The sequence below is a fragment of the Butyricicoccus sp. AF35-5AC genome, assembly GCF_003477715.1.
Taxonomy (GTDB): Bacteria; Bacillota; Clostridia; order Oscillospirales; family Butyricicoccaceae; genus Agathobaculum; species Agathobaculum butyriciproducens.
In genome coordinates this window covers 67622-123945 of record NZ_QUDX01000007.1, presented here as the reverse complement: position 1 = coordinate 123945, position 56324 = coordinate 67622, and the positions used below count along the sequence as shown (strand labels likewise).

Annotated in this window: 58 protein-coding genes, 1 tRNA gene and 3 pseudogenes (2 of these 62 running past the window's edge); 34 read left to right on the top strand and 28 right to left on the bottom strand. The window is 53.5% G+C overall.

Translation table 11 applies throughout. The annotated features are described in order from the left end of the window. From DWZ82_RS10425 to DWZ82_RS15650, 5 genes are all read left to right on the top strand, one after another. Positions 1–627, top strand: partial view of an MgtC/SapB family protein gene (locus DWZ82_RS10425; RefSeq protein ID WP_118480685.1) — the 3' portion only. Its footprint begins 66 nt before the window's first position; 627 of the gene's 693 nt are visible here — the last part of the coding sequence; the start codon falls outside the window, past its left edge; its stop codon occupies positions 625–627. A 274-nt stretch (positions 628–901) separates the two neighbouring features. Further along, positions 902–1189, top strand: a complete 288-nt coding sequence (locus DWZ82_RS10420; protein WP_118480683.1) for a DUF960 family protein — start codon at positions 902–904, stop codon at positions 1187–1189. A 30-nt stretch (positions 1190–1219) separates the two neighbouring features. Then, positions 1220–2182 (top strand): zinc-binding protein, encoded by a 963-nt coding sequence (locus tag DWZ82_RS10415; RefSeq protein ID WP_118480681.1) that lies wholly within the window; start codon positions 1220–1222, stop codon positions 2180–2182. A 1-nt stretch (position 2183) separates the two neighbouring features. After that, on the top strand, positions 2184–2573 hold the full coding sequence (locus DWZ82_RS15655) for a class II glutamine amidotransferase (RefSeq protein ID WP_243022932.1): 390 nt from the start codon (positions 2184–2186) through the stop codon (positions 2571–2573). After that, positions 2515–3015 (top strand): hypothetical protein, encoded by a 501-nt coding sequence (locus DWZ82_RS15650; RefSeq protein WP_243022931.1) that lies wholly within the window; start codon positions 2515–2517, stop codon positions 3013–3015. The genes DWZ82_RS15655 and DWZ82_RS15650 overlap by 59 nt, the downstream gene beginning before the upstream one ends. A gap of 253 nt (positions 3016–3268) precedes the next feature. Here DWZ82_RS15650 and DWZ82_RS10405 read toward each other — a convergent pair whose 3' ends face one another. Next, a complete protein-coding gene (locus tag DWZ82_RS10405) occupies positions 3269–3556 on the bottom strand; it encodes a nucleotidyltransferase family protein (RefSeq protein ID WP_118480679.1) in 288 nt (95 codons plus the stop codon). Continuing rightward, positions 3549–4211: an HI0074 family nucleotidyltransferase substrate-binding subunit gene (locus DWZ82_RS10400; protein ID WP_158575193.1), complete on the bottom strand. Its 663-nt coding sequence runs from the start codon at positions 4209–4211 to the stop codon at positions 3549–3551. Before DWZ82_RS10400 ends, DWZ82_RS10405 begins: the two co-directional genes overlap by 8 nt. Positions 4212–4266: 55 nt before the next feature. Between DWZ82_RS10400 and DWZ82_RS10395 the strand changes: the two are divergent. Beyond that, positions 4267–4835, top strand: a pseudogene (locus tag DWZ82_RS10395) (recombinase family protein). 133 nt (positions 4836–4968) lie between these two features. Here the strand turns inward: DWZ82_RS10395 and DWZ82_RS10390 are convergent. From DWZ82_RS10390 to DWZ82_RS15175, 3 genes are all read right to left on the bottom strand, one after another. Continuing rightward, positions 4969–6054 (bottom strand): HipA protein, encoded by a 1086-nt coding sequence (locus tag DWZ82_RS10390; protein ID WP_118480675.1) that lies wholly within the window; start codon positions 6052–6054, stop codon positions 4969–4971. 586 nt (positions 6055–6640) lie between these two features. Beyond that, positions 6641–6895, bottom strand: coding sequence for a hypothetical protein (locus tag DWZ82_RS10385; RefSeq protein WP_118480673.1), 255 nt, complete (start codon positions 6893–6895; stop codon positions 6641–6643). Between the two features lie 446 nt (positions 6896–7341). After that, a complete protein-coding gene (locus tag DWZ82_RS15175) occupies positions 7342–7512 on the bottom strand; it encodes a hypothetical protein (RefSeq protein ID WP_158575191.1) in 171 nt (56 codons plus the stop codon). 267 nt (positions 7513–7779) lie between these two features. Here DWZ82_RS15175 and DWZ82_RS10375 point away from each other — a divergent pair, with 267 nt between their 5' ends. The 5 genes from DWZ82_RS10375 (at position 7780) to spoVAE (ending at position 11259) form a co-directional block, all read left to right on the top strand. After that, positions 7780–8328: a hypothetical protein gene (locus DWZ82_RS10375; protein WP_147356926.1), complete on the top strand. Its 549-nt coding sequence runs from the start codon at positions 7780–7782 to the stop codon at positions 8326–8328. A gap of 170 nt (positions 8329–8498) precedes the next feature. Then, positions 8499–8714, top strand: coding sequence for a DUF6870 family protein (locus tag DWZ82_RS10370; RefSeq protein WP_118480667.1), 216 nt, complete (start codon positions 8499–8501; stop codon positions 8712–8714). Positions 8715–8826: 112 nt separating this feature from the next. Beyond that, positions 8827–10485 (top strand): recombinase family protein, encoded by a 1659-nt coding sequence (locus DWZ82_RS10365; protein WP_118480665.1) that lies wholly within the window; start codon positions 8827–8829, stop codon positions 10483–10485. Then, positions 10469–10906: a hypothetical protein gene (locus DWZ82_RS10360; RefSeq protein WP_243022721.1), complete on the top strand. Its 438-nt coding sequence runs from the start codon at positions 10469–10471 to the stop codon at positions 10904–10906. The genes DWZ82_RS10365 and DWZ82_RS10360 overlap by 17 nt, the downstream gene beginning before the upstream one ends. Then, positions 10903–11259 (top strand): stage V sporulation protein AE, encoded by a 357-nt coding sequence (spoVAE, locus tag DWZ82_RS10355; protein ID WP_117751827.1) that lies wholly within the window; start codon positions 10903–10905, stop codon positions 11257–11259. Before DWZ82_RS10360 ends, spoVAE begins: the two co-directional genes overlap by 4 nt. A 64-nt stretch (positions 11260–11323) precedes the next feature. Here the strand turns inward: spoVAE and DWZ82_RS10350 are convergent, their stop codons facing one another. Next, the gene (locus DWZ82_RS10350) at positions 11324–11518 is read right to left on the bottom strand and encodes a hypothetical protein (protein WP_118564388.1); all 195 of its coding nucleotides are present in this window, start codon (positions 11516–11518) and stop codon (positions 11324–11326) included. Between the two features lie 410 nt (positions 11519–11928). Here DWZ82_RS10350 and DWZ82_RS10345 point away from each other — a divergent pair, with 410 nt between their 5' ends. Beyond that, positions 11929–12600 (top strand): prepilin-type N-terminal cleavage/methylation domain-containing protein, encoded by a 672-nt coding sequence (locus tag DWZ82_RS10345; protein ID WP_118480661.1) that lies wholly within the window; start codon positions 11929–11931, stop codon positions 12598–12600. 44 nt (positions 12601–12644) lie between these two features. Here the strand turns inward: DWZ82_RS10345 and DWZ82_RS10340 are convergent, their stop codons facing one another. The 5 genes from DWZ82_RS10340 to DWZ82_RS10320 form a co-directional block, all read right to left on the bottom strand. Further along, positions 12645–12995, bottom strand: a complete 351-nt coding sequence (locus DWZ82_RS10340) for a cupin domain-containing protein (protein ID WP_117489259.1) — start codon at positions 12993–12995, stop codon at positions 12645–12647. Positions 12996–13076: 81 nt separating this feature from the next. Beyond that, complete coding sequence (locus tag DWZ82_RS10335) at positions 13077–13898, bottom strand: 4Fe-4S binding protein (RefSeq protein ID WP_118480659.1); 822 nt, start codon at positions 13896–13898, stop codon at positions 13077–13079. 25 nt (positions 13899–13923) lie between these two features. Continuing rightward, positions 13924–14184, bottom strand: coding sequence for a TIGR04076 family protein (locus tag DWZ82_RS10330; RefSeq protein WP_117489263.1), 261 nt, complete (start codon positions 14182–14184; stop codon positions 13924–13926). Beyond that, positions 14181–14732: a cysteine hydrolase family protein gene (locus DWZ82_RS10325; protein ID WP_118480657.1), complete on the bottom strand. Its 552-nt coding sequence runs from the start codon at positions 14730–14732 to the stop codon at positions 14181–14183. Before DWZ82_RS10325 ends, DWZ82_RS10330 begins: the two co-directional genes overlap by 4 nt. A gap of 837 nt (positions 14733–15569) precedes the next feature. Then, positions 15570–15752, bottom strand: coding sequence for a hypothetical protein (locus DWZ82_RS10320; protein ID WP_110435910.1), 183 nt, complete (start codon positions 15750–15752; stop codon positions 15570–15572). Between the two features lie 300 nt (positions 15753–16052). Here DWZ82_RS10320 and pyrR point away from each other — a divergent pair, with 300 nt between their 5' ends. The 4 genes from pyrR to carB all read left to right on the top strand — a co-directional run bounded on the left by pyrR (position 16053) and on the right by carB (position 22027). After that, positions 16053–16583 carry a bifunctional pyr operon transcriptional regulator/uracil phosphoribosyltransferase PyrR gene (gene pyrR, locus DWZ82_RS10315; protein ID WP_118361225.1) on the top strand — a complete coding sequence of 177 codons (531 nt, stop codon included), beginning with the start codon at positions 16053–16055 and terminating at the stop codon, positions 16581–16583. 32 nt (positions 16584–16615) lie between these two features. Beyond that, on the top strand, positions 16616–17533 hold the full coding sequence (gene pyrF / locus DWZ82_RS10310) for an orotidine-5'-phosphate decarboxylase (RefSeq protein ID WP_117489270.1): 918 nt from the start codon (positions 16616–16618) through the stop codon (positions 17531–17533). A gap of 214 nt (positions 17534–17747) precedes the next feature. After that, positions 17748–18842: a carbamoyl phosphate synthase small subunit gene (locus DWZ82_RS10305; RefSeq protein ID WP_118480655.1), complete on the top strand. Its 1095-nt coding sequence runs from the start codon at positions 17748–17750 to the stop codon at positions 18840–18842. Next, entirely contained in the window at positions 18842–22027 is a 3186-nt protein-coding gene (gene carB / locus DWZ82_RS10300; protein WP_118480653.1) for a carbamoyl-phosphate synthase large subunit, read from the top strand. The genes DWZ82_RS10305 and carB overlap by 1 nt, the downstream gene beginning before the upstream one ends. Positions 22028–22325: 298 nt before the next feature. Here carB and DWZ82_RS10295 read toward each other — a convergent pair whose 3' ends face one another. The 3 genes from DWZ82_RS10295 to DWZ82_RS10285 form a co-directional block, all read right to left on the bottom strand. Beyond that, positions 22326–22568 (bottom strand): HPr family phosphocarrier protein, encoded by a 243-nt coding sequence (locus DWZ82_RS10295; protein ID WP_118361231.1) that lies wholly within the window; start codon positions 22566–22568, stop codon positions 22326–22328. A 269-nt stretch (positions 22569–22837) separates the two neighbouring features. Next, entirely contained in the window at positions 22838–24226 is a 1389-nt protein-coding gene (locus tag DWZ82_RS10290; protein WP_118480651.1) for an MATE family efflux transporter, read from the bottom strand. A 156-nt stretch (positions 24227–24382) separates the two neighbouring features. After that, positions 24383–25249, bottom strand: coding sequence for an AraC family transcriptional regulator (locus DWZ82_RS10285; RefSeq protein ID WP_118480649.1), 867 nt, complete (start codon positions 25247–25249; stop codon positions 24383–24385). Positions 25250–25432: 183 nt separating this feature from the next. On the opposite strand from DWZ82_RS10285, the gene DWZ82_RS10280 reads away from it, so the two are divergent. Beyond that, positions 25433–26347: a sugar phosphate isomerase/epimerase family protein gene (locus tag DWZ82_RS10280; protein ID WP_117752129.1), complete on the top strand. Its 915-nt coding sequence runs from the start codon at positions 25433–25435 to the stop codon at positions 26345–26347. Between the two features lie 103 nt (positions 26348–26450). On the opposite strand, the gene DWZ82_RS10275 is transcribed toward DWZ82_RS10280, so the two are convergent. Beyond that, entirely contained in the window at positions 26451–26801 is a 351-nt protein-coding gene (locus tag DWZ82_RS10275) for an LPS biosynthesis protein (protein ID WP_199667462.1), read from the bottom strand. 1480 nt (positions 26802–28281) lie between these two features. On the opposite strand from DWZ82_RS10275, the gene DWZ82_RS10270 reads away from it, so the two are divergent. The 3 genes from DWZ82_RS10270 (at position 28282) to DWZ82_RS10260 (ending at position 31097) form a co-directional block, all read left to right on the top strand. Then, on the top strand, positions 28282–29424 hold the full coding sequence (locus DWZ82_RS10270) for an iron-containing alcohol dehydrogenase (protein WP_243022930.1): 1143 nt from the start codon (positions 28282–28284) through the stop codon (positions 29422–29424). Between the two features lie 399 nt (positions 29425–29823). Next, complete coding sequence (locus DWZ82_RS10265) at positions 29824–30615, top strand: S-layer homology domain-containing protein (RefSeq protein ID WP_158575187.1); 792 nt, start codon at positions 29824–29826, stop codon at positions 30613–30615. A gap of 164 nt (positions 30616–30779) precedes the next feature. Beyond that, the gene (locus DWZ82_RS10260) at positions 30780–31097 is read left to right on the top strand and encodes a hypothetical protein (RefSeq protein WP_118480645.1); all 318 of its coding nucleotides are present in this window, start codon (positions 30780–30782) and stop codon (positions 31095–31097) included. Positions 31098–31147: 50 nt separating this feature from the next. Here DWZ82_RS10260 and DWZ82_RS10255 read toward each other — a convergent pair whose 3' ends face one another. Further along, complete coding sequence (locus DWZ82_RS10255) at positions 31148–32227, bottom strand: sensor histidine kinase (protein WP_158575185.1); 1080 nt, start codon at positions 32225–32227, stop codon at positions 31148–31150. A 392-nt stretch (positions 32228–32619) separates the two neighbouring features. Here DWZ82_RS10255 and gap point away from each other — a divergent pair, with 392 nt between their 5' ends. The 8 genes and pseudogenes from gap to DWZ82_RS10220 all read left to right on the top strand — a co-directional run bounded on the left by gap (position 32620) and on the right by DWZ82_RS10220 (position 38433). After that, entirely contained in the window at positions 32620–33648 is a 1029-nt protein-coding gene (gene gap, locus DWZ82_RS10250) for a type I glyceraldehyde-3-phosphate dehydrogenase (protein ID WP_118480641.1), read from the top strand. A gap of 150 nt (positions 33649–33798) precedes the next feature. Continuing rightward, positions 33799–34233, top strand: coding sequence for a MarR family winged helix-turn-helix transcriptional regulator (locus DWZ82_RS10245; RefSeq protein ID WP_118480639.1), 435 nt, complete (start codon positions 33799–33801; stop codon positions 34231–34233). Position 34234: 1 nt separating this feature from the next. Then, complete coding sequence (locus DWZ82_RS10240; protein ID WP_118480637.1) at positions 34235–35011, top strand: sulfite exporter TauE/SafE family protein; 777 nt, start codon at positions 34235–34237, stop codon at positions 35009–35011. A 54-nt stretch (positions 35012–35065) separates the two neighbouring features. Beyond that, positions 35066–35575: pseudogene (locus DWZ82_RS10235) on the top strand (zinc-ribbon domain-containing protein); the annotation flags it as partial. 140 nt (positions 35576–35715) lie between these two features. Further along, complete coding sequence (locus DWZ82_RS16065; RefSeq protein ID WP_442861152.1) at positions 35716–35853, top strand: zinc-ribbon domain-containing protein; 138 nt, start codon at positions 35716–35718, stop codon at positions 35851–35853. Between the two features lie 555 nt (positions 35854–36408). After that, on the top strand, positions 36409–37572 hold the full coding sequence (locus DWZ82_RS10230; RefSeq protein ID WP_118480633.1) for an AfsR/SARP family transcriptional regulator: 1164 nt from the start codon (positions 36409–36411) through the stop codon (positions 37570–37572). A gap of 57 nt (positions 37573–37629) precedes the next feature. Beyond that, positions 37630–38208 carry a flavin reductase family protein gene (locus DWZ82_RS10225; protein ID WP_118480631.1) on the top strand — a complete coding sequence of 193 codons (579 nt, stop codon included), beginning with the start codon at positions 37630–37632 and terminating at the stop codon, positions 38206–38208. Between the two features lie 66 nt (positions 38209–38274). Next, positions 38275–38433, top strand: a complete 159-nt coding sequence (locus tag DWZ82_RS10220; RefSeq protein ID WP_117490033.1) for a binding-protein-dependent transport permease — start codon at positions 38275–38277, stop codon at positions 38431–38433. 100 nt (positions 38434–38533) lie between these two features. On the opposite strand, the gene nagA is transcribed toward DWZ82_RS10220, so the two are convergent. The 8 genes from nagA to DWZ82_RS15170 all read right to left on the bottom strand — a co-directional run bounded on the left by nagA (position 38534) and on the right by DWZ82_RS15170 (position 45176). Further along, positions 38534–39646, bottom strand: a complete 1113-nt coding sequence (nagA, locus tag DWZ82_RS10215; RefSeq protein ID WP_118480629.1) for an N-acetylglucosamine-6-phosphate deacetylase — start codon at positions 39644–39646, stop codon at positions 38534–38536. A 15-nt stretch (positions 39647–39661) separates the two neighbouring features. Further along, entirely contained in the window at positions 39662–40399 is a 738-nt protein-coding gene (nagB, locus tag DWZ82_RS10210) for a glucosamine-6-phosphate deaminase (protein WP_118361254.1), read from the bottom strand. Positions 40400–40517: 118 nt separating this feature from the next. Beyond that, positions 40518–42002, bottom strand: a complete 1485-nt coding sequence (locus DWZ82_RS10205; RefSeq protein ID WP_118480627.1) for a PTS transporter subunit EIIC — start codon at positions 42000–42002, stop codon at positions 40518–40520. Positions 42003–42125: 123 nt separating this feature from the next. Beyond that, the gene (locus tag DWZ82_RS10200) at positions 42126–42383 is read right to left on the bottom strand and encodes an HPr family phosphocarrier protein (RefSeq protein WP_118480625.1); all 258 of its coding nucleotides are present in this window, start codon (positions 42381–42383) and stop codon (positions 42126–42128) included. A 19-nt stretch (positions 42384–42402) separates the two neighbouring features. Further along, the gene (locus tag DWZ82_RS10195; protein ID WP_118480623.1) at positions 42403–42894 is read right to left on the bottom strand and encodes a PTS sugar transporter subunit IIA; all 492 of its coding nucleotides are present in this window, start codon (positions 42892–42894) and stop codon (positions 42403–42405) included. 371 nt (positions 42895–43265) lie between these two features. Then, the gene (licT, locus tag DWZ82_RS10190; RefSeq protein WP_118480621.1) at positions 43266–44111 is read right to left on the bottom strand and encodes a BglG family transcription antiterminator LicT; all 846 of its coding nucleotides are present in this window, start codon (positions 44109–44111) and stop codon (positions 43266–43268) included. Further along, entirely contained in the window at positions 44108–44878 is a 771-nt protein-coding gene (locus tag DWZ82_RS10185; protein ID WP_118480619.1) for a copper homeostasis protein CutC, read from the bottom strand. Before DWZ82_RS10185 ends, licT begins: the two co-directional genes overlap by 4 nt. 133 nt (positions 44879–45011) lie before the next feature. Then, positions 45012–45176 carry a hypothetical protein gene (locus DWZ82_RS15170; protein ID WP_158575183.1) on the bottom strand — a complete coding sequence of 55 codons (165 nt, stop codon included), beginning with the start codon at positions 45174–45176 and terminating at the stop codon, positions 45012–45014. Between the two features lie 245 nt (positions 45177–45421). On the opposite strand from DWZ82_RS15170, the gene rfbD reads away from it, so the two are divergent. Both rfbD and DWZ82_RS10175 read left to right on the top strand, forming a co-directional pair. Next, positions 45422–46285: a dTDP-4-dehydrorhamnose reductase gene (gene rfbD / locus DWZ82_RS10180; RefSeq protein ID WP_118480617.1), complete on the top strand. Its 864-nt coding sequence runs from the start codon at positions 45422–45424 to the stop codon at positions 46283–46285. After that, the gene (locus DWZ82_RS10175; protein ID WP_118480615.1) at positions 46282–47556 is read left to right on the top strand and encodes a dicarboxylate/amino acid:cation symporter; all 1275 of its coding nucleotides are present in this window, start codon (positions 46282–46284) and stop codon (positions 47554–47556) included. Before rfbD ends, DWZ82_RS10175 begins: the two co-directional genes overlap by 4 nt. 51 nt (positions 47557–47607) lie before the next feature. Here the strand turns inward: DWZ82_RS10175 and DWZ82_RS10170 are convergent. Continuing rightward, positions 47608–47694, bottom strand: a tRNA-Leu gene (locus DWZ82_RS10170). Between the two features lie 376 nt (positions 47695–48070). On the opposite strand from DWZ82_RS10170, the gene DWZ82_RS10165 reads away from it, so the two are divergent. Next, positions 48071–49444, top strand: coding sequence for an S-layer homology domain-containing protein (locus DWZ82_RS10165; RefSeq protein ID WP_118480613.1), 1374 nt, complete (start codon positions 48071–48073; stop codon positions 49442–49444). Positions 49445–49489: 45 nt separating this feature from the next. Here DWZ82_RS10165 and DWZ82_RS10160 read toward each other — a convergent pair whose 3' ends face one another. Then, positions 49490–50083 (bottom strand): stalk domain-containing protein, encoded by a 594-nt coding sequence (locus DWZ82_RS10160; RefSeq protein ID WP_118480611.1) that lies wholly within the window; start codon positions 50081–50083, stop codon positions 49490–49492. Further along, entirely contained in the window at positions 50071–50328 is a 258-nt protein-coding gene (locus tag DWZ82_RS10155; protein WP_118480609.1) for a hypothetical protein, read from the bottom strand. Before DWZ82_RS10155 ends, DWZ82_RS10160 begins: the two co-directional genes overlap by 13 nt. A gap of 326 nt (positions 50329–50654) precedes the next feature. Between DWZ82_RS10155 and DWZ82_RS10150 the strand changes: the two genes are divergently transcribed. From DWZ82_RS10150 to DWZ82_RS10140, 3 genes and pseudogenes are all read left to right on the top strand, one after another. Next, on the top strand, positions 50655–50894 hold the full coding sequence (locus DWZ82_RS10150; protein ID WP_118480607.1) for an S-layer homology domain-containing protein: 240 nt from the start codon (positions 50655–50657) through the stop codon (positions 50892–50894). Positions 50895–50923: 29 nt separating this feature from the next. Next, a pseudogene (locus tag DWZ82_RS10145) lies at positions 50924–52080 on the top strand (IS256 family transposase); the annotation flags it as partial. A 428-nt stretch (positions 52081–52508) separates the two neighbouring features. Then, on the top strand, positions 52509–55076 hold the full coding sequence (locus DWZ82_RS10140; protein WP_147358590.1) for an S-layer homology domain-containing protein: 2568 nt from the start codon (positions 52509–52511) through the stop codon (positions 55074–55076). Between the two features lie 254 nt (positions 55077–55330). Here the strand turns inward: DWZ82_RS10140 and DWZ82_RS10135 are convergent, their stop codons facing one another. After that, on the bottom strand, positions 55331–56324 hold the final stretch of the coding sequence (locus tag DWZ82_RS10135) for a X2-like carbohydrate binding domain-containing protein (RefSeq protein ID WP_158575181.1). Its footprint extends 1586 nt past the window's final position; the window shows 994 of its 2580 coding nt (coding positions 1587–2580); its start codon lies off the right edge, out of view; the stop codon is at positions 55331–55333.

The window sequence follows — 56324 nt, the reverse complement described above, 5'->3', positions numbered from 1 at the left end:
GCGCTCATCTGCGGCGGCATTATCGGTATCGAGCGCTCGTACAAGCGCCGCCCGGCCGGCTTCCGCACGCACATCCTCATCTGCATCGGCGCGGCCATCACCACGCTGACGAGTCAGTATCTGTATCTGAATATGCACTATTTTACAGATATGGCGCGCCTCGGTGCACAAGTTGTGGCGGGTATTGGCTTCATCGGTGCGGGCACCATCATCGTTACTAAGCGGCAGCGCGTCAAGGGTCTGACCACAGCGGCTGGTCTCTGGACCTCGGCCATCATCGGCCTCACCTTTGGCGGCGGCTTCTACGAGGGCGGCATTCTCGCGACCGTGTTCATCATGCTCGCCGAGCTTGTGTTCTCGCGGCTGGAGTACCGTGTGTTGGAGCACGTTCCCGAGATCAATGTGTATATGGAATATGAGGATAAAACGTGTCTGGACGATGTGCTGCAGTTGTACCGCAGATGTGATGTCAAGGTGCTGAATATCCAGATCACCCGTGCGGCGGAAAACGGTGAGCACAATGCCTGTGCGATCTTCACACTGCGCCTGCCGCGCAGCTGCACGGTAAACCGTCTGATGACACTGGTCGGCGAGCGTGAAGGCATCGTGTCGGTCGAGGAACTGTAAAACAACAGAACGCAGAAAGAGGCTGACGAATCTGCGCTTTCAAACGAATGGAATTCGCGTCCTATGTCACAATTTTTCGTCTTTTTTGTAAAAAATGAAGTGTACATCCCCACTTTTACAAAGATTACACAAAAATGAATTTCTCTATTTAATACGCGTTGCAGTGCGAGAACTTTTTTCTGTTTTTCCTTCATTTTTAACTATATATTATAGATGTAGAAGCTCCTGAGATATTCTCAGGAGCTTATTTTTTGCCCAAAAGGAGGAGGCAAATATGTTCAACAGTCAAAAATTTCTGACGTGCGGCGTGATGGCTGAGATTCCCTCATGGCTGACCAACCTGATGTGGCACATAGTGCTCACGATGGAGGTTGAGAAAAAGGACTATTTGCAGGTATTCACGCTGACGAAATTGCCGACCGGTCAGCACATCGTCCACGAGCAAGAGCAGCCGCCGTATCGTTATGAGCTCGATGTACCGTGTGACGATTCCGTCAATGCGAAGGTGTTCGTCATCGACAATTTGACGCATTCTACTATGCTGTTTTCCGAAGAGTATTGAGTTTTACCAAACGAAATGGAGGAACAGACAATGAGTGAAACAAGAATTTGTGCAAATTGCGGTGAAGATCATCCGATAGATGAAATGTTTCAAGTGGGAAATGACTGGCTCTGCGATGACTGCGGCCGCATTATTCATCGCGACCGCGCGTATTGGGATAATGACGACAACGCTTACTGTTCGTCCTGTTGGGACGAACAGTGCTCGGTCATTCACGAGTACAGCTACACGCCCGACCTTGTTTTCCACGGCAAGGGTCTGCGGCACTTCGGCGTAGCACTGGAAATCGACAACGGCGGCACAGACCGTTACAATGCCGAAAAATTGTTGAACATCGCCAATGCAGACGCGGAGAATTTATATATCAAGACGGACGGCAGCTTGGACGATGGTTTGGAACTTGTCACGCACCCAATGACACTTACATACCATCTGAATGAAATGCCGTGGGCGGAAATCCTCCGTAAAGCGCAGAGCATGGGCTATCTCAGTCATGCGGCAGGCACTTGTGGCCTGCACGTTCACATCTCGCGTCTGGCGTTTGGCTGTACTTACGAACAGCAGGAAGCCGCGATTGCCCGTTTGCTCTACTTTGTCGAGAAATTCTGGGCAGAACTGCTGCGGTTCTGCCGCCGCACACAGAGCCAGATGAACCGCTGGGCGGCGCGATACGGCATTCGCCTTACGCTGTCTGAGCAGATGAGCCATGCGAAAAACTCCTGTGCCGGGCGCTATACGGCGGTCAACCTTACCAACTCGGACACGGTTGAAATCCGAATATTCCGCGGTACGCTCAAACTAAATACCCTCAAAGCCACCTTGCAGATGGTAAATCATCTCGTCGAGGTGGCTGTTGCTATGTCCGACACCACTGTACAGGAGCTTAGTTGGTTTGATTTTCTGGACACCGTGCATGAACCAGAGCTGATTCAGTACCTCAAAGAGCGCCGTTTGTACGTCAACGAACCCGTAAATGCAAGCGAGGAGGAATAATATGTGCAGTTTATTCGGCTTAATCGACTTTAAAGAGTGCCTGAGCACTCACACGAAAAACAAAATCCTGAATACGCTGGCGCGTGAATGTCAGGTGCGCGGCACGGATGCAACCGGCATCGTCTATAACTTCAAAGACCGTCTGCGGATTTACAAGCGCCCGATTCCCGCTCGAAAGATGAAGATTCACATTCCGAACGGCGTGAATGCGGTTATGGGGCATACCCGTATGACCACACAGGGCAATGCGCAGTTTAACCAGAATAACCACCCGTTCCTTGGTCATGCTGACGGCAGCAGCTTTGCCCTCGCACACAATGGCGTTCTCTGGAATGACAAAGACCTGCGGATGGACGAAAACCTTCCTCAGACGAGCGTCGAATCTGGATAAGGACAACTCCATCTGGTTCGTCGTCGGAGATAATCCGCTCTGCGTGGTGTTCTATGATAGCTTCCTGCTGTACGCTTCCACACAGGAAATCCTGTGCAAAGCGATCACAAAGCTGCACTTAAAGGCGCCAACGGACATTCTGGAGCCAAAGGAGGGCGAGATATTGAAGATTGACCGCAATGGCCGTATCACTACTGGGACATTCGCACCAAGAACCAGCTATGAGCATTGGTGGCGGCGTTATCCATATTACCGCGACTACTATGAGGACACACCTGAGAACTACAACGACCTGTTCAGTGTGGCAAAAGCATTCGGCGTAACCGCCGATGAGGTGCAAGCACTTCTCGATTACGGCTGTTCGGAGGAGGAGATCGAAGAAATGCTCTACGATCCGACTTTGCTCCACGAAATGACCGACGAGCTGCTATATGCGTACTGATTGGAGGTGATTTCATGGACGCAGCAAAAATCGTTCTCGGCGTGATGACGGTCATCGGCCTGCTAGCTGATCTGCTGTCAGATGACGACTGAACGCAAAAGTACCGGCTCACGCGAACCGGTACTTTTTTGAGCCTTTCAATAGGGTATACCCTTGTGAAACAGGGAAAAGTTGTGTCAATAGAGTTGCTTTCGGAGTTTTGCAATATGTCAGAACGGAGTGTGATCCTATTGCAATACCCTACCGTTTTCGGTCAAGAGGCTTCATACAGTAACACCTCATCATCATGAATAGAATCTAAAAAGCGCTGGTCCAGGCTGGTGGTTGGTACCAGATCGACTGGTCGTCCAAGAGAATCCTCCAAATCGAGGAGAAGTCCTGCAAGCTGAAAGCCTTTGATACTGCCCTTGTCAATACGCAGGTCAATGTCGCTGGAATCCGTCATATCGCCGCGAGCGAATGAGCCGAACAGGTAAACACGCTTTGCGCCATACTGGGCAGCAAGTAAAGAAAGTACGGCGACCCTATTGCAATCAACCACGTTTCAACTGCTCAATAAGATTATCAAACAGAGATACAAACTCGCTCTCAATCTGAGAGTAAATTTCTTGTGCGGTTGCATCATCATAAAGGTGCGAGGTCTGGTTGCGAGCATTCAGCAGTGCAATCCACGCCTGTTCATCGTCAATCAGGCCATACGAGAACGCCTTACGCATCGTTGCTTTCAGACTGTTCAGTTCAGTAAAGCCTTGGTCGAGCAAAAACTCGCGTGTGGTTTTCCACGCCAGCTCGCAGGTGAACTCAAAGCGCTGGATTACACCGTCGCGGATGATTTTAGCCGGGTTCTCTTGATACGCCTGCACACCCCCGCGTAAGCGTTCAACAGCATTGGTGAGATTTTCGAATTTCGTATTGTAATGGTCCAGCAAGCAAATCCCGTCCTTCTCTATATTTTGAAGCAATGCGGCATCGGTGTGTTCGCTGACAAACACCAGATCAACCGAATACAGCGAGTCCAGATCATTTTCGACAGCATCGCTGAATTGCGCACGCTGCTGCGCTGTGCAGCCCCATACCGCAAAATCGTAGTCGCTACGGGCGTGATGATCGCCGCGGGCACGCGAACCGAATAATACCAGTTTCGGCACTCCATAACGGTGCGCTAACTGTTTTACCTGTTCGATTGTCTTATCCATCAGCGTCACCGTCCTTATTATTTTCATTATACCATACTTAAAGGAGAGATACACCATGAAAATCGGCTATATCCGCGTCAGCACCGGGGACCAGAATACTGCACGTCAGGAAGTCCTGCCGCACGACCTCGGCGTTGATGAACTGTTTATCGACAAGGCCAGCGGCAAAACGCTGACCGTCCAGAGCTGAACCGCATGATGGAATACGTCCGGCACGGCGATACGGTTATTGTCGAGTCGATCAGCCGCTTTGCCCGCAACACACGCGACTTGCTCGACCTTGTAGCACGGTTGACTGAAAAGCAAGTTGAGTTTGTCAGCCGCAAGGAGGCCATCGACACCACCACACCTACCGGCAAATTCATGCTGACTGTGTTCGCCGCAGTCGCAGAACTCGAACGTGAGTACATCTTGCAGCGTCAGCGTGAGGGAATTGCTATCGCGAAAGAACAGGGCAAGTACACCGGTCGCAAGCCACTGTCGTTTCCGGACAATTTCGAGCGGGTAGTCGCACGCTGGCATACCGGCGAAATCACCGCGACCGAGGCCATACGGCAAACCGGATTGAAGCCGAATACGTTTTACCGGCGGTGTGCGAAATCGAAACAAACCGCAAACAACTAAGATTCCATTGTATACTTTAGTTACCGCTATACCTTAAACATTAACCGCCGAACCTCAAAACAGCACGAGGTTCGGCGGATTTGTTTTTTTGTATTCAATCCATGCTTCCGACAAGACCTAAGGCAAAGCCCTGTCATGCCAGAATCGATCTTCTCTGTTGCTCCACAATTTCAGACAGCCGGTTCAGCCGTTCCTCCGGCAGTTCGATAGTCGAATGCGGCCTGAATCGAAAGCCGTCCAGATTTTTCAGCTCCTGTCGAATTTCATCTGTCAGCACACCGTGTGCTGTCTTGATAAAATCCACGCCGATACGCGGACGGCACTTGCCGATGTACCAGTCCGGATTGGCCAGCTGATCTTCGTCCAGATCGAACAGCAGACTGCGGTTGTGGTCAAAGACCGGCGCAGGCTTCTTAATTTCCATCGTCTGATTGTCGAACAGGAAGCCGAAATTGCCGAGATGGCGGTCTGTGTTGAGAATGAGCGCGTCAAGTACGAACATACGGCGGAGCGCGTCCTCCGCGCCAACCCCGGTATACAGCCGCAGCAGTTCGGAAACCGTTGTCGGCCGGTCGGGAAAGTCACTGATTTTGATGAGTCCGGCCTGCTCATCGGTAAACAGACGGCACTTGGATATCAGCCGATGATGGTAGAAATCCAAGTCGTAATCCACAGCCTGTGGACAAATACATACCGCAAGCTGACACGCAAGGAATTCGGACAGCGGCTCGATTTCATAGGTGTCGCTGCCGCCCTTGTAGAGATAAATTCCGTCCGGTTCGCGCACCCAGCATTTTGCGTAATAGCCGTCCGTACCGAACTCCGGCGAGGTGGAGGACAGGGACTCTACGCTGATCACGCCGCTGAAAGCCGCCTGCGCGATGAGGGCATCAAACTCGTTTCGATATAGGGAAACCTTGTCCCAGCCGAGCGTTTCCGACTCTTCTTTCACCCAAAACGTATCGTTGAGCGACAGCGCATGCGTCACACGAAGAAAGCCCTCCAGACCGATGCAGCCGTACTGCTCCAGAAGCTGCTCAATGTGCTTGCGGTGCTTGGGTGCTTTACGCTTCTCAAGCCACGCCGTCAGCGATTGCAGACCGAGCGGGCGCAATTCGGTGTACCACTCCTGCAGAACCGCGCTTTCCTCTCCAAATTCGTCCTGTATACAGGAGAACAATGCCCACGGCTCGTCTTTATTCATTAAGATGTATCGCATAAGGCGCCCTCCTTTCGCACTTTGGTGAGGTAATTATAGCATATTGAACACAGAATGGCAAAAGTAGCATAGCATCTGCCAGAACTACAATGTAATTGATAAATTGTGCCACTCCGCAAAAAACCGGTTTTCCTCATCAAGAACGAGGATGGCGATCTTGGTGTCATGGATTCATTCTCCGTGCGTAGCCGCAGAACTTCTGCGTCCTCTGCGCTCTATGGCAAATGCCTCCGGCCCTTTACTGCAAATCGTCTCGCTGTTTCGCAGTAACTCAACTTTTCTTTCATCATGTTTTGCACGACCAGTTTCTTAAGGCAATACCGCATAATTGAACAAGAGCGATTTGCGAATAAATTTTGCGTACTGATGAGGCGCGGTTTCGCAGCAATACTTGCCGTATTGCAAGAAATCGCAACAAAATCAGAATACAAAATTTCCGCAAAGCGCCGCTGCTTTAATTGTGCGGTGTTGCCTTAAATTCTGGCGTGTCCCGTTTATTCATTTTTCCTCTTGGCATAATAAATCACTCCATCTGTTAGATAGTATATCATACTGTCTAACAAATGGGGGTGCAGTTCAACATATGTCACTCTTCTTTCTCATTCCTCTGCTGCAGTAAATCTGATTCATCGTTGGGTTTTCGATCAAGATCAGCAGGCAGATAATCTATAGCACTCCGAGGCGTAAAAGAACGCAGTATATCGTTTTTTAGGCATGGACGCATTTCCTTAACAGTTTCCCATTGGATATCATCGAACATTTCTTCTCTATCTTCGTCTTCATCTTTTCGGCAATTATTTGTAAACTTATGAACCAGCTTTTTGTAATGTTCAGGCAGCACCCGTTCCTTCCCATACAGCGGGTAATACGGTGCTGAATGAAAGAATAACAATCTTTTCGAGTGGGAAATACAGTTCTTTTATACAGAACCAGATGTTTTACCAGTACATCCTCTACTCTCTCCAGCAAGTGCTCTGACGCTTCACTTATGACAAAAGTTTCATACACATTATCTATTAAAGAGCAGGAGGTATTGTACTTCAGCAGTTCCGCTTTATCGTGCTTATTCCCGTCTCCCTTAACTTTATATATGGCATTTAATACGAACAGCAATGGCAGTACAGGGTAAATATATGGTGTCGAAAAAACTGCGTTACACCTTGTCTTACTGCAAACTGTTCTCTTCTTTACAGGCACACCTTTATACAGTAGTTCGTTATCAAATCGCCGATAGCAATTATTGATATCCTCCGTAATTTTCTTTATTAGTTTTTTCTCATAATCATGCTATTTATCGCTCGTCTCTGAACGGCTCAGCAGATGCACCATATTACTGATCGCCTGAAACAAGTAATCATTTTCATCACGAATTTTAAACAGCAGTTTGTAAGACTTCATGTCAGCTTCATCATCATAGCTACGCATGTTAATTTTTGTAATATCTTCTTCAGTCCCCAAAAAACAAGTCTCGTATAGAGAAACTGAAGCTCATCCGAGTTCAAGTCTTCTCTTTTTCCGGGCTCAGTCAGAAAATCTGTAAGAATACGAAAATTCCTATTTTTGTACCCAGGAAAATTGCTGTTTTCAACGAATTCCGCAAATTCAGTCATCTGCTGTTCAATCTTATGCCGAAGTTTTTTCTTTGACAAATTAACATTTTCAAAATCAAATGCGCTATTACAGAACTTCTCAAACACTATAACCACTGGGCCACTCCACCGCACGATGACAAGAAGGGTAAAACCGGCAAGACCGATCATCGCGACTGCACCGCCGGAATTACCTTCCAGCAATGAGCATGCTCTCTACGAAAAATTTTGGGAGGCCATTCACTGCTCTGTCCGCAAGCAGGTGGAGGAATTCGCCAAAATTCAGTCGCAGTTCAAGGAGGGAAATATTGCTTTCCTCCTTTGCGAGGCAATCGACCACGACGAGTTTGAACTGTGCCGCAAAAAGTCGAACCTCTTCAAACGGAACGGGATCATCCGGAAGGAGGATAAGCACCGAAGACCTGTCGAAGTTGGCATCAAACCGACCGCACTTGTTCAGTTTATCCGTAATCAAAACGGCTATCAGGACTTCTCCAGCCGAAAAATCACCGACTATCTAAAGGATATCGGGGCGTTAACGCTGCAGGAGGAAAAGAGCAACACCTGTCACCTGGGAACAGATAAAAAGGGCCGCATTCTGCCGCGAGTATTGCGGATCGACGTACAAACGCTGCGTGACAACGCCGAGAAGTATGACCTTTTCGAGCAGCAGGCATACGAATAAGCCTATTTTTAGTATAGCCCCTGCGGCATCGAGCCGCAATACAGGCGCGGTTCCGCAGGTGTCTGATACGGCGAAATCCGGTTATCCCGAACTGTCGTATATATAGTATGACAATGGAAAGAATATACAATGCACCCACCATCTACACAAACCAAAGGAGGTCAACCCTTATGTTCAAGCCCACACCCACCTGTCCCCTGCCCGACATCCGCGAGGCACGCATCGACCCGACCCTGCCGGTGAACGAGCGCCTGCGCCTGTTCGCCTCGTCTGTCAGCGACCCACACCGCTTCCGCGTAGGCGACACTGCGGTTGAGGTGCTGTTTGATGACGGCGCACCCAGTCTGCAATCCTGCCTGACCAACCTGTGCAAGCGGCTCCAGTGATGGTAAAAGCCGGATAACCGAAGCGAAGCCTTGCGGCACGCCGTGTGCTGTGATACACTATACGTGCAAAACACAGCCTGCGGCGTGCCGTCCGTTTTTTAGGAGGCACTCAATGGCACGAAAAAGTAAATACGAACCCCAAAAGTTATCCACAGTCCTGTGGAAACCCGCGCTCTATATCCGTCTTTCCCGCGAGGACGGCGACAGCGAGGAGAGCAACAGCATTATCAGTCAGCGCGAGCTGCTGACCGAGTTTGCAGATACGCAAACCGACATGACCGCGTCCCGGCTGTACGTTGATGACGGCTATACCGGCACCGACTTCGACCGGCCGGATTTCCGACGCATGATGCACGACCTGCGCGCCGGCATCGTCAACTGCGTGATCGTCAAGGATCTATCCCGACTGGGACGCAACTACGTCAAGGTCGGCGAGTACCTTGAGCACACGTTTCCGCTGCTGAACGTGCGGTTCATCGCGCTGAGCGAGCGCATCGACAGCGTTGCCGACCCGCGCTCGGCGGACAGCCTGATCGTGCCGTTCCGCAACATCCTCAATGACGAGTACGCGCACGATATCTCCAATAAAGTCCGCGCTTCGCTTGACCTGAAGCGCCGCCAGGGCAAATTCATCGGCTCGTTCGCGTCCTACGGCTACCGCAAAGACCCGAACGACCACAGTCGGCTGCTGATTGACGAGCCGGCTGCCGCCGTTGTCCGCGATATTTTCAACTGGTTTCTCGCCGGAACAAGCGTACTCGGTATTGCCAAAAAGCTGAATGCTAAGAGCATTCCGAATCCATCTGCCTACAAACGGCAGCAGGGCATGAACTACCGCCATCCGGCCTCGGACAAGCTGAACGATCTGTGGCCGGACAGTTCGGTTCGCCGTATCCTGCGCAATCCTCTCTATACCGGCACTATGGTGCAGGGCAAAAACCGCATGAAAAGCTATAAGCTGCATGTCAGCGAGGCCGTGCCCGAGGAGGACTGGATCACTGTCGAGCAGACACACGAGGCTATCATCTCAAGCGAGCTGTTCGCCAAAGCGCAATCCCTGTTCGCCCGTGATACGCGCACCTCACCAACACAGCCCAAAGTCTACCTGTTCTCCGGTTTTCTTCGCTGCGCGGACTGCGGCAAGGCAATGAACCGAAAGCTGATTTCCCAGCCGCATCGCGACTATTACTACTATATCTGCTCGACATTCAAAAAGCAGCACAGCGGCGCCTGCACGAAGCATACCATCCGCAGCGACCGGCTGGAGCAGGCCGTACTCGAAACGCTCCGCAGCCAGATTGCTCTGGCGGTCGAGATGGATGAGCTGATTGCCGAGATCAACCGCAGCGGCACGCGAAACCGTTCCGTTAAGCCTCTGCTTGACGAGCGGGCACAGCTTGAAACCGAGCGCGAACGCATCGAGCAGATGAAGCTGTCCCTGTATCCGGACTGGAAAGCCGGAGATATTTCGCGTGAGGAATACCATCGGCTGAAAGAGCAGTTTGAGCAGCAGCAGGCCAAACTGGACACACGTCTTGCGTCCCTGCAAGCACGTATTGACGAGGTGCAGAGCGGCGTGGACGAAACCAATTCGTTTGTATCACAATTCGTAAAATATCGCAATCTGCCCAGTCTAACGCGCGAAGTCGTAGTCGAACTGATTGACATGATTTATGTGCATGAGGGCGGAAAAATCACGATAAAGTTTAAGTTTTCGGACGCCTATGCAGTCGCACAGGAGTATATCCGCAAGCATGGTCAGACCGCATAAGGCACATAGTCCTAAAATAACATCTTCCCCCGCTGCTGCCGACACCCTTTCCGCACTGCTGGAGGATTTGGGTGCCGAGCCGCGGGACTTTGACTGCATCGTCACCGGCGACCTCGGTCACATCGGTGCGGACCTGCTGCTGACGCTGCTGCGCGGCGACAGCATCGACCTGTCCCCGGTCTACTCGGACTGCGGCAGCCTGATTTTCGGCGACGAGCAGGACGCGCATGCAGGCGGCTCAGGCTGCGGCTGCTCAGCGGCAGTTCTCTGCGGACCGCTGCTGCGCGATATGCATCGCGGCAAAATCCACCGGCTGGTGTTTGCGGGCACGGGTGCGATGATGAGTCCGACCTCGGTGCAGCAGGGACAGCCGATTGCGGGTATCTGTCACGCCGTTGTACTGGAAAGGAGCGAAGCATGAACTATCTGAACGCTTTCTGGGTCGGCGGACTGATCTGTGCGCTGTGTCAGGTGCTGATTGACAAAACCAAGCTGACACCGGCGCGTGTGCTCGTTTCGCTGGTGGTGCTCGGTGTTATCCTGCAGGGGCTCGGCTGGTATCAGGCAGTCGTGGACTACGCAGGTGCAGGCGCGACTGTGCCGCTGCTCGGCTTCGGATACTCGCTGGCGAAAGGCGTCGCCAAAGCAGTTGCGGAGAACGGTCTGCTCGGCGTGTTCACCGGCGGCGTGACCGGTGCGGCAGGCGGTATTGCCGCCGCGATCGTGTTCGGCTGTCTGTTCGCGCTGCTGTCCAAACCGCAATCGAAGTCGTAAAAAATAACACTCCCGCTCGGAATCCACCTTCCGAACGGGAGCGTTTTTGCAGCCAATTCTTTCTTTATCCGATCACGCAGATCACGGTCATTACCATGGCGCATACCACCGCAGCCGCGCTGACAGTGCGTACCTTGCCTACCACGCCATCGGCCTGCTGCCGGTCTTCACTCAACAGCCATGCCGGTCGGAAATAGAACAAGATACCGAGAACGAACAATACGCCTATGCTGACCCAGTCATAGATTTGCATTTTCAATGCCCCATTTCTTCATTTCCGTAACCCAATACTCTCTCTTCATTTCTCTCTCCTGCTTTCGTCTACCGAAAGCTGCGGCACTAACCGACCGGCTGCAATCCGTCGGCATCTGCCGCTCGCGCACCTGCGTCTGTATACGCGGTGCGGACCTGCTCATCGCCTGTCTCTGCAGGTGATTCTTTTTTATCAGGTTGATATTATTTTATCACACCCTGCTGTAAATCTCAATGTTTCTGCGGCTTTACAAAACACTTTCTCCGATTTAACCAATTTCTTTTTTGTGTTTTTGGCAGGAACCCTTTATTTTTGTGCACTTTATCTGTATCTATCTCCTTGCTTTATTGCATATTTTCGAGTATACTAGGAAAGACGAACTTTATCCCGCAATTGGGAAGGAGGAACTTTTTCAAATGCTGTACTCCAAAAACAAAAAACGCGGCTTCACGCTCGTGGAGCTGATCGTTGTGCTGGTGATCTTGGCGATCCTCGCGGCGCTGCTCATTCCGGCACTGACAGGATATATTGATAAGGCGAAAAAAGATCAGGTCATCGCGGAGACCCGCATGCTGCATGAAGCCGTGCAGACGGAGATGTCCGAACTATATGGTTCTTCAAATTGGAAACTTAATTCCTACACCACACTTGCAAACAGTACAGGTACAGTAATTGGTAACAATTCTAATGGTAATCCTAATAGTTATGATTTGAAAGCCAACTACGATAAAATTGCAAAACTTTCCGAAGTACCTTGTCTGCAGAAAGGCGGTTCTGGACAATTTCTCGTTCTTATCAATAGTAAGGCACAAATCCACGCGATTATTTATCACTCCGACCGTGGCTATCTCGGTCTTTACTTTAGTGATACCAACCAATATAGTGCCTATAAAATTGGCGAAACCGCTGAAGGCGGTAAAATAAGTGATAACATGTTCCGTTCTTATTATAGTTCGGTTTATTATAATGCCGCCGTTGATGCCGTGCCCGACTCCAACGGCAATTACAACGACAAGAACTATTATTGGTGGTCTTGCACCGGCATCCGCGGTATGCTGAACATCAGCGAACTTGTTTTCCCATCATAACAAAATCCCCGCCACTCGGCGGGGATTTCTTTTACCATATGATATTATGCCTCAAACCCATCCGGGAACACAACGGTCAGCACCCACTTGAACGCCTCTTCGCCGTAAACGGCGTGCGGCACCTTTGCGGGCATGACCAGCGTTTCGCCAGCCTTGACGATATGCGGCACACCGCCGACCGTAAAGCGTCCGGTGCCCTCGAGCACGGTCACCATTGCGTCGCCGGTGGAGTCGTGCGTGCCGATCTCCTCGCCCTTGTCAAACGCGAACAGCGTAATGCTGACCGCCTTGTTCTGCGCCAGTGTCTTGCTGACCACCTGTCCCGACTGAACGGAAACCAGCTCGGCGAGCCTTACAACGCTCTCGTGGTCGATATTGCGGATGAACTTGTCCATAGCTTCTCCTCTTTCCTGTCGTTTGCTTTATGCGGACAGTATACCACGCCAAGCCGCCGATTTCTGTTGTCCGCACAACATTTACAGAAAAATCGAATTTTCCTTGCGCGCTTCGGTGCGGAATTGCTCGAGCATGGCCGTGTGCGACAGGAAATCCGGATCATCAAATTTCTTTGCACCGCTCGGGCAGTAAGTCGTGCAGGCACAGCATTTAATACAGGTGCCCGGAATATTAGACGGGTCGTTCGGGTCAATCGCACCCATCGGGCAGATTTCCGCGCACAGACCGCAGTGCTCACACAGCATCATCATCGTGCTCGGCTTGGCCTTCAGGAACTTTGCGGGCGTTTTGTCGGTCTTGAGCGGCGTGTAGTAGGCTGCCTGCGCGTCACCCGGCACCTTCGGCGGCTTGATCTCTCCCTCGCTTCTCAGCTTGAGCGCCGCACCCTGAGCCAGCATACGCAGCTCACTGAGGTCAGCCGCGTCCGGACGGTCTGCCGCCAGCTTGTCCGAGAATACATGTCGGCACAAAAAAGCGCCGCCTGCCGCCGGTTTGAAGTTGTTTTTTGTCAGCAGCTCGCACATTTCGGCAAGCGCGTTATCATACGCTCTGCCGCCGTAGGTGACAAGCGCCACCGCCGGTGTACCCTCACCGTGCAGGCAGCGAGCAAAGTCCGGCGAAATCTTGTTCGGCAGCCGACCGGCATACACCGGACAGCCGAATACGACCAACTCATCCGGGGCAAACTGATACTCCTGCGCACGGTCAGACGGCGTGTTGAGCGATATGTACCGGCACTCAGCCTTAAACAGACGCGCCAGTTCATCCGCCGTTGTTTCAACAACGGTCTTTGTGCTTCCTGCCGGACTGAAATACACACCCGTAACTTTTTTGATATCCATATCCTTTTCGTCCTCCGCTTTACGCTTATTCTACAATTTCAATACGGAATACGTTGATCGTGTCCACATCGGGGCAGCAAAACACCGCCGTGCCGTCCTCCTGCCCGGGAAGATGGCCGCCGTAACGCAGAATGTCGATGTATGGGAACGCAACGTGCATCGCCATCGGGCAAAGCTGCCCGCGCTCGGTGTCGAAGTCGAAGCTGTCGCCGATTTTGTGCCCGCGGTGGCAGCCGTGCTTGCCTTTTCGATCGATCAGCGTAATTTTGATCTTGGGTCTGCTCATCTGCGCCACGGCTCCTCACCCTGATGCAGAATTTCCATCTGGCACAGACGCATCGCGTTCAGCGCGGTATCGTGCGACTCCGGCGTGACGCACGCGCACAGTGCCGCGTCGATTACGATGTTTGCCTCCGGGAATGCTGCCTTGCACAGCATGGCGTTGGAAATCACGCAAATACCAGTGCATACGCCGACAAATTCGATCTCCTCCGGCGGCTCGTGCAGAGCGTGCAGCGCGTCCACAAGCGACACCGCGCCGAAGGTCGGCTTGCAGATGATGCGGGACGCCGGAATGCCATCCACAGCGGCAGCAATGGCATCGTCCAGCGCATGGCCTTCCGTTCCTTCGATGCAGTGCGGCACCGGCAGATGACGCCCTTCGTTTGTCTCCATGTAGTTCGGCTGGTGGGTGTCCAGCGTGACAAACAGGTTCTCACGCGGTGTATTTTTTGCCTTCTCTGCCACATAGGGCACGATAGCGCGCGCTTCAGCCGTACCGAGAGGGCCGCTGATAAAATCCTTCTGCATATCCACTACGATAAGAATTTTCATAAATGACGGTTCTCCTTTGTGTAGTGGTTATAGTATAGCACCTTTTGCGGGGTTTTCAAACGAAAATTGCGTGAACAGCGGCACGCGCTGTCCGAGGCACGCGACCCGCGAAGCGATACGTTCCCTCTGGGCGAGTATTTCTCAGCACCCGCTGTCCGGTGTGCCCGAAACGCGCAGGCGGTTCGCCTATCTGAGCGAGGTGTTGCGCCGTCCGGCGCGGGGACAAAAAGGAAGGGACACCCATGGTTTCCCTTCCTCTTTGAACTCCTGCCTTTCCTTCAGAGGGCTTGGGTGCAGATGGTAGACTGCGTAAGCGTGGAAAAAGAGTCCGGCAGAGGATTTTTTCTTCCGCGTGGTATCCTCACATTCGCATTTCGGATAATTTACTGCTACACATACCGGCTATTCTACGCAGAGCGCGGCACAAGGTGAATTGCCCGAAGGGCAAGAGAGGGTACTCTGGAGTATGACATGCCGCGCAAACCGTTTTCTGGTGCAAATTGGCTACAACCGCAGGATTTAGATAATCTGCACAGGTAAAAACGTTGCGCGGCACTGTCATGCCGCGCCTGTGTTAATTTTACCGCCTGTGTAGCAGTACGGCAGCCGAAATGCGAAACGGTGTTATACCACGCGGAAGAAAAAATCCTCTGCCGTTCCCCTTTTTCCACGCTTACGCGGTCTACCATCTGCACCCAAGCTACACCGCAAGGGAAACGGGTGTTCAAAGAGGGTAGAAACCGTAGGTGTCTACCCTTTTTGTTCCCGCGCCGGACGGCGCACGTTCCCCGCACGCCGCAGCGTGCGAAATCTCTCACCCAGAAATGGCGAACCTCTTCACCCGATGAAATCCTCCACCCGGTCTGCCGCCCTGTGCATCGCATGCTCCGCCTTATGCGCCGCGTGCTTGGCATTCCGCCGCATCGACGGATTGAGCATCGCGCCGGCCGCTACCATCGAAACCACCGCGCCTGCCATCGCTCCGGTTGCAATGCCGGAAACAAAAGGTGAAATTCGCATAAAAGATCTACCGCCTTTCATAAAGTTTATAGAATCAGTATGCCCGCTCGTCCCTCAAATTTTACACAGCAAAAAAATGCTTGTTTGGCACAATCGACTATTTACAATCGCATGTTCATATTATATAATATATCTAACAATCCGCCTTTAAGGTGCGGCCCGTGAGCCGCGCAAGGCAGAAAACAGTGCATACGCCGTCAGCCGTAAGACAAGGGGGACAGGTGTAGTATTTCGTGCGGCTTTCTGCTAATTGTTGTGGCGGAGAGTCATTTTTTTGCATTTTTGAAGGGAGGCGGCAGATTGACCGAACCGAAGATCATACTCGATCAGGATGGCATTCGCCGTGCACTGACCCGCATCGCGTTCGAAATCGTGGAAAAAAACAAGGGCGCGGAGCACCTGCTGCTCGCCGGTGTGAAAACACGCGGTATCTATCTGGCACAGCGCATTGCTGCCAAGCTGGGCGAGGTTGAAGGCACGGCACCTCCTGTGCTCGAGCTGGACGTTACGCCGTGGCGCGATGACGTGCCGCGCATGGACGCTCCTCTGCCCGATCTCGATCCGCGCATTGCAGGCGCGACCGTCATCATCGTGGACGATGTGCTGTACACCGGACGCACCGTGCGTGCCGCCATCGAAGCCATCTCTCACCGAGGACGCGCCGAGCGCATACAGCTGGCTGTGCTGGTCGACCGCGGTCACCGCGAACTGCCGCTGCGGCCGGATTATATCGGCAAAAACCTGCCTACCGCGCGTGATGAACGCGTTTTTGTCCGCCTGACCGAAGTGGACGGCGAAGACAGTGTAAACATACAAGCTCGCAATCCGTAAAACAACATCGCACCTGAGAAAGGAAGAACCGAATGTCTATCCAAACCTTAGTAGAAAAGATCAAGGAAAAAGGCAACCCGACCGTAGCCGGCCTGGACGCTCGACTGGAGTACATCCCGCAGCATATTTCGGGACGCAACATGATGCTGCACGGCGAAACGCTGCGTGCTGCCGCTGAGAGCGTCGTAGCCTTCAACTGCGGCCTGATCGACGCACTGTGCGACATTGTTCCGGCCGTAAAGCCGCAGGCTGCGTATTACGAGCTGCTCGGCTCCTACGGTGCGATGGCGCTCAAGGAGACCATCGACTACGCACACGCCAAGGGCATGTACGTTATCGGCGATATCAAGCGCAACGACATCGGCGCTACCGCGACCGCTTACGCAGAGGCTTACCTCGGCAAGACCCGCGTCGGCGATACCGAGATCGCACCATACGGCTGCGATTCGGTTACCGTAAACGGCTATCTCGGCACCGACGGCGTAGAGCCGTTCCTCAAGGAGTGCCGCAGCCGCGAGAAGAGCCTGTTTATGCTGGTCAAGACCTCTAACCCGTCCTCCGGCGAACTGCAGAACCGCGACATGGAGGGCAAGCCGCTCTACGCCCGCATGGCCGAGATGGTAGCAAAGTGGGGCGAGGGGCTGGATACGCCGTGCGGCTACAACCAGATCGGTGCCGTAGTCGGCGCAACCTACCCGGAGGAACAGAAGATCATCCGTGAGCTGCTGCCGAAGTCCTACTTCCTCGTACCGGGCTACGGCGCGCAGGGCGCAACCGCAAAGGACATCGCAAATGCATTCAACGACGACGGTCTCGGTGCTATCGTAAACTCCTCCCGCGGCATCATGTGCGCATGGAAGAAGACCGGCAATAACGGCGAGGACTATAAGGAAGCCGCCCGCGCAGAAGCTATCCGGATGCGCGACGACATCGTAGCGGCGATTAAATAATATAAACCGCGCCATCGGCGCGCATTAAAATAGAATTTGCCTTGCAAATTCATAAAAACCTGGAGCACGTATCAAGGTTTTTATACAAGTACGGAGCAAAGTTTCGCTCGTCGGAACTTTGTGCAGTTCTGGACATATCCGCGCTTTCAGCGCGGTATGTCCCCTCGATTGAAACCGTGGTTTCAATCGAAGAATTAAGGAGCGTGTGGATATAGTGAAAAAAGCATACTTACTGCTGGCGGACGGCACTCTGTTCGAGGGTACCGCAGTCGGCTACGAAGGACAGAGCATCGGTGAGGTCGTATTCAACACCGGCATGGCAGGCTATCAGGAGGTTCTGACCGACCCGTCCTACTACGGTCAGGTCGTTACCATGACCTACCCGCTCGTCGGCAACTACGGCATCAACTTTGAGGATTATGAGTCCCGCAAAAGCTGGGTTTCCGGCTTTATCATGCGCGAGATGTGCGAATACCCGTCCAACTGGCGCTGCAAGGTAACGCTCGACGAGTACCTCAAGGCACAGAAGGTCGTTGGCCTTGCCGGCATCGATACCCGCCGACTGACCCGCAAGCTGCGCGGCGAAGGCGTTATGAACGGCGTTATTTACACCGAGGGCTTCGAGCCGGATGAGCAGACCATTGCGGAAATGAAGGCTTACGTTGTAAAGGATGCGGTTAAGACCGTAACCTGCGACGAGAATATCGTTTATCCCGCTGACGGTGAGACCAAGTACCGCATTGCCCTGTTCGATTACGGCGTAAAGTACAACATTGAGCGCGAACTGTGCAAGCGCGGCTGCGAAGTCACCGTTGTTCCGGCGTACACCAAGCCGGAGGAGGTTATCGGCAAGTACGACGGCGTGATGCTGTCCAACGGCCCCGGCGATCCGGCGGAGAACGTTGAGATCGTGGCAAACCTCAAGGAGCTGCTGAAGTCCGACATGCCGATCTTCGGCATCTGCCTCGGCCACCAGCTGCTGGCACTGGCTATCGACGCAAAGACCACCAAGCTGAAGTACGGCCACCGCGGTGTCAACCATCCGGTAAAGGACATCGACGCGGACCGCACCTACATCACCTCGCAGAACCACGGCTATGCCGTTGTAGGCGAGTCGGTTGACCCGCAGATTGCCCGCGTGCGCTATGTCAACCTGAACGACGGCACCGTTGAGGGTCTCGAGCACATCGACCGTCCGGTATTCACCGTTCAGTATCACCCGGAGGTATGCCCGGGCCCGATGGATACCTCGTATCTGTTTGATAAGTTCATCGAAAATATTGAAAAGTCGAAAGGAGGCGCTCAGTAATGCCGCTGCGCAAGGATATTCATAAGGTAATGGTACTGGGCTCCGGCCCGATCGTTATCGGTCAGGCTGCTGAGTTCGACTATGCAGGCACGCAGGCGTGCCGCGCACTGCGCGAGGAGGGTCTGGAGGTTGTTCTGGTAAACTCCAACCCGGCAACCATCATGACCGACAAGGCTATGGCGGACAAGGTTTACATCGAGCCGATGACCGTCGAAGCCGTTCAGGAGATCATCAAAAAGGAACATCCGGACTCTCTGCTGCCCAACCTCGGCGGTCAGACCGGTCTGAACCTCGCCATGGAGCTGTGCGAGAACGGTTTCCTCAATAAAATGGGCGTAAAGCTGCTCGGCGCTAATCCGACCACCATCGCAAAGGCAGAGGATCGCCAGATGTTCAAGGACACTATGGAGAAGATCGGCGAGCCGATCATTGCCTCCAAGGTTGTTCACTCGGTTGAGGATGCGGTTGATTTCACCCGTGAGATCGGTCTGCCGGTCATCATCCGTCCGGCGTACACGCTCGGCGGTACCGGCGGCGGCATCGCCTACACCTGGGAGCAGCTGCGCGAAATTGCGGCCTCCGGCATCATGTACTCGCGTGTTGACGAGATTCTGGTCGAGAAGTGCATCGCAGGCTGGAAGGAAATCGAGTACGAGGTAATGCGCGACCACAAGGGCAACGCCATCACCATCTGTAACATGGAGAACATCGACCCGGTCGGCGTACACACCGGCGACTCTGTTGTAGTTGCGCCGTCGCAGACCCTGTGCGACAAGGAATATCAGATGCTCCGTACCTCCGCACTCAACATCATCACCGAGCTGGGCATCGAGGGCGGCTGCAATGTGCAGTACGCACTCAATCCGGAATCCTTCGAGTACGCCGTAATCGAGGTAAACCCGCGTGTTTCCCGTTCCTCTGCACTGGCTTCCAAGGCAACCGGCTACCCGATTGCAAAGGTAACCGCAAAGATCGCCGTCGGCTACGGTCTGGATGAGATCTCCAACGCCGTTACCGGCAAGACCAAGGCATGCTTCGAGCCGACCCTCGACTACTGCGTTGTCAAGTTCCCGCGCTGGCCGTTTGACAAGTTCGTTTACGCGGACAACACCCTCGGCACCCAGATGAAGGCCACCGGCGAGGTTATGGCCATCGACAACAGCTTTGAGGGCGCACTGATGAAGGCTGTCCGCGGCTGTGAGATCAAGCTGGACAGCATGATCGCCCCGCACATCCAGAAGCAGTCTGACGCCGAGATTAAGAAGGGCGTGGCACGCACAGACGATCAGCGTCTGTTCCACATCTGCGAGGCGCTGCGCCGCGGCATCATGACCATTGAGGAGATTCACGACATCACCACGATGGACGTGTTCTTCCTGCACAAGTTCCAGAACATCATCGACATGGAGAAGGAACTGGCTGCAGCTGACAAGATCGACTCCGATCTGTACATCCGCGCCAAGAAGATGGGCTTCCTCGACAAGACCATCGAGCAGCTGTCCGGCAAGGACATTTCGGATGTTAAGCGTCTGCCGGTATACAAGATGGTTGATACCTGCGCCGCCGAGTTCGAGGCAGAGACCCCGTATTACTACTCCACCTATGATGAGGAGACCGAGGTTGCACCTCCGTCCGGCAAGAAGAAGGTTCTGGTACTTGGTTCCGGCCCGATCCGAATCGGTCAGGGCATCGAGTTCGACTACTGCTCGGTTCACGCTGTCTGGGCACTGCAGAAGCTCGGCTGCGAGACCGTTATCATCAACAACAACCCGGAGACTGTTTCCACTGACTTTGATACCGCTGACCGTCTGTACTTCGAGCCGCTGACGCCCGAGGACGTTACCGGTGTTGTTGAGGCAGAGAAGCCGGATTATGCAATCGTACAGTTCGGCGGTCAGACCGCCATCAACCTTGCGGCGCACCTTGAGAAGCTCGGTGTTCCGATCCTCGGCACGCCGGCATGGTCGATCGACGCCGCTGAGGACCGTGAAAAGTTCGACGTTATCCTCGAAAAGTGCGGTATCCCGCGTCCGGCAGGCCATACGGTTATGACCGAGGAAGAGGCTGTCAAGGCAGCCGACGAGCTTGGCTATCCGGTTCTCGTTCGTCCGTCCTACGTTCTGGGCGGTCAGGGCATGGAAATTGCCTACAAGGAAGCCGATGTCCGCGAGTTCATGCAGGTTATCACCCGCAACAAGGTTGAGAACCCGGTTCTGGTCGATAAGTACATGATGGGCCGCGAGATTGAGGTCGATGCCATCTGCGACGGCGACGACATCCTCATCCCGGGTATCATGGAGCACTTCGAGCGCGCAGGCGTTCACTCCGGCGACTCCATTTCCATCTATCCGTCCATCAACATCGAGCAGAAGCACAAGGACACCCTCGTTAAGTATACCGAATCTCTGGCAAAGAACCTCGCTGTTCTCGGTCTGGTCAACATCCAGTTCGTGCTGTACAACGATCAGATTTACGTTATCGAGGTAAACCCGCGTTCGTCCCGTACCGTGCCGTACATCTCCAAGGTTACCGGCGTGCCGATGGTCGATCTGGCTACCCGCTGCATGTTCGGTGAAAAGCTGAAGGACATGGGCTGCGGCACCGGTCTGCATCCGGAAAGCGACCACTATGCGGTCAAGGTTCCGGTATTCTCGTTCCAGAAGCTGCGTGATCTGGATACCCAGCTTGGTCCTGAGATGAAGTCCACCGGCGAGGTTCTGGGCGTTGCGAAGACCTTCCGTGAGGCACTGCTCAAGGGTCTGACCGGCGCAGGCTTCCAGATGAAGAAGAAGGGCGCTGTCCTGATCTCGGTCCGTGATTCGGACAAGCAGGAGGCTATCCGCATCGGTGAGCGCTTCGAAGCTCTCGGCTTTGATATTTACGCCACCAGCGGCACTGCGAACGTGCTCAACCGTCACATGGTCGCCACTAACGCCATCCGCAACGTGGACGAGCCCTCCCCGAACATCATCGACTTGATCGAGTCCGGCAAGATTGACTACGTTGTTGCTACCTCGGTCAAGGGCCGTCACCCGGAGCTTGGCTCGGTACACATCCGCCGTACCGCGGTAGAGCGTGCAATCCCGTGCCTGACCTCGATGGATACGGTTTCCGCGCTGCTGCGCTGCCTGGAAGGCGATATTAAGATTGAAAACTGCGAAATGGTTGATATCAACACCATCTGATTGCAGTGAAATAAAACAGAAACCCGAAGGGAGGAACTTCGTAAAGAAGTTTCTCCCTTCGGGTTTTGTAATCTGCCGGAATAGATGCGCCGTATGAACAGCATCCGGAAACGCGCAAAGGAAATGGAAAAATCCTTTCAGTCTCTTGTATAGCGTAAGAAAACAGAAACGATGCAGTCAATAAGACTGCACCGTTCCGAAAAATGTTAAATTGAGATGCAAAAGCTGTCTTGGTCATCTTCTTTGTGAATGATGTCCAAAATCGGCTGCTTTTAATTATGCTGTTGTACGAGAAAAATTAGTCCTCGTCGTCGATCTCCAGGTAATCCTCAAGATCCTTGAACAGTGCGGTCGGATCAACATCGTCCTCGAGAACGATCTGAAGCGGCTCGTTCAGGGACAGCAGGAACATACCGAGCAGGCTCTTTGCGTCTACCATACCGCTCTTGCCGTGAATCCAAATATCAAAACCGTAACGGGTTACGATCTTGTTGATCTTCTGAATGTCGTCCGTATTCTTTACACGGATACCTCTGGTCATAATAACTACCTCCTGAGATTGTACTTCGTGAAACCCTTTTATGTTAGTTTCATTATAGCATAAAACAGCAGAAAGAAAAGAGGTTTTTGTAGATTTTCTCATTTTTCAGCGTTTTTCGCTTAACATAAGCACAATTTCTCAGTTGTTTGGGCACTATTCACAGATTATATCCTCTGTGTTTGTGCACAGTGTCGAGTCTCTCGGTCGGATGATTCATGAGAAGCGACAAAAAACTGTGCAGAAAATCATATATTCTGTCAGGCAGAATTTTACTTGCTCAGTGAAGCAGCGTGATCCTGCTGTGACAGGCGGCCTTTCCCTGCGGTATGCCGCAACAGCACGGCGGCGATTACTGCGGTCAGCACTTCCGCGATGGGGAACGCCAGCCACACGCCGGCCGGCAGCAGGCGCGCGAACAGCCATGCCGCCGGCAGTACGAAGATCAGCTGACGCAGCAGCGACACGAGCAGCGACTGCACACCGCCCTCGGTGGCCTGGAACATGCCCTGTATGGCAATGTTTGCACCTGCGAACACAAAGCTGACCGCCAGCACGCGCAGACCGGTCACGCACAGGCCCATCGTGCCTGCGGACAGTGAGAAAATACCTGCCAGCGGCTGCGCCAGAATTTCTACAGCCGCAGTGCAGACCAGCATGAGAACACTGGTATACATCAGACCGCAGCGCACGCCCTCGCGGATGCGTTTCGCGTTTTGCATGCCGTAGCTGAACGACACAATCGGCGTAATCGCGTCACGCAGACCAAATGCCGCGAACAAAACAAACTGCTGAATTTTGTACACAATGCCATAAGCGGTGACATACGAACTGTCCAGACTGCCGAAAATCAGATTGACACAATAATTCATCACGCTCATCGCGCCCTGTGCTATGATGGCCGGTACGCCGATGGAGTAAATCTCGCCGACGATACTGCGGCGCAGGCACAGAGCCTTGCGGCTGAACGGCAGTTCCCTGTTCAACCGGAAATGGAACACGGCCGCCAGAGCCAGAGACGCAATCTGACCGAGCACGGTCGCCCATGCCGCACCTGCCACGCCCAGTTTCGGACAGCCGAGCAGACCGTAGATCATGATCGGGTCAAGCACGATGTTCGTCAGTGCGCCTGCCACCTGTGCGATTGTAGAATAAAGCGAACGGCCGGTCGCCTGCAGGGTTTTCTCAAACACCGAGAAAAACAGAATGCCGAACGATGCCATACAGCAGATGCGCAGGTACTGACTGCCCATCGCCAGAGCGGTCGGGTCGCTCGTCTGCGAGCCGATGTACGCACCCGCACCGAACGCGCCGAACAGCAGGCACACCGCATAAATAATCCCCATGAGCGTCAGCGCATTGCCTGCCGCTGCCCCCGCCTTCTCCCGGTCACCCTGACCGAGTGCGCGTGCGATGAGCGCATTTGCGCCGACACCGGTGCCGATGCCGACGGCGACCATCATCATCTGCACCGGAAACGCAAGTGTCAGCGCGTTGACCGCGATTTCACCGTTTTCCGCCATGTTTGCCACGAAATAGCTGTCCACAATGTTGTAGACCGCCTGCAGCATCATGGATAGTATCATCGGTGTGCCCATCTGCAGCATGAGCCGTCCTACCGGCGCGGTCGCCATTCGTTTTTCTGCCTTGTTCCGATCCATATCGAAACCTCCTGATTGGATTTTCGGAGTCTTTACGGAAAGCTGCCACAACCTGTCTTTTGCACAAAAGAAAAAGTGCGTAAATCCATCTGGATTTACGCACTTCTGCTACTCGACTGCTTTATTTTATCAGCGTTTTTCGCACTTGTCAAGCGGTTAGACCGGATACTTCCGAAAGATTCCGGGTGCAACGCCAACGTTCTTGCGGAAGCTGTGAATGAAATTCTCCTCGCTGTTGTAGCCGGTCGCGTAGGCGATTTCCTTGACCGACAATTCGGTGGAGGCCAGCATATACTTCGCCTTGTCGATGCGGCGCAGCACGATATACTCATATGGCGAATAGCCGGTCCGCGCCTTGAACTGCCGTGAGAAATGCGACGGACTCAGGCTGATGGCTGCTGCCGCGTCCTGCACGCCGATCGGCTCGAACAAATGCCGGTTCATATAGCGGATGGCCTGTGCAATACGGTCGCCGCCTGCGGTGCTCTCGGTGGTCTCATCCAGCAGGAGCAGACACAGCAGTCGGTGGATCAGCTGTGAGCACCGTGCCTCGCTCAACCGCGCGTCCTCGGCGCAGGCGCTCCGCAGAGAATCCAGCATTTGCGCAATCTCTGCCGGTGCGGCCGGCGAAAATGCCCTGCGGCCGCGTGCCTGCAGGATTTTCTGATAGAATGCGCGGGCATTCAGGCCGTTGAACAGCAGCCAGGTGAACTCCAGTCCGTCCGAGGCGGCATAGCTGTATGGCTCACGGCAGTCGAACAGCACGATCTGTCCGGCTCCGGCGATGGCAGGCGTACCGTTCAGCGTCAGCTCCATTGCGCCATCATGCACAAAAAACAGCATGATATTTTGGTTGTGGTCACCCTGCAGGGCGATTTCCGACCGGTGATTGAAGGAATACCGGCTGCTGCAAAAATAATGCCCGAGCCGCGTCGGGTAATAAAAAAGCTCCTTTGCAAGCGAAGACGGCGTGAAAAAGTACCGTTCCGAGGTCTGATGGACACCTAATTCGGGAATCAGCATAGCGGTCACTCTCCTTGTCTCTATCCTACCAGAAGTATCCGTTTGATGCAATAGCGAATAGCAGGATTTCGCAGGTTTAGGGTAATTTGTATCATTGGCAAGACGGCAGAAACGCTTTATAATAGAGCCATCAAACAGGGAAGCCACCCTTGATATGGCAAACAGACAAGGAGGATCATTCTTATGAAAATCGCATTTGACGTTGACGTTCTTGCCAAGCAGATGTCCATCAACGATTATGTTCACAAGGTAGCTGACTGGGGCTACAAGTACATCGAGCAGTCCCCGCATCCGCGCATCAACCCGTTCTACAAGCACCCGCTGTTCTCTAAGGAGTGCCAGCAGGAGTACAAGCAGGCTCTCAAGGAGACCGGTGTAGAGATTTCCTCTTTCATCGTTGTTTACCGCTGGTCCGGCCCGACCGAGGAGCAGCGCCAGCACGCAGTTGCAAACTGGAAGCGCATGATTGAGATCGCGGTTGACATGGGCGTACCGGTCATCAACACCGAGTTCTCCGGCGACCCGAACCAGCAGGAGATCTGCAACGGCATGTTCTTCAAGTCTATGGAGGAGCTTCTCCCGATCATCGAGCGTGAGGGCATCCGCGTAGAGTGCCAGTCTCATCCGTATGACTTCGTAGAGCTGAACGACGAGGCCTGCGACATCGTTAAGTCCTTCCGTTCCAAGAACCTGGGCTACGTTTACTCCGCATCCCACGGCTTCTTCTACGATCAGGGCAAGGGCGACGTTCGCCACATGCTGAAGTACGCCGGCGATGAACTGACCCACGTTCTTCTGGCTGACACCTGGAACCAGACCAAGGACTGCCGCTACATCGTAAATCCGCCTTGGCTGAACCAGCACGGCCGTGCTGACTACACCATCCATCAGCACACCGCTATGGGTGAAGGCGAGGTTGATTTCGACGGCATCTTCGAGACCCTGCGTGAGATGGACTTCGCGAACAAGCAGCTGAAGCCGGACGCACCGAAGGTTGGCGGCGACAATATCATCTGCGTATCCTACTTCGGCTTCCCGGAGAAGATGGATCAGCAGGCTCCGGAGGCACTCGACCGCATCAAGCACGAGCTGCTGTAAAGAATACTTCCTGAATACACAAAAGGACTTGAGTTTTCACTCAAGTCCTTTTTCCTTCGGCAAATAAAAACGGACAAACCGCTTTGGTTTGTCCGTTATATTTTTATTCTCCGCAACCGGGACAGTCGGAACAATCGCCGCACTCGATACCTTCCGCGGCCTTGCGGTCCTCATAGGCGCGCAGCGTGCCTTCGGTTATGTGGCTGAGAGCCGCCAGCCGCTCATTTACCATATCCCACAGGCACATCGGCAAATGGTCGCGGTGTCCGCGGTGGATAGTCACGCACTCGAAGCAGTTGCCGTGATGGCGGCACGCCTCCTTACACGGGCAGTGATCACCGGATTCGCGTACCTGACGCAGAAATTCCAGCTTGATCTTGAGTGCTTCTTCCTTCTTGCCCTCGCGGTCAAGGTCGTTCTGCAGGATGGCCAGCTCGTTTCCGTCTATTTTCATAAGTATCGCTCCTCTATATATTGCACTGTATTGCATTTCCATCATAGCAGAGTTTTGACAGTTTCGTCAAAGCAACTTTATCCAAAACCGTGTTTTCGTGCAGTTATACAGATTTTCAACACTCATTTTATCTATTTTGCCATTGACAAAAAGGACAAAATAAAGCCCTCATTCACAGACACATGAACGAGGGCTTTTACTTCCAAATCTCCATAGATCCTCTTTTCCCGACAGGATATTTCCCATCGCATTTGGATTGGTATTCGGTTGTTTTTTCGGCATCTTTCGATCTTACGTTCGCGGAACAGCCCGGCTAAGGTTCGTTTACTGCACAAACTACATAGTCCGTTTGGTTGCCTTTCCTACATTCGGGAACTCTATTTCCAGTGGGTGATGCGTCACTGCTCGGCGGAAGATGTGATACAGCCTGCCTTGTCGAACCGGATTTTACTCGGACTTTGATATTATCTCGTTCCGATGCGGTATGTCTATGCTGCAGATACTCATCAGTATGCCCATCGGCGGGTGCAGCATCCGGCAGGTATCGTAAGATACTTCGTTTTGTTCGCCGGCGCATCAAATATCAGGGTTCTGTCATGTATGAACCTTACTTTCCTGCTGCCTCGATCCGCTTGACTGTCTTAGTATGCCATGTACGGATAGTTAAATTCACGAGGATAGCTTCCCCAAAGTTACCGTTGTTGTTACCTTTGCTTAGAAGCCGATCGCGCTTTTCAGGCGGTTCAAATTGTGGAATTGGAACTCGCTCATTTTTTCAGCTATCACCTTGATCGTTTCGGTCACAGCGCCGCGGCGAGTCCCGCGAACTGGTAAGATGCCTCTTCTGATACCATTGGACTCACCTCTTTCGTGGGTATCAAACCGGATTGACATCCTTCAGATTAGATGAAGGTTTGCGCCTTTTGGAGTAAAACCCCTGTTTTACTTTGCCTTTGGTGTTTGCCTTTATCTTTTCTGTGTCATTATAATATCATCAATATTGCACAACGTCAAGCGTTTTTTGCGACTTTTTAGGTTGCATATTGCACAACAAAAAGCCATCCATTTCGGTGATTTGGCTCTTTTCTCCCAGTGTGGAATTTGGTATAATAAAAGTGTTGGGGCTTGCGAAGCAAGCGGACCCTGCGCTGACGCCGCGCGAGCGCGGCACGGGTATGTCGCGCAACTCGCTGGTCTGGATATAACGGATGACACCTCCGAGTTACAATTATCAGTAATCTTTACCGTAGGGTGCAACGTCCTCGGCACACCGTTACTTTCTGAACTGCACCATCTGCATCGCAGGGGCGGTCATTGGCCGTCCACGCAACGTGAGGACATTACTTAAGGCAACACCGCAAAATTTATTTGCAAATCGCTCTTGTTCAATTATGCGGTATTGTCTTAACTCCCACTTGGTAGGAGCTCTTCACTCTAATTTCTAATCACTAACTACTAATCCCAAAAGGAGGCTATTGCAGTGGAAAACTTTAGCTTTTATATGCCGACACGCTTATTTTTCGGTGCCGGATCGGTCAAGCGTCTGGCCAAGGCACGCCTGCCGCAGGGCACGGGTCTGATCATCACCGGCGGCACCTCCACCACCAAACTGGGTTATGTGGCCAAGGTGGCGGATACGCTGGCGGAAGCCGGTCATCCGACCGTGGTATACAACAAGGTACAGCCAAACCCGACGATCGAGGGCGTACGCGAGTGCGCTGCGCTCTGCCGTGAGCAGAACATTGCATTTGTTGTCGGCCTCGGCGGCGGCTCGTCCATCGACACGGCCAAGGCGGTTGCCATTATGGCGACCAACGACGGCGACTGGTGGGACTACATTCACGGCGGCACGGGCGGCGGCAAGCGCATGGCCAATGCCGGACTGCCGATTGTTGCTATTCCAACGACCGCAGGCACGGGCACGGAGGCCGACCCGTTCACGGTTATCACCAACGGCGAGGAAAAGATCGGCGGCGGCGGCGAGAAGTGCTTCCCGACCATTTCGATCGTCGATCCGGACTTTATGATGACAGTTCCGCCGCATCTGACGGCATACCAGGGCTTTGACGCATTCTTCCATGCGGCCGAAGGCTATCTGGCTAAGACTGCAAGCCCGATGAGCGACATGTTCGCGCTGCAGGCAATTACGCTGATTGGCAAATCGCTGGCAACAGCTGTTAAGGACGGCGGCAACGCCGATGCACGCGCGGATGTGGCACTGGCGAACACGCTGGCAGGTTTTGTCGAAACGCTGTCGAGCTGCAGCGGCGAGCACGCCATCGAGCATGCGCTGAGCGCGTTCCATCCCGATCTGCCGCACGGCGCGGGTCTGATCATGCTGTCCAAGGCATACTGGAGCCGCTTCAAGGACACCTCGGCTGACCGCCTGCAGGCCATTGCACACGCACTCGGACGTGCGGACGGCGATTTTCTCGCTGCGCTGGCTGAGCTGCAGCAGGCGTGCGGCGTGGACAAGCTGCGCCTGTCCGACTACGGCGTAAAGCCGGAAGACGCAGGCGAACTTGCTGACAACGCAGCAAGCACCATGGGCGCCTTGTTCCGTGTCGATCCGCGCACGCTGTCCCGCGAGGAGATTATGGACATCATCACCGAAAGCATTTAAGCGAATACGCTGAGAGCGGACCGATTGGTCCGCTCTTTTTTCGATAACGGCAGTTGCTAACACATTTTCGCGCGATAGCGCGTGTTAAATAGCATTTGCATTGCAAATGCCAGCCCGTAGGCCTCTATCCTTAAAAATATTTAATGAGAGCAAAAGTCGGGGCGTGTACCGCGCAGCGCGGCCAAGAAGCCGCGCAAGGATAGCGCTGACTTTTTGACTTTGGGAGGGAGAAAGTTTCAACCAACGGGCGGAACTTTCGGACGATTTTGTGTCGTTTGCGTTACATCTGTGTTACACTGCTTGTATTGCCGCCAGATCATGCTATAATAGTCACAGAGTATGATATACGTCATACATCTATTAGCTTGCGGCTCTGCCGCAGACAAGGAGGTACACTCTATGAAATTTCAACAGGTAATGGCATTTTTCCTCACCGGTGCAGTGGCACTCTCCATGAGCACCACCGCGCTCGCTGCCGACCTTCCGGATAACGTTGATACCACCGTATCCGCCACACAGACCGCCGATGAGCAGGAAAACAACCTTTACGCCAAGAACGACAAGGACCTGACCGATGCCGAGTTCGAGCAGAAATATGAGCTGCCGGAGAACTCGTGGTTCACGCCCGCAGTCCGCTATGTGATTGAGAACAACATCATGCTGCCGGCGGGTCATATCGACGGTAAAGAATATTTTCCGTGGTTCAATCCGGCGGAAAACCGCTGCACGGTTGCTGAAGCGATTTACAACAGTGCAAAGCTCGTTGACCCGGAACTGACTGCATCCTATGCAGGCATGGCTGTTAAGGAAGCGCCCGATTACGCCGAAATCCCCGAGCTTTACCGTGATGGCGCTTCGTTCTGCTTTGAATCCGGCATTATGACCGGTGACAGCCAGCACTACCTGCGTCCCTATGACTCCATCTCCCGTCAGGAGTTTGCGGCAGTGCTGCAGCGCTACATTACGCTGCTCGAAAAGGCCGGAAAGATTACGGTTTCGACTGATACGAGTGTGAATACCGCGTTTACCGATGCTTCTTCGCTCGCTCCGTGGGCGAAGGATGCCGTTGCGTTCTGTCAGACCAACAAGCTGATGAACGGCGACAATCACGGCGCATTCAATCCCAAGGGACAGATTAAGTCGGTTGAGCTGGCACAGGTGCTGTACAACCTGTCTCAGCAGATCAAATAATGTGCAAAACCACCTGTTATCACTGATAACAGGTGGTTTTTCTATGTCTTTGGGGCGTCAATTTCACGTCACAGTTTTCAGTCAAAACGCGAATTGTCAAAATACGGTTTATCTGCTATAATGCAGATACCGAGAGACAGCTTCCGCGAAAGAGGTAACAGCTCATGAAAAAACGCATTGCATTCCTGCTGATCGTTCCGCTGCTGTGCGTGCTGGCTGCAAGTCTGAACATCAGCTATATGCCGACCGGCGGCCTGCTTTTTGTCAGCAGCACGCCGGACGATGAACTCACTGTCTGGCAGAAAACCATGCCTGACGGCACCAAAATCGCCGTTTATAACAGCGAAACCTCCATCGTATATGCGAAATACCACGGTTTGGCATACACCATCACCGAGATTCAGAAGCCTGTGGACGGGCATTGGCTGCCGGAGTCCATTAAGGTCTACCGCGGTTCGTACACCTCTCCCGACAACACATAAGAGAACAGCCTCAGAGCGTGATTTTTGCGTGCCTCTGAGGCTGTTTTATTTCATTCCAGGATGGAAAATTCAATTTCTTCGGCGGTATAGCCGTCCTCGATGATAGTCGGTGCGCGGAACAGGTCATCCTCGAGCGTATGCGGCAAATGCGCCAGACACAGGTGCAGCACACTGCCGCCGCCCTCTCTCTGTGTGAGCAGCAGCCGTCCGCCGTGCGCCTGCGCAATTTGACCCACGAGCGGCAGACCAAGACCAAGCGGTGTGCCGCCGCGCACGAGCTCCCGGTAATCGTCCATCGAGGTGGTGCGCCGCCAACCGGAAAGCAGGTCATCGAACTTCGCAGGGTCCAGTCCCGGACCGGTATCGGCAACCGCAATCGTCACAAAATCCCGCGTATCGGTCAGCGAAACCGTGATTTCGCCGTCCTCCGGTGTTGCGCGCAGCGCGTTTGTCAGCAGGTTATAGATTGCCGTACGCACCAGTCTCACGTCAATGAGCGCGTCTGCATGCTCCGGCACCTGTACGATGAATTTTGCACTGCCCGCAGGCGCATGCGTCTCAGCCTGCTGCACGGCATCGCGGCAGAGCGCTGACAGGTCGCAGCGCCGCAGAGAAAGCTGCTCGGTCAGCAGCGGGTCGTGCAGTAAATCCGAGTGCGTCAGCAGCCGATACAGTCGCATGCACTGCCGCCGCAGTCCGTCTGCCAGTGCAGGATCCTCCACCTGCTCGGCCTCGGCCATCAAAGCGCCCAGATAACGCGAGCTTTTGTCCTGAATGACCCGCAGGCTGCCGTCATAGGCGGCACGGTCGCGCCGCAGATACGCCAGCAGTGCACCGCCGCGGTGCGGGATCATTTCGACCGTGTAGACCGTTCCGTCGATGTCCTCCTCTGCGGTGCAGGCAGACTGTGTATTTATGCACCGGAGCAGTATATTCCGCGTGCTGCCGCTCAGGAACGGATCCAGCTCCTCCATCGGGTGCAGACCGGAAAGCTGCTGTGCCGCGTCGCTGCACCGCTCGATACGCAGCGTATCGCTCACCGCGAACAGCGCCGCATGCCGCAGCTCGGTGCGCAGCAGCAGCTCGCGGACTGCGTTGCCGTCCAGCTGCGAAAAAAATGCGTCTTCCATCATTATCCTCCCAAAACACCGTGTAATTTTACCTTTGTACTGTGGGAAAGCTGCTGTCATTCTCGATCGTGTTTTCCTGCGTCCGGTATATGCTGCGCGGTATTTGGCATACTAATCTCTGTCTTCGCGGATGTGAAAAAACAGCACGGCGCGCGCTGTGCTTTTCTCATCCCGAAAATCGGGGGATTATACAAACCGAATCCCCATATTTTGTACGATGTGTTTATTATACCACTGCCGCTACTGTCATTGCAAAGAAAATTATACAAAAATACCGGTCGGAATGACAAAAAAATCACAAATATTACACCTTGCGGCAAACTGCGCATTTAGTGTATAATAAAAACATCAACAGAGAACTTCATCAAAACATTTAGGAGGAACACTGTAAAATGGGTATCAAAGTAGGTATCAATGGTTTTGGCCGTATCGGCCGTATGGTTTTCCGCGCTGGTCTGAAGAACCCGAACATCGAGTTCGTAGCGGTAAACGATCCGTTCATGACTCCGGACTACATGGCATACATGCTCAAGTATGACACCATGCACGGTCGTTACGACGGCACCATCGAGTATGATGACAACTCCATCACCGTTGATGGCAAGAAGGTTCTGTTCTTTGCAGAGATGGACCCGAAGAACATTCCGTGGGGCAAGGTTGGCGCTGACTACGTTGTAGAGTCTACCGGCGTATTCCTGACCAAGGAGAAGGCACAGGCTCACATCGACGGCGGTGCTAAGAAGGTTATCATGTCTGCTCCGTCCAAGGACGACACCCCGATGTTCGTAATGGGCGTTAACCAGAACACTTACACCAAGGATATGACCTTCGTATCCAACGCATCCTGCACCACCAACTGCCTGGCTCCGATCGCTAAGGTACTGGACGAGGCATTCGGCATCACCGAGGGCCTGATGACCACCGTACACTCTGCAACCGGCACCCAGAAGGTTGTTGACGGCCCGTCCAAGAAGGACTGGCGCGGCGGCCGTGCTGCTTGCGGCAACATCATCCCGTCCACCACTGGCGCTGCAAAGGCTGTAGGCAAGGTTTATCCGAAGCTGAACGGCAAGCTGACCGGTATCTCCATGCGTGTACCGACCCTGGACGTTTCCGTTGTTGACCTGACTGCTAACCTGGCTAAGCCGGCTACCAAGGAAGACATCTGCGCTGCTATGAAGGCTGCTTCCGAGAAGCCGCTGTCTGAGGGCGGCCTGAAGGGCGTTCTGGGTTACACCGAGGATGCTGTTGTATCTTCTGACTTCCTGGGCGACGAGCGCACCTCCATTTTCGACGCTAACGCTGGCGTTTACCTGACCGACACCTTCGTAAAGGTTGTTTCCTGGTACGACAACGAGTGGGGCTACTCCAACAAGCTGCTGATGCTCATCGAGCACATGGCAGAGGTTGACAACAAGTAATTGCTGCCCACCGGCGTATAAAATGTTTTCAAAAAGCTCTTGTTCTTCGGAACAAGAGCTTTTTTCTTTCTCTCCGGCTTGACGGCACAGGCATATCATGCTATACTTAGTTCAAATTTAGACTATCTATTTTTGAAGCAGGTGATATACATGAATCCCTATATGGAATTTACGCACAAGACCGATCTGGCATACAGCGCAATGTGCCGACCGCTGTGCCGCGAACTCAAGCTGACACAGACGGCGTTTGACATCCTGCTGTTCCTTGCCAACAACCCCGGCCATGACACCGCCAGCGACATCGTGGAGCTGCGCCGGATCAAGGCGAACCTCGTATCAGTCAACGTCAACCGGCTGGTCGAGGAGGGCTATCTGCGCCGCGAGAGCATCCCCGGCGACCGCCGCAAGACCCGTCTGATATGTACCGACAAGGCGCTTCCCATCATCGACCGCGGCCGCGCATTGCAGGCGCAGTTCATCGACCGTCTGCTCTCCGGCATGAGTGATGAACAGCGGCAGGCGTTTGGCGATGCCGTCGGTGTCATCGACCGCAATCTCGACCAGCTCTTGCAGGAGGTGCGCTGATATGACGATGCTTTTCACCGTGCTCGTCACGTTTTTCGCCGGCATGGGCGCTGGCCTCGGCACCGGCTTCGCGGGCATGAGCGCCGCCGCCGTTATCAGCCCCATTCTCATCACCTTTCTGCACATGGACCCGTATATGGCGGTCGGCATCGCGCTCTCGTCTGACGTACTGGCGAGCGCCGTTTCGGCCTATACCTACGGCAAAAACAAAAATCTGGATGTCAAAAACGGCCTGCTGATAATGCTCAGCGTGCTTGTATTCACCGTGGTCGGCAGCTATATCGCCAGCCTGCTCCCCTCGCGAACGATGGGCAGCTTCTCGGTGTTTATGACGTTCCTGCTCGGCGTGAAGTTCATCGTCCGTCCGGTCATGACCACCAAAGAGGCGATGATGAACGTGTCCGCACGCAAACGAGCTGTGCAGTCCATTGTCTGCGGCGTGCTGATCGGGTTTATCTGCGGCTTCATCGGCGCGGGCGGCGGCATGATGATGCTGCTCATCCTGACCTCGGTGCTCGGCTACGAGCTGAAAACCGCCGTCGGCACCAGCGTGTTCATTATGACGTTCACAGCGCTCACAGGCGCGGCCTCGCACTTCGCCATTGGCGGAATGCCTGACCCGCTGATCTGGGCTCTGTGCGTGATCTTCACGCTCGTGTGGGCACGCATCGCTGCCGTGTTCGCCAATAAGGCCAGCCCGAAAACGCTCAACCGCGCCACCGGCGTGATTCTTGTCGTGCTCGGCCTTGCTGTTATGTTATTCTCCAAAATCGCATAAACAAACCCCTTTCCGCTCTGTCGGAAAGGGGTTTTTCAGTTGAAAATTGAGAATATGGATATTTTTTTACCTGAACACAAATTGGTGCTGGAACATGATGGGTACTATTATCACAGCAGTCTGGCGGCCAGAGAGAGGGCAGAACGGAAAGACCGCGCCCTGCGAGAGGCGGGATATCAGGTGCTACGAATCTGTGACAGCCGGGAGCTGGCTGAGCCGGTTGTATTGCAGAAGACGAAAATTCTGTATCGGCTTGATGAGCAGGATAGGCATCTTGACCAAATGATCGCCTCTGTATTTTGCTATCTTGATTTGCAGCCGCTCGATTTTCATCACCGGCGGGATCAATATGCAATTAATCAAATGTATTTTCATGAGCGAAAGAAACGCACTCTGGCGGTAGAATATCCTGCAATCGCGTTGGAGTGGAGCACCCGCAACGCCGACAAGCCTGATACTGTATTCGGCGGTTCACCTCGAAAAGTTTGGTGGCACTGTCCAAAATGTCAGCAGGAGTATCAAGCAACGATCGCTAACAGGACCAAGCGCCGTTCCAACTGTCCGTTCTGTGCCAATCTTCAGGCGTATGAAAAAAACTGCCTGGCAGTGCTCCGGCCGGAAATTGCCGCGGAGTGGCATTCTGCGTTAAATCCCCCTCTGACACCTTATGATGTAGTGCCCGGCTCTGAAAAAAAGTATACTGGATCTGTTCGGAAGGACATGTTTGGAAAGCAGCCATCTGTTCCCGCACCAATTCCCGAAAAAGCAGATGCCCCATCTGTCATCCGAGAACTGGGACGCGATGCGGCTTGGTGAGGCCGTCGGAGCCTGCGCTTATTTGAATCTGGCACTCCACAAAGAATTTGCCGCTTTGGCCCAGTGAGATAGCAGGGCAATCCAATAAGAAATTTGGGTGGAAATGTGAAAAGGCCATGAGTGGCAATGCGAGAAGGGACATGTCTGACAGAGTTCCATCAGCAAGCGGATTCGCGGGGATGGCTGTCCATATTGTTCCGGTCGGCGTCCAAGCAGAGCGTATTGTCTGCAAGCCTGCTACCCTGCCCTTGCTCCTATCCATACAGAGAAATTGAACATTCAATAAAGAACGTGCGTTCTTTTTAGTGCAAATCATGCTGCATTTTCGTATTTTCCTCAGAATCAATCCATATACTATGTTATTTTATGCGCTCGCTTCTCAACGGCAGTTCTCCCTCAAATCTGCGGCTGCACCTGCAGGAACTCCTCTGTTCCCTGTTCTCCGGTTTGCATTTTTGCCGGTTTCGTGGTATATTTTAATATATGCCGTATGACTTTGTAATCGGTCATGCGCGTCAATCTGCGAACACATCATACAAAGGTAGGGAGCAAAGATGAACGGACCTACATTACAAGTGTAGATGCTCGGGCAGTTTACCCTTCGATACGGCGACCGCACCATTTCCGACAGCGACGACCGTTCCCGCCGGGTATGGTCACTGTTGGCCTATATGATATATAACCACGGCCGCTCGTTCGCCCAGGAGGAGCTGATCCATCTATACTGGAGCAACGGCGAAAAAAGCGCGGATCCCGGAAATGCGCTCAAATCAATCTTCCACCGCATTCGTATCGCGCTGGACAAACTGCAGCCGGGACTTGGCCGCCTGCTCATCCGCCGCAAAGCAGGACGATACTTCTGGAACAACGTTATACCGCTTTCCCTCGATATTGAGGACTTCGAGGCGCATTTTCATGCCGCCGAAGCCGCCGGAGATGACGATGTCCGTCTGGCAGAGTATCAGGCTGCACTGGCACTGTATGCCGGCGATCCGCTGCCGCGCATGACCGATGAAATCTGGACCATTCCAATCGTGGCCTACTATCACAGCCTGTACACCCGTACGGCAGCCGGGGCGATCGAACTGCTTGAAAAGCAGGAACGCACCGCCGAAGCCGTTGCGCTGTGCCATCAGGCGATTCATATTGAGCCGTATCAGGAGGACCTGTATGAGCACCTCATGCGTGGTCTGCTCCGCACCGGCGATATGAAGGGCACTATGTCGGTCTACGAGGAAATGAGCGAGCTGCTGTTTGCGCATTTCGGCGTTATGCCGTCCGAGACGCTGCGCACGCTGTATCGTCAGGCAACACGCACCGTAAACGACCGCACACTGACCATGGACGAGGTTTGCTCTCAGCTTGCGGAGCCTGCGCCGCACGGCGGCGCCATGGTATGCGAATACGACTTTTTCAAGATTCTGTACCGTTCCGAAGCCCGTTCGATCGCACGAAACGGCCATTCAGCGAATATCTGCCTGCTGTCGGTCTCCGGCAAGGACGGCGAAATGCTTGCACGCCGCAGTCTGGACCCCGCAATGAACAATCTGCAAGTGCTTGTCCAGAACAATCTGCGCCGCGGCGATGTGATTGCTCGATGCAGCATTTCGCAGTATATCATCCTGCTGCCGCAGGCGAATTACGAAAACAGCCGCATGGTTGCCGACCGACTGGTAAGCGCGTTTTACCGTCGGTATCCGCACTCGCCTGCACGGCTCCGCTATACGGTGCAGCCGCTGACGTAATCAGACCTTCAAAACAACTGCGTACCGTCTATCCCGCGCACAATAAAGGAGATAAACATGGGTAAACAAAGCTGGAAGCCCGGCAACATGCTCAATCCCGTTCCGGCGGTGATGGTCAGTGTTACCGATGAAGAGCACCGTCCCAACATCATCACGGTGGCTTGGGCGGGTACGATCTGCACCAACCCTCCGATGGTGTCGATTTCGGTCCGTCCGTCGCGGTATTCTTACGATATTATTGAGAAAACCGGTGAATTTGTCATCAATCTCACCACCGAAAAGCTGGCGCGCGCGTGCGACTACTGCGGCGTTGTCAGCGGCCGTGATGTGGATAAATTTGCGAAAACCGGTCTGACGCCCATGCCGGTCGAGCATGTCAGCGCACCCGCTATCGCGGAAAGTCCGGTCAACATCGCCTGCCGCGTGACCGAGAGCCGCGCACTCGGCAGCCATACCATGTTCATTGCCGAGGTGGTCGGCGTGACGGTTGATGACGAATATCTGGACGAAAACGACCGGTTTCATATCAACGATGCGAACCTGATTATGTACTCCCACGGCGAGTATTTTGCGCTCGGCAAATATCTCGGCAAGTTCGGATACAGCGTGCAGAAGAAGAAAAAGAGGAAGAAGTAAGGCGTTTTCAACTGCATACTATTGGCTGAAATATTAAATCGAAATTTGACAAAGGAGTGTGATTATATGGGTAAAGCGATTTTGGCAGCAATCGTTACATTGATTGTTGGTTATTTAGGTACGGTCGTAGGAGTTGAACTTTTAGGTAATTGGTATGAGTTTGGATTGCTCATTGCTATTGCAGTAATGGGTGCTTTTATCATCTACTTCAATGACAAGAAGTAAGACGACTTCCAGTTTTCCGCACCATGCAACCCAAACAGCGCAAAACCGGCATCTTTCGATGCCGGTTTCTTTTCATTTCATTTCTTTATCAAATCGCTGTTCAGCCCAGCATTCTGCCGCGCAGCAGAATCGTGTGAATGTTCAGCTCCTCATCCAGCAGGAGCACATTCGCCAGCTTGCCCGGCTCGAGAGATCCGTAATCGTGCTCAATGCCAATAGCACGCGCCGGATTGGTAGACGCGGACCGAATCGCCTGACCGAGCGGAACACCCATTTTAACAGCCGAGCGCACGCAGTCCATCAAATTGGTTGCGGAACCCGCAATCGTGCCGTCGTGCAGCGTAGCGAGGTTGCCGCGCACGGTAACCGCCTGTCCGCCGAGCGAATACTCGCCGTCATCCAGTCCGGTCGCCATCATGCTGTCCGAGATCAGGATAACACGGTTCTCAAACAGCCGGAACGTCGCGCGAACGACCGACGGATGCACATGCACGCCGTCCGCGATGAGTTCAACCGCCACGTTATCGTTGTCAAAGGCCGCACCAATCACACCCGGTGCCCGATGCGAAAACGGCGGCATGGCGTTGTACAGATGGGTCACCTGCCGCGCGCCGTGCTTGAAGGCTTCGCAGGCGGTGTCGTAATCCGCTGTCGTATGCGCAATCGAGATACGCACCTCGCCCGCCAGCTCGTCGATTGTCTCCATCGAACCGGGCAGCTCGGGTGCCAGATCGCACAGCTTGAACAGACCGCCGGCTTTTTCCTGCACCCGGCGGAACATGGCCGCGTCCGGCGCATGCAGATAAGCGCCGTTCTGCGCACCCTTTTTCGCCTCGGAAATGAACGGGCCTTCCATGTTGATGCCCACAAGCGCCGCGTCATTACTCTCCGCCTGATAGGTTGCGGCGGCTTCGGCAATCTGTGTCAGCTTGTCCTCCGGATAGGTCATAGTCGCCGGACAGATGGCGGCCACGCCGATCTGTGCCTGATACTTTGCCAGTGTGGAGATAGCCTCATGCGTGCCGTCGCAGAAATCGCGGCCCATGCAGCCGTGAAAATGCAGATCAACCAGTCCGGGCACGGCGTACAGACCGCCCATATCCACCGCATCCGCGCTCACCTCCGCGGATGCAATCCGGTCGCCCGAGATGGACAGTCCGCCGGTTTTGAACGTGCCGTCCGGCTGATATACCCTCAAATTGCTAAATTCCATAACTTCTCTTCCTTTTTAGAGCAAATCGCCGCACTTAGACAGTGCCGCCTCGTCCGCTACGATGGAAACATCTGTGTGCAGCTGCAGGATGGATGCCGGAACCTGAGGCGTTACCGGGCCGAAGAACGCTTCGCGGACGGTTTCCGCCTTGTTTTCGCCCGAAACCACCAGCACGATGCGCCGTGCCAGCATGATGGTCTGCACGCCCATGGTGTACGCCTGCCGCGGCACGTCATCCGCCGAGGCGAAAAAGCGTTTGTTTGCCTCGATGGTGGACTCGGTCAGATTTACACAGTGCGTACCCTTGGAGAAATACTCGTCCGGCTCGTTGAAGCCGATGTGTCCGTTCAGGCCCATGCCGAGCAGCTGCAGGTCAATGCCGCCCGCCGCCTTAATGGCTGCATCGTAGCGCTTACACTCCCGCTCGGCGTCAAGCTGTGCGCCGTCCGGCAGGTTGATGCGCTCTGCCGGCACATTCACCGCGTCGAAGAAGTTTTTGTGCATGAAATAGTGATAGCTCTGTTCGTGATCGGGTGTCAGGCCGCGGTATTCGTCCAGATTGAAGGTCGTGCAGCCGCCGAAATCCACATCACCCTTGTTATACCATTTAATCAGCTGCTCGTAAATGCCGATCGGCGACGAACCGGTCGCCAGACCGAGTACGGAATCCGGTTTGAGAATAACCTGTGCCGAGATGATGTTAGCTGCCTTGCGGCTCATGTCGTTATAATCCTTAGCGCGAATGATTTTCATGGAATACCTCTTTCTTCTGTCTCCGGAAATAGAAAGGGCAGGCAATGTGCCCGCCCTTTCCATTGCGCGGAGCGCAATTTCTTGATATGCAAACAAGATAGGTTTGGTTGCGTAGATTTTACAGCATCTTTGCCATTTCGTCGGCTACGAACTGGACCTTGGTGCCAATGATAACCTGAACTGCGGTCTGCGACGGACGCATTACGCCAGCCACGCCTGCAGCCTTGATCTTCTTCTCGTTGACGAGCGTGCCGTCCTTGACTTCCAGACGCAGACGGGTAATGCAGTTATCCAGAGATTCTACATTTTCCTTGCCGCCCAGACCTTCGAGGACTGCAGCTGCGATTGCGGTGAAGTCGTTATTTGCCAGCTTGGCATTCTTGTCAACCTCTGCGAAGTCGGCTTCTTCATCCTCACGACCCGGGGTCTTGAGGTTGAACTTGGTGATCGCAAAGTAGAATACCAGATAGAATACAACGAATGCTGCGATACCCAGCGGGATGATCATCAGCGTGTTGTTCGCTGCCGGCAGGAAGGACGAGAATACGAGGTCGGTCGCGCCTGCCGAGAAGCAGAAGCCTGCGCGGAAGCCAACATAGTAGGTGATGATGGTGAAAATACCGTACAGAGCTGCATAAACAACATACAGCGGGAAGCACAGGAACATGAAGCCGAACTCAAACGGCTCGGTAACGCCGCAGATGAATGCACAGATGGCAGCGGACAGGACCAGACCGATAGCAGCCTTCTTGTTCTTGGCAGCCTTGATCATAGCAAGAGCCGCACCGGCAATACCGAACATCATGCAGGGGAAGAAGCCGGACATATACATGCCGAGGCTCCAGGTAACGCCGTTCTGACCGGTAATGTCGCCGGCCCAGTAGTGGGACAGATCGCCCAGACCGATGGTATCGAACCAGAATACGTTGTTGAGTGCGTGGTGCAGGCCGGTCGGAATGAGCAGACGGTTAAGGAATGCATAGATGCCGGCGCCGATGCCCTCCATGCCGATGATGCCTTCGCCAACAGCTACCAGAGCGCTGAAGATGACCGGCCATACGAACAGCAGAACAACGGATACGAGAATGGAAACCAGACCGGTTACGATGGCAACGCAGCGCTTGCCGCTGAAGAATGCCAGCCAGTCCGGAAGTTTCGCGTTTTTGAAACGGTTGTAGCACGCAGAACCAATGATGCCTGCGATGATCGCGATAAATACGTTCTGGATCTTGTCAAATGCCAGCGTTTTTACCGGATCATCCGCGATTGCGGGCATCAGCGTGGTAACAACGCCGGTGCTCAGCAGGTTGGTCATCATCAGCCAGGATACCAGACCGGCCAGTGCCGAGGTACCCTCACGGTCGTCGGATAGTCCGACTGCAACACCGATGACAAACAGCCATGCCATATTGTCAATCAGCGCGCCGCCTGCCTTTACCAGCAGGAAGCCAATGTTATACAGTGCACCGCTCGTTGCCGCGCCCGGCACGCCCATAACGCCCGGAGCGATTGCGTAGCCGAGACCCATCAGGATACCACAGATCGGCAGCGCAGCTACCGGCAGCATCAAGGCCTTGCCCAGCTTTTGCAGTTTTTTCATCATAAGAGTTTCCCCTCCTTATTTTGTGGACCGCCGAAGCGGCCGATTGTGTTGACGGATGGGAGAGCCGAACTCCGTTTCCGTCCCCCTATTTCATCGCCGTTCACACCCAGCGAAATGAAATCCTTACAAATTACTCTCGAGGAACGCCTGCATTGCAGCTGCAGCGGTCTCCTCGTCCTCACCCTCGATGGTGAGCTTTACGGTATCACCGCACTTGACGCCCAGACCCATCACGCCCATGATGCGCTTGGCATCGACTTCCTTTTTCGGGCTGGCGATCATGATTTTCGAGGCAAACTTGCCTGCCTCCTTGACCAGCAGTCCCGCCGGTCGAGCGTGGATGCCCAGTGCATCCTTGATGGTATATTCAACGATTTTCATGGAGAATACTTCCTTTCCGTTACTTTTTCTTCAGTGTCAGCAGTGCATCGCCTGCGGCGACCGCGCCGCTCGCGGCGGGCTCCACGGTGAACGCATCCGGGTTGCACACGAGGATGGGCGTTACGATCTGATAGCCCTCCGCCTTGATGGCCGCCGGATCGAACTCGATGAGGACATCGCCTTTTTTGACCTGCTGGCCTGCCTTGCAGCACGCCTTGTAGTGCTTTCCCTCAAGCTGTACGGTGTCGATGCCGACATGGATGAGCAGCTCCGCGCCGTCCGCCGTCGTCATGGAAACGGCGTGGCCGGTCTCAAACATCACATCCACCGTGCCGTCCGCCGGAGCAACGATGCGTCCTTCGGCCGGCTCGATCGCAATGCCCGGACCGAGAATGCCCTGTGCGAACGTGGGATCGGGTACATCCTCCAGTGCTACCACCTTGCCGGCAACCGGCGCCGTTATCTCGATGCCGCTGTCGCCGCCAAACAGATTTTTCAGTTTACCAAACATTTTGCTCACAACCTTTTTGATTAGGCAATACCGCATGATTGAATAAGAGTGATTTGCGCGTAAATTGTGCGGTGTTGCCTTAAGTATGCCTGTTTTGTACGAAAACATACAGAAAATAAAAAGAACCAAACTTCTGCACAGATACAACTTGCTCTTTGATGGCAACTCCTGCGAGAAATCTGGTTTTGCCCGCCGAAGCGGTAACAATCCATTTCAAACGGATACTGTTTACTTGTTAATTGCAGTATAACAAACTTTTCTCACCTTGGCAAGAGCAACTTGTCGAATTAGTTGCCAAATTTTCGTGTTGTTTTTCTGCACTTTGCACAAAAAAGCAAGTCCGCACTGCTTGTGCAGTACGGACTCCGTGATTACTTTTTATCATCAATGTGCTCCATCACACGGGCGATGTGAATGGTGAGATACAGCAGCTCATTCTGTCCGGAGTGGAAATTTTTCTCCCTCTGGACGTACACGCGAATCTTGTCCGCACAGGCATATGCCTTCGGGTACTTGAACCGCACCACATCGAGCAGATCGCTGTCCTCATCGCCGTAGCCTTCTCCGCTGACGATACGCCGTGCGTAGAACTTGAGGTGCGTGACAAACCGGTAGTAATTGAGCGATTCATCATCCGGGCGGAAGCCGTATTCGTCGTAAACGATGCCGAAAACCGCTTTCAGCAGGTAAGTCATGTCGTAAATATCGCGGATTTCGCCGCCGAGCTGAGCATTGACGAAGTGCAGCGCGATAAATGCCGCCTCGTCCTCGGTGAACTCCACGCCGGTCTCCTCCTTGACGATCTCATTTGCCTTGAGACCCACGCGGAATTCGTCCTTGTACAGCTGCCGAATGTCCCACAGCAGCGGATTGGGCAGTACAATGCCCTCCTTATAGCGATTGACAGCCGCCGAGATATGATCGGGCAGCGTAACGTAAATGCTGTCCGACAGTTCCTTGCCGAGCGCGATCTTCGCATGGTTGATAATGCGTTCGCTCATCAGGAAATGCGGCAGCGGAATGCTTGTTATCAGCTGCTGGAACCGGTCGGAAAGCTGATCCGAGTGCAGCGTGAACCGCTTTTCCACCTTGTCCGGCGGCGCTTCGTCGCCCGCGCGGCGGCCGAAGCCCAGACCGCGCCCCATAAGCACAGTCTCCGCACCGTTTTCATCCAGCGCGACCACAACATTGTTGTTGAGTACCTTTTCTATTTTCACGTCCGCGCCTCCTGACCCGCACCGCAGCACGCATCAAACGCTTCACGCGCCGCACGGACTGCATTTTCATCGCACTGCCACAAACTGAATTCGCTCAGTCCGGGCAGCCCCATCGGCACATTTTCGCGCCGGAACTGCATTCTGCTGTTTTCCACCCGCTTTGCGGAAAGATGGAAGGCATTCGCGCCTGTTTTCGGCTGCAAATCGCGGATAACATCGGCGTTTACGCCTGCACCGACCAGAATCTGCACGCGCTCCCCTGCTTTTTCGACCAGCTCGCGCAGCAGCGGTGCACCCTCGGTGCAGCGCGCCTGCTGACCCGAAGTGAGGATGGTATCCACACCCAGCCGCTTTGCGGTTTCCAGTGCCGCGAACGGGTCGCGGCAGACATCGAACGCACGGTGCAGCGTCACACCGCAGCCGCCTGCAAGCGAAATCAGTTTTGCCATACGTTCCTCATCAAGATCGCCCTCCGGCGTGAGCACGCCGATGACAATGCCGTCCGTGCCGAGCGCGGCAAAGCGCTTCACCTGACGGCAGAGCAGCTCAAATTCGCTTTCTGTATACAAAAAATCGCCGCAGCGCGGACGCAGCAGCACACGAACCGGTACGGAAACCCGTTCCCGCACCATGCGGAACAGATCCTCATCCGGCGAAGTACCGCCGATCATTAAATTGGCGCATAACTCCAGCCGCATAGCACCGCCGCGCTCCGCGCTTACCGCAGACTCGACCGAGTGGGTGCAAACCTCCAGAACCGGTTTCATTTCCTGCTCCTCCTTCGAGACAAAATAACGCTTGGCAAATTATGTGATTCAATCCACACTGTTATCCGTTAATTATATCACCGAAAACCGCATAGGTCAATGCAGGTTTTTACAGCATTCTGCACAATAAAAATCAGATGTTTTCATATAAAATAAACCATCTCCCCGCTTCGTATGCAGAGAGGTGATCTACAGCATTTTCCGCATAATGGCGGCTGATCTCGACCATGCCGCGGATACCGTCGATCGGTGTACGGACATCATAGCGCTGACAGATATTGGCCGTCCATATTCCCAAAAAATTCTCCGCGCTTTTGGCTGTTTCTTTTCTTCGGCTGAGCTGTCTTGTCAGTTTGTATAAAAATACAAAGAAGTTTTGCACAAATCGGATAGTTTGCAGGAATGCAAGCATACTTATGCAAAGAGACCGCATATTTTGTTGTTTTTTTAACGATTTTGTGCTATACTGAATATACAGCCCATAAAATGGGTAATGCGCGCCGGAGCAGTTCCGCTGCACCGGGCCGACAGGAGAGGTGTTTTATGAACAGTATTACGACCCGCGTTTGGATCGCGGGAGCAAGCGGCAGACTGGGTTCCGCGCTTAGTCATCGTTTCGGCGGCAACACAGCATATAAGCTGGTAACCAGCGACCGCGATGTACCGGTTGAGGATGTATCCGTTGTCGGCCGTTTTGCCGATATCAACCATCCGGATGTCATCATTAACTGTGCCGGCCTGACCGACGTGCAGGCCTGCGAGGAGAACCCCGAAGAAGCGTATAAGATCAACGCCATCGGCGCCCGCAATCTGGCGACCGCTGCAAGACGCATCGACGCAAAATTCATTCAGATCTCGACCGACGACGTATTCGGCGGCGACGAAGCCAAGGCTTTCTGTGAGTTTGACGATCCCCATCCGACCACGATGTACGGCAAGAGCAAGTACGCCGGTGAAAAGCTCGTGCGCGAACTGACCGACAAGCATGTTATCGTGCGTTCGTCGTGGCTGTACGGCGTCGGCTCGTACGACTTTGTTGACCGCGTGCTCGATACGGCGGCAAAGGAAGGCGCGGTCCATCTGCCGGAGGACGAGATTTCCTCCCCGACCTCGGCGAAAGCGCTCGCCGGCTTTATCGACTGCCTGATGCACAGCCGCGAGTACGGCCTGTTTCACGCATCGTGCGACGGCTCGTGCTCCCGTGCAGAGTACGCCCGCGAAATTCTGCGTCTCGCCGGCAAGGAAAATGTGCCAGTCACCTCGGCCTCCGAGAACACTGCGCTGCGTCCGCGCTTTACGCTGTTGGATAACATGATGCTGCGTATCACTGGTTTGTATCAAATGCCGGACTGGCATGACGCGCTGAGCGAATACATGGCTCACCGGAAGACGGGAGTAAATAAATGAATGAAGTAAAAGAGAAAAAGAAACTCGGTCTGACTACAAAGATCTTCATCTCGCTGATCGCCGGTGCGATTGTCGGCATTGCACTCAATATGTTTGCAGCTGATGTGGATTTTGTGCAGAACGTGCTGGTAAACGGCGTATTTTATGTTGTTGGTCAGGGCTTTATCCGCCTGATGCAGATGCTGGTCGTACCGCTGGTATTCTGCTCGCTGATCTGTGGCGCTACTGCCATCGGCGACAGTAAAACGCTCGGCAAGGTCGGCGTAAAAATCATCGGCTTCTACATTTTCACCACGATGATGGCAGTTGCCGTTGCACTCGGCATCGGTCTGCTGATCAAGCCGGGCATGGGCTTGGATATGTCGCAGATCCAGACCGCCGAAGTCACCGCTTCTTCGGATTCGGTCAGCTTTGCGGAAACCCTGCTGAACATTATCCCGAAAAACCCGATCGGCGCACTGGCCAACGGCGAAATGCTGCAGGTTATCGTGTTTGCGCTCATCATCGGCGTTATCCTCGCCAAGCTGCAGGATAAGACCCAGCTGGTAACGAACTTCTTCCAGCAGGGCAACGATATTATGATGGAAATGACCATGATGGTCATGGGTCTGGCTCCCATTGGTGTATTCTGCCTGATCTCTAAGACCTTTGCCGGTCTCGGTTTCTCCGCCATGGTGCCAATGTTCAAGTACATGGGCGCGGTGCTGCTGGCGCTGTTCATCCAGTGCTGCGGCGTATACCAGATTCTGCTGGCGCTGCTTACGAGACTCAATCCGCTGCGTTTCCTCAAGAAATTCGCTCCGGTTATGGGCTTTGCGTTCTCGACCGCAACCTCTAACGCCACTATCCCGATGAATATCGACACGCTGGAGGAAAAAATCGGCGTCAACCGCCGTATTTCGTCCTTCACCATCCCGCTCGGCGCGACCATCAACATGGATGGTACGTCCATCATGCAGGGCGTTGCCGTTGTATTCGTTGCACAGGCGTTCGGCATCCAGCTGACCCCTGCGGATTATCTGACCGTTATTGCGACCGCAACGCTCGCCTCCATCGGTACCGCAGGCGTGCCGTCGGTTGGTCTGGTTACGTTGGCGATGGTATTCGATTCGGTCGGTCTGCCGGTTGCCGGAATCGGTCTGATCATGGGTATCGACCGTATCCTCGATATGGCGCGTACTGCCGTTAATATCACCGGCGACGCTGTCTGCACCACGATCGTGGCGCATCAGGACGGCGCACTGGATAAGTCTGTATTTAACAAGAATTAAATCAAACTGACAGGAAAAACCCCGTATTTCGTAAGAAATACGGGGTTTTTCTGGTGCCGCCAGCCGGAATCGAACCGGCACGGTATCGCTACCGGGGGATTTTAAGTCCCCTGCGTCTACCAGTTCCGCCATGGCGGCGTGTAAATATTATACCAGAATGGATTCAGTCTGTCAAACCATGTGCGCCGCCGGTTTGAGGTTTTTTCAATCCCGCCTCTGCTGCTTTCCTATTGCGGTTTTTCAGAAAAAGCGATACAATAAATATAATAGTTCTCCTGTGCAGAAATGAGCATACGATACGCTTTTCATGCCGTTCCGGCTATGCATTTGACGTACCAATTCGATGTCAGAGAAAAAATTTTTGAAACATGCGGAACAAACCATACGGAACAAACGTCTAAGCTAATATATGGCAATTCCCCCACCGCAGCAGCAGCCGTGCTGTCGATGGCATTTGTTATTGTCATATACAGGATAGAGAGTATAAGCATTAACAGTGAAAAGGAGGAAAAATATGAAACGGTTTCAGAAGGCGTTACTCGGTGTTGTGGTAAGCGGTGCATTGCTGTTCTCGGCACAGGCGGCGGAACTGTCCAGTTCGGCACAGGATACGCTGCAATCGGCTATGACTAAGGTACAGCAGGAGATCAAGGATTACGGTCAGTTGAAAACACTCGGCTTTACCGGTGAAAACTGTGAGATTATCCTCTCGAACCTCAACGCGAAACAGTATTTGGTTAACCTAACAGCTGACAGCACACACAAGTATGGTATTCTGGACAAAACGACCGGAAAGCTGGTCGTTCCGGTGGAGTACGATTATTATATTCCGCTTGGCGGCACGGAAACACTGGTTAGCCAGTACGATGCGGATCATCACCCCAGCTACTGGTTCGCCGATGAAACCGGCAAGCTGACGCCGATGAAGCTGCCGTCCGGTTATGAGCTTGCAACGTATGAGCCGAACAGCAATGTGTTCATACTCTACAAAAATGTGAAAAAGCCAGTATATGATTCGCATTCTGCCGATGGTCCGGCTACACTGATTGAAGATGTCACCTTCTTTGCTCTGGCCGACAAAGACATGAACATCATTCTCGACGACATCGACATGGTACCGGACTGGTACGCTGATTTCTTCATCGCCAAGACTGGAAGCACTAAGTGGGAACGTGTTGGCAAGGCAGGCGCGGACGGCAACGGCACCTGCGGTCTGTTCGACCCGAAAACCGGAAAATTTGTCGGCAAGCATGATTTTAACCAGATTTTCTGGTACGATCAGCACTTTATCGGCACACGCAGCAGAGGCACAAAATCTTATCTGCTGGATGGCAAGGGCGGCGAAACCCTGCTGCCCGCAAACGTCAAGGAGTACAGCAGCTGGGCCAAGACCGAAGTCGCTGCCGCAGAAGAGCACGGTCTCACCGAGTCGTTCTCCTATCCCAAGCTGGACATTACCCGCGAAAACTTCACCATGCTGGCGATGAACCTGTACAACAAGATTTATCCCAACAAGGAGATTCCGGCTCTGGAAACCAAGTTCACCGATTGCAGGGACGACCCGAACGTGAACAATGCCGCCGTACTCGGCATTGTCACCGGCTACGAGGACGGCACCTTCCGTCCGTACAAGACCATCTCCCGCCAGGAGGCGGCCACCATGCTCGACCGCCTGTACGCAGCACTCGGCGGCCAGACCGAGTTGATTGTCGACCCTGCCTACGCCGATGATGCACAGCTTGGGGACTGGGCACGCGGCAGCGTTTACGCCATGCGCCAGACCGGCATCATGCAGGGCAAGGAAAATAATCGGTTCTGCCCAACCGACGGCTACACCGCAGAGCAGTCCATTGTGACCATCGAGCGCATGTATCAAATCATCAAATAACCAGCCATACCAAAAAGGACTTCGTTTTTACGAAGTCCTTTTTGCTTACTCATAACGTCCCATGGAAATCTCGGTGACGACACCGTTTTCGATGGTGACATGCAGCAAGTCAATCATCATTTCGTCCCGTGCGTCAAGTGAGCCGTACAGATCGAGGAACCGTGCTTCGCTGTCTCCGACACGCAGTCCGCGCACGGTTTTGTGCCGCCAGAACAGCCACCGACGGGTCAGTGGAATTTCATCCGGTGCCTCGGTGATAATAACGCGATTACGGCTCTTATCCCACCGTATCTGCGGAATATGACTGTCCCACAGGTACGAAAACGGTGTGTACAGTACACCATTTCGTTCCACGCCGGAGACAGCGGTCTCAGCACCGTGCAGTGTGTAGGTTTTGCCGTCTGTCGTACCGCCAAGGCGCTCTACAACCTCGTAAAGTGGGATATATGGCTCGTTTTTGTACAGAATAACCGGATTCTCCAGCGTGATCGGTTCACCGTTCTGCAGGGCTTCCCTGCTGCCGATTTCTATGCTGAGCGACGTGTTCGTCCGCTCCAGATAGCCGATTCGCCAGGCCGCCAGTCCAATCGCAAGCACAAGCGCCAGCAGCGGCAGCCAGTATTTTTTCACAATACGCATGATTTTCCTCCCTGATTACGTCTCTGTGTCATGCGCAGCATGGTGACGAGCGCCTGCTCGATGGTGCAGCCATCCTTCGGGCAGAATTTGCTGCCGCTCTTGCCCTGCAGGATGCCGCCCTGCTGCATCGCGTAAACCGAATCCTTCGCCCAAAGGCCGATACTGCCGTTGTCGGCATAGATTTTCGCAGAATTTCCGCTCGAAACCGTACCGCACAGCACGTTGTACAGTCGGTGCAGAATCACTGCTGCCTCCTAATGCGAAAGCTCGCGCGTCAGCCGAAACGTGCCATTCTCGCAGCCGGTGACGATACCGAGCAATGCGGTATCTGCATCGGCATACAGCCGCACAGCACGAGCACGGGCAGCATAACCATTCGTTTTTTCATGCTCCCTATCCCCTTGCCAAATGAATTTATATACAATATATAGTATATAACCCTTCTGTCCCTGTCAACTGTGACACGAAAATAAGTTTTTGAGAGAACTTTGTCACACTTCCCCCGTCTAACGGTTATAGTAAGTGAAGAACTTCACAGGCAGGAGGTATTTTTTATGAAAAACGGCGTTATTTGTGTGCAGCCGCGCTGATCGCAAGCAGCATGGCGGCGGGAGTCGGTGCTGCAAGCGATAAACCAAACGCCGATGATACCCAGCTTGGCGATTGGGCACGCAGCAGTGTGTATGCGATGCGCGAGATCGGCATTATGCCGGGCAAGGAGAATAACCGGTTCCGTCCTAAGGATGGGTATACGCAGGAGCAGGCTGTTGTAACGGTGGAACGGGCGGACTTCATCCCAAACTTTGTGTAAACCTCCAACAAGGTGTAGAATAGAAGCAGGATGACATTCAGGAACTGTTCAAGGACACTATCGCGGAGTTCATGGAAAACGGTCTGGAGGCCGAGCTGGACGATCAGCTGGGCTACAACCGGTATGACTACAAGAACAAGGAACGGATAACAGCCGGAACGGGCACAGCAGCAAAACCCTGCGCACCAGTTTTGGCGATGTAGAGGTATCTGTGCCGCGGGATCGCAAGAGCGAATTCGACCCCAAGGTGCTGCGGAAAATCAGACCAGCATCAGCCAGGACATCGAGGAGAAGATTCTGTCGATGTATGCAAGGGCATGACGACCAGCGATATCGAAGCACATATTCAGGATATTTACGGCGTAGATGTCTCTGATACCACAGTAAGCCGTATCACAGATAAAACCTTCCAAACCTTCCCGTAGCGAAAGAGTGGCAGCAGAGGCCGCTGGAGTCCATTTATGCGGTTGTTTTTCTGGATGCGATTCACTACCATGTCCGCAGTGAAGGACAGATTGTAAAGAAGGCCGTCTATATCGCCATCGGTATTGATCTTGATGGTCGGAAGGATGTTCTGGGAATGTGGGTTGGCGAGAACGAAAGTGCGAAATTCTGGGCTACCGTACGGAACAGCCTGAAAAATCAGGGCGTCGAGGATATTTTCATTGCCTGTACGGATAATTTGACCGGTTTTTCTGCGGCGATCGAGGCGGTCTATCCCAAGACGGAAATCCAGAACTGCATCATCCATCAGCTTCGAAATTCCAGCAAATATGTCTCCTACAAGGATTTGAAGGCACTTATGACTGACTTGAAAGCAGTCTACGCAGCGGTAGATGAACCGGCTGCTTTGGCTGCGTTAGACACGTTCGCAGAACACTGGGACAAGAAATATCCTAAGATTTCTCAGTCGTGGAGGGATAACTGGGCAAATCTCAGTACCTATTTTAAGTTTCCTCAGGCACTTCGGCGGCTGATCTATACAACCAACACTATCGAAGGATTCAACCGTCAGCTCAAGAAGGTAACCAAGTCGAAATCCGTGTTTCCGACCGATGACAGCCTTTTCAAAATGCTGTATCTGGCGATGATCGACATCACGAAAAAGTGGACCGGCCGCAAACAGGACTGGAGCATGATTCATGCCCAGCTGGCAATCTATTTTGAGGATCGGATGCCGGATTAACAATCCGGCTCGAAGGGCAAGGGGCGCTGCGCCGCCGCCGAGGCTCCAATGGACGAGGGTGCCCCTTGACTTCCGCCCATGTCGGCGTTATGTTGTAGACAAGGCGGGCGCAGCCAACGCCGTTCCCGCCTTGAAATATTAAGCTCTATTTTACACCGCATTTGGGCGGTTACACAGAATTCGGGATAGTCCCAATGGGCGGTTTCAGGCTGTGAAGCAATATTAAAATTTTTTCTGTTGATTTTTCGGTACATATTCCGCCGCAGATATCCAGTTTGTGGATGTTTGCAGCGGTTTTGTTTTTGCGAAATTGTTGCATGCACCGTCTATTTTCCGGCATTTTCAGGTGTTTAAAGTCTTTTTGCGATTTTCCCGCGAATCTCAAAAAGGTTCTTGCACTGGTACTGGCGTTTGCTTGCGCATTCACCATGTTTGCTGGTGCAGCGTTCACGGATTCGGCTGACATTAAGGTTGACACCGAAGTTGTGGACACTCTGGTATCGCTGGGCGTAGTTAACGGCTACGACGATGGCTCTTTCAAGCCGAACGGTACCGTAACCCGTGCGGAGATGGCGAAGATGATCTACGTTCTGCGCACCGGTAATTCTGACGCTTCTGCGTACAACGACGACAAGACCTCTTTCACCGACATTGGCTCCCACTGGGCACGCGGCTACATCAAGTACCGCCAGTCTCTGGGCATCATTGCTGGTAAGAGCAACACCAAGTTCTGCCCGAACGACAAGGTAACCGCTCAGGAAGCTGCTAAGATACTGCTCGTAACCCTCGGCTACGACGCAACTAAGGCTGGTCTGACCGGTTCCAGCTGGGCTGCAAAGACCAACGCACTGGCTGACGAGAACGGCCTGCTGGACGATGTAAACACCTCGTTCACCTCTGCTTGCCCGCGTCAGTACGCTGCACAGCTGATCTACAACACCATTTTTGCTCACACTGTTACCCTGCGTGACGGCGAGTACACCAACATGAACCTGCTTGGCACTGACAAGCTGGAGACCGTTGGCGAGAAGTACATGAGCATGAAGAAGTGGATTGGCACCTTCGAAGGCAACGAGGATGTTTGCAAGCTGGATACCGGTCTGATCCGCGTACGCGGCACTCCGGACGGCAAGGATGTTGCAAAGAAGGATGCTGACTTCAAGTACAGCAAGCTGGACCTCTCCTACATCGGCGAGGAAGTTTCCGTTCTGTTTAAGGACGCTACCGGCGGCACCGCTGACAAGCCGGACAAGAAGGACACCATCTATGGCGTTTATGTAACCGGCGAGACCAAGGTTTACAACATCACCAAGGATGATCTGCAGTCCCAGAAGGACGCTGGCACTGTTCGTTTTGGCGATAAGAACTACGATGTAGCAAAGATTGCTAAGGACGACGAGTACATCAACTACAACTACGGCGCTAAGAAGGATACTGCTGCTGCAGCTATGACCGCTGATCAGGTTGCTGATGACATGATCTCCAAGCTGAAGGCTACTTCCGCTGACACTGTTAAGTTCATCTGCAACGATGACGGTGATATCGTAAAGGCTTACGTTGTTGAGTCCAAGCTGGCTCGCGTTACTGCTGTAAACAGCGAGAAGGTTTCCATCAACAACGGCGTTGGTACCATCAAGTTTGAGGATAACGACATTTACGACGGCGTTAAGAAGGACGATATCGTTGTTGTTACCACTCTGTACAACACCAAGGCTACCAACTCTGCTGCTAAGAGCACTGTTGTTAAGGCAGCTACCGTTGAGGGCAAGCTGACCAGCTTCAAGGGCACCAGCAAGGTAAGCATTGACGGCACTTCCTACGATATCGCTTCTCTGGCTACCACCGCTGTTGATTCTGACTTTGAAACCTCTTTCACCGATCAGATCGGCGAGTCCTACATTCTGTACACCATCGGCGGTATTGTTTACGCTGCTAAGCAGACCTCTGAGGGCGCTAAGAACTATGCTGTTGTTGAGAGCAACAATGGCGGTATTCTGACCGGCGGCTTTGACGCTCTGGAAGTTAAGATTCTGAAGGCTGACGGCTCTGAGGTTAAGGTTGAGGTTCACAAGGATTCCACCACCGATGGCTCTACCAAGGTAACGGCTGCTGCTCTGGAGACCGGCGCTCTGATCAAGTATTCTGACGTTGATAACGGCAAGATCAAGATCACCAAGGTAGTTGCTCCGACGCAGGCAGATGCCAAGATCACCAACCTCTACAATAAGGATACCAAGTCTTTTAACAGCAAGGTTGCAGCTTCTGATGCAGTCCTGTTTGTAAATAAGACTGCTACTCCGGCAAAGGATGCCAAGGCTACTGCTGGTGACTTCTACACCTACACCGCTCGCAACATGAATTCCTTCGATCTGGCTCAGTATGGTTATTACGGTGTTATCACCGACGATAACAAGGTTGTTGCAGCATATGCAACTCTCACCACCAAGCCGTCCGGTGCTTCTTCCGACACCGTTTACGGTATCGTCTCCAAGGAGAACGGCACGACTAAGGTTGATGACACCACCTACACCTCCTACACTGTTGATGTTGACACCAACACTCAGAAGACCGTTCTGATCGAGGGTGATGACTCCACTCTGAAGGAAGGCTATCTGGTAAGCTTCGATGAGGCTTCTGATAAGGTATACTCTGCATCTGATATCACTATCTACCTGAAGAACGAGAATACTGACTACCACAAGCCGAGCACCATGGCTGCTATCGACGAGTACGATGAAAAGGGTCAGATCGTATCTTACTGGGATAAGACCAATGATATCGGCGACAAGGCTAAGCTGATCACCAAGGCGGTTGACGATGATGTTAAGATCATCTACGTAAGTGCTGAGGATGATAAGGCTGCTGATAACAACGGCGCAATCGAGTATGATGGCGTTAAGAAGCTTAAGAATGCTTACATCGTATTCGAGGATAACAACAGCACCAAGAATGTTGTTGCAATCTTCGTTGACGTTGACGGCGACATCACCAAGTAATCTCCGAATCCCGCGATTCGATTTTACGTAAAGGAACCCCCGAGGAAAATCTCCTCGGGGGTTTTCTTATCCCCTCACCCACCAGCGGTCTGCCGCCGCTCTGCGCCGTGCCGCAGGCCGCCCTTATTCCCTATCGCGCCCAACCGCAAGCCGCTGTGCGCCGTTCTGACGCCCTTACGCCCTATCCCTCATTCGCCTGTAAAAGCGCACAAAAAAGCCGCCCGGAAAACCGGGCGGCTTGCATTTTTGAGAAATTACTTGAGCTGTACGCGCTCACGAATCGAATCGGTTACGGAAAGCTGTACGCTCTGTGCGGAGTAGCCGGTGCACGCCACCTGCGCCACATAGCTGCCGCGCTTGAGGCTGAACGACGCCGTGCCGTCCGTGCCGGTGGTGATGCTCTTGCCGCCAACCGTGACAACCGCACCGGACAGCGGCGCGCCGTACGCGTTGGTGACAACCAGCTGTACATTCTCGAGAATCTCGCCGGTCAGCTTGACCGTGCGGCCTGCAGAGATTTTGACCGTCTGCGTAACCGCCGCAGTAAAGCGCGAATGCGTTGCCGTTACAACGTACGAGCCGCGCTTGACATAAACGGTTGCCGTGCCGTCCGAGCCGGTGGTCAGCGTCTGCGCTGCCGTGCCGCTCTCCGCGTCCGAAGGCGTGAAGGTGACGGACGCACCCGAAATCGGCAGACCGAGATCATCGACCACGGAAGCCGTCAGCGCGTAAGTGGTAACGTAGTTGACACGCAGCGTCGGGCTTTGACCCTTGCTCATCACAAAAACGAAATCCGCGTAGGATGCACCGCTCTTGCCGAATTCCGCAACCGCAGACTTGTTGATCGTGACCTTGCTGCCCTCGATCTTGTACTGCCAGTTCTCCTCGAGCGTCTTGCCGTTCGAGCGGATATTCTTGAGCTTTGCACCGTCTACCATGTTAAGCGTTACCACCAGATCGGCGTAGCCGCCGGACGAGGTGTTCGCGTCAAAATCGATCGTGGACGGCTGTACTTCGTTCACCGGCGCGGTATCTACCACGCTCAGCGAGCAGGTAAAGGACGAACCCTGATTGGGTACGAATGTAACCGTATAAGTGCCCTTGCTCTTCTTGGCAAGCGTCTCCTTGAGCAGACGGATCGTGCCGCTCGCTGCATTATAGGTGTAATCCGTGCCGCGCTCGAGCACCGTACTGCCGATTTTGACGGAATCCAGACGCGTGCCCGCCGGAAGAACAACGTTTACGGTC

Bases quoted from the DNA above. Each gene is read 5' to 3' on its own strand.
- DWZ82_RS10420 (WP_118480683.1), top strand. From the start codon at position 902: ATGTTCAACAGTCAAAAATTTCTGACGTGCGGCGTGATGGCTGAGATT.
- DWZ82_RS10415 (WP_118480681.1), top strand. From the start codon at position 1,220: ATGAGTGAAACAAGAATTTGTGCAAATTGCGGTGAAGATCATCCGATA.
- DWZ82_RS15655 (WP_243022932.1), top strand. From the start codon at position 2,184: ATGTGCAGTTTATTCGGCTTAATCGACTTTAAAGAGTGCCTGAGCACT.
- DWZ82_RS15650 (WP_243022931.1), top strand. From the start codon at position 2,515: ATGACAAAGACCTGCGGATGGACGAAAACCTTCCTCAGACGAGCGTCG.
- DWZ82_RS10400 (WP_158575193.1), bottom strand. From the start codon at position 4,211: ATGGATAAGACAATCGAACAGGTAAAACAGTTAGCGCACCGTTATGGA.
- DWZ82_RS10390 (WP_118480675.1), bottom strand. From the start codon at position 6,054: ATGCGATACATCTTAATGAATAAAGACGAGCCGTGGGCATTGTTCTCC.
- DWZ82_RS10375 (WP_147356926.1), top strand. From the start codon at position 7,780: ATGACAAGAAGGGTAAAACCGGCAAGACCGATCATCGCGACTGCACCG.
- DWZ82_RS10370 (WP_118480667.1), top strand. From the start codon at position 8,499: ATGTTCAAGCCCACACCCACCTGTCCCCTGCCCGACATCCGCGAGGCA.
- DWZ82_RS10365 (WP_118480665.1), top strand. From the start codon at position 8,827: ATGGCACGAAAAAGTAAATACGAACCCCAAAAGTTATCCACAGTCCTG.
- DWZ82_RS10360 (WP_243022721.1), top strand. From the start codon at position 10,469: ATGGTCAGACCGCATAAGGCACATAGTCCTAAAATAACATCTTCCCCC.
- spoVAE (WP_117751827.1), top strand. From the start codon at position 10,903: ATGAACTATCTGAACGCTTTCTGGGTCGGCGGACTGATCTGTGCGCTG.
- DWZ82_RS10345 (WP_118480661.1), top strand. From the start codon at position 11,929: ATGCTGTACTCCAAAAACAAAAAACGCGGCTTCACGCTCGTGGAGCTG.
- DWZ82_RS10340 (WP_117489259.1), bottom strand. From the start codon at position 12,995: ATGGACAAGTTCATCCGCAATATCGACCACGAGAGCGTTGTAAGGCTC.
- DWZ82_RS10335 (WP_118480659.1), bottom strand. From the start codon at position 13,898: ATGGATATCAAAAAAGTTACGGGTGTGTATTTCAGTCCGGCAGGAAGC.
- DWZ82_RS10330 (WP_117489263.1), bottom strand. From the start codon at position 14,184: ATGAGCAGACCCAAGATCAAAATTACGCTGATCGATCGAAAAGGCAAG.
- DWZ82_RS10325 (WP_118480657.1), bottom strand. From the start codon at position 14,732: ATGAAAATTCTTATCGTAGTGGATATGCAGAAGGATTTTATCAGCGGC.
- DWZ82_RS10320 (WP_110435910.1), bottom strand. From the start codon at position 15,752: ATGCGAATTTCACCTTTTGTTTCCGGCATTGCAACCGGAGCGATGGCA.
- pyrF (WP_117489270.1), top strand. From the start codon at position 16,616: ATGTCTATCCAAACCTTAGTAGAAAAGATCAAGGAAAAAGGCAACCCG.
- carB (WP_118480653.1), top strand. From the start codon at position 18,842: ATGCCGCTGCGCAAGGATATTCATAAGGTAATGGTACTGGGCTCCGGC.
- DWZ82_RS10295 (WP_118361231.1), bottom strand. From the start codon at position 22,568: ATGACCAGAGGTATCCGTGTAAAGAATACGGACGACATTCAGAAGATC.
- DWZ82_RS10290 (WP_118480651.1), bottom strand. From the start codon at position 24,226: ATGGATCGGAACAAGGCAGAAAAACGAATGGCGACCGCGCCGGTAGGA.
- DWZ82_RS10285 (WP_118480649.1), bottom strand. From the start codon at position 25,249: ATGCTGATTCCCGAATTAGGTGTCCATCAGACCTCGGAACGGTACTTT.
- DWZ82_RS10280 (WP_117752129.1), top strand. From the start codon at position 25,433: ATGAAAATCGCATTTGACGTTGACGTTCTTGCCAAGCAGATGTCCATC.
- DWZ82_RS10275 (WP_199667462.1), bottom strand. From the start codon at position 26,801: ATGAAAATAGACGGAAACGAGCTGGCCATCCTGCAGAACGACCTTGAC.
- DWZ82_RS10265 (WP_158575187.1), top strand. From the start codon at position 29,824: ATGAAATTTCAACAGGTAATGGCATTTTTCCTCACCGGTGCAGTGGCA.
- DWZ82_RS10260 (WP_118480645.1), top strand. From the start codon at position 30,780: ATGAAAAAACGCATTGCATTCCTGCTGATCGTTCCGCTGCTGTGCGTG.
- DWZ82_RS10255 (WP_158575185.1), bottom strand. From the start codon at position 32,227: ATGGAAGACGCATTTTTTTCGCAGCTGGACGGCAACGCAGTCCGCGAG.
- gap (WP_118480641.1), top strand. From the start codon at position 32,620: ATGGGTATCAAAGTAGGTATCAATGGTTTTGGCCGTATCGGCCGTATG.
- DWZ82_RS10245 (WP_118480639.1), top strand. From the start codon at position 33,799: ATGAATCCCTATATGGAATTTACGCACAAGACCGATCTGGCATACAGC.
- DWZ82_RS10240 (WP_118480637.1), top strand. From the start codon at position 34,235: ATGACGATGCTTTTCACCGTGCTCGTCACGTTTTTCGCCGGCATGGGC.
- DWZ82_RS10230 (WP_118480633.1), top strand. From the start codon at position 36,409: ATGCTCGGGCAGTTTACCCTTCGATACGGCGACCGCACCATTTCCGAC.
- DWZ82_RS10225 (WP_118480631.1), top strand. From the start codon at position 37,630: ATGGGTAAACAAAGCTGGAAGCCCGGCAACATGCTCAATCCCGTTCCG.
- DWZ82_RS10220 (WP_117490033.1), top strand. From the start codon at position 38,275: ATGGGTAAAGCGATTTTGGCAGCAATCGTTACATTGATTGTTGGTTAT.
- nagA (WP_118480629.1), bottom strand. From the start codon at position 39,646: ATGGAATTTAGCAATTTGAGGGTATATCAGCCGGACGGCACGTTCAAA.
- nagB (WP_118361254.1), bottom strand. From the start codon at position 40,399: ATGAAAATCATTCGCGCTAAGGATTATAACGACATGAGCCGCAAGGCA.
- DWZ82_RS10205 (WP_118480627.1), bottom strand. From the start codon at position 42,002: ATGATGAAAAAACTGCAAAAGCTGGGCAAGGCCTTGATGCTGCCGGTA.
- DWZ82_RS10200 (WP_118480625.1), bottom strand. From the start codon at position 42,383: ATGAAAATCGTTGAATATACCATCAAGGATGCACTGGGCATCCACGCT.
- DWZ82_RS10195 (WP_118480623.1), bottom strand. From the start codon at position 42,894: ATGTTTGGTAAACTGAAAAATCTGTTTGGCGGCGACAGCGGCATCGAG.
- DWZ82_RS10185 (WP_118480619.1), bottom strand. From the start codon at position 44,878: ATGAAACCGGTTCTGGAGGTTTGCACCCACTCGGTCGAGTCTGCGGTA.
- rfbD (WP_118480617.1), top strand. From the start codon at position 45,422: ATGAACAGTATTACGACCCGCGTTTGGATCGCGGGAGCAAGCGGCAGA.
- DWZ82_RS10175 (WP_118480615.1), top strand. From the start codon at position 46,282: ATGAATGAAGTAAAAGAGAAAAAGAAACTCGGTCTGACTACAAAGATC.
- DWZ82_RS10165 (WP_118480613.1), top strand. From the start codon at position 48,071: ATGAAACGGTTTCAGAAGGCGTTACTCGGTGTTGTGGTAAGCGGTGCA.
- DWZ82_RS10160 (WP_118480611.1), bottom strand. From the start codon at position 50,083: ATGCGTATTGTGAAAAAATACTGGCTGCCGCTGCTGGCGCTTGTGCTT.
- DWZ82_RS10140 (WP_147358590.1), top strand. From the start codon at position 52,509: ATGTTTGCTGGTGCAGCGTTCACGGATTCGGCTGACATTAAGGTTGAC.